General features: G+C 67.2%; 53 protein-coding genes and 2 pseudogenes (1 of these 55 only partly in view). 27 read left to right on the top strand and 28 right to left on the bottom strand.

Going from position 1 to position 54,366, the window contains the following annotated elements; all coding sequences use genetic code 11:
• The 9 genes from ACMZPQ_RS13435 to ACMZPQ_RS13395 all read right to left on the bottom strand — a co-directional run.
• Positions 1 to 589, bottom strand: partial view of a haloacid dehalogenase-like hydrolase gene (locus ACMZPQ_RS13435; protein ID WP_197584308.1) — the 5' portion only. Its footprint begins 128 nt before the window's first position; 589 of the gene's 717 nt are visible here — the first part of the coding sequence; its start codon is at positions 587 to 589; its stop codon lies beyond the left edge, outside the window.
• Complete coding sequence (gene trpC, locus ACMZPQ_RS13430; RefSeq protein WP_008264665.1) at positions 586 to 1,380, bottom strand: indole-3-glycerol phosphate synthase TrpC; 795 nt, start codon at positions 1,378 to 1,380, stop codon at positions 586 to 588. The genes ACMZPQ_RS13435 and trpC overlap by 4 nt, the downstream gene beginning before the upstream one ends.
• Before the next feature lie 74 nt (positions 1,381 to 1,454).
• Positions 1,455 to 2,486, bottom strand: a complete 1,032-nt coding sequence (gene trpD / locus ACMZPQ_RS13425) for an anthranilate phosphoribosyltransferase (RefSeq protein ID WP_197584310.1) — start codon at positions 2,484 to 2,486, stop codon at positions 1,455 to 1,457.
• A 16-nt stretch (positions 2,487 to 2,502) separates the two neighbouring features.
• Positions 2,503 to 3,090: a glutamine amidotransferase-related protein gene (locus ACMZPQ_RS13420; RefSeq protein WP_197584312.1), complete on the bottom strand. Its 588-nt coding sequence runs from the start codon at positions 3,088 to 3,090 to the stop codon at positions 2,503 to 2,505.
• Positions 3,091 to 3,198: 108 nt separating this feature from the next.
• Entirely contained in the window at positions 3,199 to 4,674 is a 1,476-nt protein-coding gene (gene trpE, locus ACMZPQ_RS13415) for an anthranilate synthase component I (RefSeq protein ID WP_495495842.1), read from the bottom strand.
• 305 nt (positions 4,675 to 4,979) lie between these two features.
• A complete protein-coding gene (gene yegS, locus ACMZPQ_RS13410; RefSeq protein WP_197580651.1) occupies positions 4,980 to 5,915 on the bottom strand; it encodes a lipid kinase YegS in 936 nt (311 codons plus the stop codon).
• 261 nt (positions 5,916 to 6,176) lie between these two features.
• The gene (locus ACMZPQ_RS13405) at positions 6,177 to 6,659 is read right to left on the bottom strand and encodes a GNAT family N-acetyltransferase (protein WP_010482662.1); all 483 of its coding nucleotides are present in this window, start codon (positions 6,657 to 6,659) and stop codon (positions 6,177 to 6,179) included.
• Positions 6,660 to 6,671: 12 nt separating this feature from the next.
• On the bottom strand, positions 6,672 to 7,349 hold the full coding sequence (gene rpe / locus ACMZPQ_RS13400) for a ribulose-phosphate 3-epimerase (RefSeq protein WP_010482664.1): 678 nt from the start codon (positions 7,347 to 7,349) through the stop codon (positions 6,672 to 6,674).
• A 30-nt stretch (positions 7,350 to 7,379) separates the two neighbouring features.
• The gene (locus tag ACMZPQ_RS13395; RefSeq protein WP_008265098.1) at positions 7,380 to 7,709 is read right to left on the bottom strand and encodes a J domain-containing protein; all 330 of its coding nucleotides are present in this window, start codon (positions 7,707 to 7,709) and stop codon (positions 7,380 to 7,382) included.
• Between the two features lie 141 nt (positions 7,710 to 7,850).
• On the opposite strand from ACMZPQ_RS13395, the gene ACMZPQ_RS13390 reads away from it, so the two are divergent.
• From ACMZPQ_RS13390 to ACMZPQ_RS13355, 8 genes are all read left to right on the top strand, one after another.
• On the top strand, positions 7,851 to 8,777 hold the full coding sequence (locus ACMZPQ_RS13390; protein WP_197580652.1) for a phosphoribosylaminoimidazolesuccinocarboxamide synthase: 927 nt from the start codon (positions 7,851 to 7,853) through the stop codon (positions 8,775 to 8,777).
• Positions 8,778 to 8,997: 220 nt separating this feature from the next.
• Positions 8,998 to 9,483: an Mpo1 family 2-hydroxy fatty acid dioxygenase gene (locus tag ACMZPQ_RS13385; protein ID WP_154264652.1), complete on the top strand. Its 486-nt coding sequence runs from the start codon at positions 8,998 to 9,000 to the stop codon at positions 9,481 to 9,483.
• A gap of 333 nt (positions 9,484 to 9,816) precedes the next feature.
• The gene (locus ACMZPQ_RS13380) at positions 9,817 to 12,645 is read left to right on the top strand and encodes a monovalent cation/H+ antiporter subunit A (protein WP_197581977.1); all 2,829 of its coding nucleotides are present in this window, start codon (positions 9,817 to 9,819) and stop codon (positions 12,643 to 12,645) included.
• Positions 12,645 to 13,037 (top strand): Na+/H+ antiporter subunit C, encoded by a 393-nt coding sequence (locus ACMZPQ_RS13375; RefSeq protein ID WP_197581975.1) that lies wholly within the window; start codon positions 12,645 to 12,647, stop codon positions 13,035 to 13,037. The genes ACMZPQ_RS13380 and ACMZPQ_RS13375 overlap by 1 nt, the downstream gene beginning before the upstream one ends.
• Positions 13,034 to 14,569 carry a monovalent cation/H+ antiporter subunit D gene (locus ACMZPQ_RS13370; RefSeq protein WP_197581973.1) on the top strand — a complete coding sequence of 512 codons (1,536 nt, stop codon included), beginning with the start codon at positions 13,034 to 13,036 and terminating at the stop codon, positions 14,567 to 14,569. The genes ACMZPQ_RS13375 and ACMZPQ_RS13370 overlap by 4 nt, the downstream gene beginning before the upstream one ends.
• Positions 14,566 to 15,072, top strand: coding sequence for a Na+/H+ antiporter subunit E (locus ACMZPQ_RS13365; RefSeq protein ID WP_006474206.1), 507 nt, complete (start codon positions 14,566 to 14,568; stop codon positions 15,070 to 15,072). Before ACMZPQ_RS13370 ends, ACMZPQ_RS13365 begins: the two co-directional genes overlap by 4 nt.
• The gene (locus ACMZPQ_RS13360; RefSeq protein WP_006399171.1) at positions 15,069 to 15,353 is read left to right on the top strand and encodes a K+/H+ antiporter subunit F; all 285 of its coding nucleotides are present in this window, start codon (positions 15,069 to 15,071) and stop codon (positions 15,351 to 15,353) included. Before ACMZPQ_RS13365 ends, ACMZPQ_RS13360 begins: the two co-directional genes overlap by 4 nt.
• Positions 15,350 to 15,739: a Na+/H+ antiporter subunit G gene (locus ACMZPQ_RS13355; RefSeq protein ID WP_197581971.1), complete on the top strand. Its 390-nt coding sequence runs from the start codon at positions 15,350 to 15,352 to the stop codon at positions 15,737 to 15,739. Before ACMZPQ_RS13360 ends, ACMZPQ_RS13355 begins: the two co-directional genes overlap by 4 nt.
• Positions 15,740 to 15,801: 62 nt before the next feature.
• Here ACMZPQ_RS13355 and ACMZPQ_RS13350 read toward each other — a convergent pair whose 3' ends face one another.
• Positions 15,802 to 16,767: a sodium:calcium antiporter gene (locus tag ACMZPQ_RS13350; protein WP_197581969.1), complete on the bottom strand. Its 966-nt coding sequence runs from the start codon at positions 16,765 to 16,767 to the stop codon at positions 15,802 to 15,804.
• Positions 16,768 to 16,840: 73 nt separating this feature from the next.
• Positions 16,841 to 17,497, bottom strand: coding sequence for a hypothetical protein (locus ACMZPQ_RS13345; protein ID WP_197581967.1), 657 nt, complete (start codon positions 17,495 to 17,497; stop codon positions 16,841 to 16,843).
• A 125-nt stretch (positions 17,498 to 17,622) separates the two neighbouring features.
• On the opposite strand from ACMZPQ_RS13345, the gene ACMZPQ_RS13340 reads away from it, so the two are divergent.
• Positions 17,623 to 18,186 carry a hypothetical protein gene (locus ACMZPQ_RS13340; protein ID WP_197581965.1) on the top strand — a complete coding sequence of 188 codons (564 nt, stop codon included), beginning with the start codon at positions 17,623 to 17,625 and terminating at the stop codon, positions 18,184 to 18,186.
• A 127-nt stretch (positions 18,187 to 18,313) separates the two neighbouring features.
• Here ACMZPQ_RS13340 and hmgA read toward each other — a convergent pair whose 3' ends face one another.
• Positions 18,314 to 19,621 carry a homogentisate 1,2-dioxygenase gene (hmgA, locus tag ACMZPQ_RS13335; protein ID WP_197581963.1) on the bottom strand — a complete coding sequence of 436 codons (1,308 nt, stop codon included), beginning with the start codon at positions 19,619 to 19,621 and terminating at the stop codon, positions 18,314 to 18,316.
• 85 nt (positions 19,622 to 19,706) lie between these two features.
• Positions 19,707 to 20,819, bottom strand: a complete 1,113-nt coding sequence (gene hppD, locus ACMZPQ_RS13330) for a 4-hydroxyphenylpyruvate dioxygenase (protein ID WP_008264994.1) — start codon at positions 20,817 to 20,819, stop codon at positions 19,707 to 19,709.
• A gap of 129 nt (positions 20,820 to 20,948) precedes the next feature.
• Between hppD and ACMZPQ_RS13325 the strand changes: the two genes are divergently transcribed.
• Positions 20,949 to 21,440, top strand: coding sequence for a MarR family transcriptional regulator (locus tag ACMZPQ_RS13325; protein WP_197581959.1), 492 nt, complete (start codon positions 20,949 to 20,951; stop codon positions 21,438 to 21,440).
• Between the two features lie 79 nt (positions 21,441 to 21,519).
• Here ACMZPQ_RS13325 and ACMZPQ_RS13320 read toward each other — a convergent pair whose 3' ends face one another.
• The 4 genes from ACMZPQ_RS13320 to ACMZPQ_RS13305 form a co-directional block, all read right to left on the bottom strand.
• Positions 21,520 to 22,659, bottom strand: a complete 1,140-nt coding sequence (locus ACMZPQ_RS13320) for a hypothetical protein (RefSeq protein WP_197581957.1) — start codon at positions 22,657 to 22,659, stop codon at positions 21,520 to 21,522.
• 265 nt (positions 22,660 to 22,924) lie between these two features.
• A complete protein-coding gene (locus ACMZPQ_RS13315; protein ID WP_197581955.1) occupies positions 22,925 to 23,530 on the bottom strand; it encodes a thioredoxin family protein in 606 nt (201 codons plus the stop codon).
• 20 nt (positions 23,531 to 23,550) lie between these two features.
• Positions 23,551 to 25,050 (bottom strand): peptide MFS transporter, encoded by a 1,500-nt coding sequence (locus ACMZPQ_RS13310; protein ID WP_197581953.1) that lies wholly within the window; start codon positions 25,048 to 25,050, stop codon positions 23,551 to 23,553.
• Between the two features lie 180 nt (positions 25,051 to 25,230).
• The gene (locus ACMZPQ_RS13305) at positions 25,231 to 26,106 is read right to left on the bottom strand and encodes a tryptophan 2,3-dioxygenase family protein (RefSeq protein ID WP_197581951.1); all 876 of its coding nucleotides are present in this window, start codon (positions 26,104 to 26,106) and stop codon (positions 25,231 to 25,233) included.
• Between the two features lie 335 nt (positions 26,107 to 26,441).
• On the opposite strand from ACMZPQ_RS13305, the gene pdhA reads away from it, so the two are divergent.
• Genes pdhA through ACMZPQ_RS13285 form a run of 4 tightly spaced genes read left to right on the top strand, consistent with a single transcriptional unit; the run spans position 26,442 to position 30,324 of the window.
• Positions 26,442 to 27,524 carry a pyruvate dehydrogenase (acetyl-transferring) E1 component subunit alpha gene (gene pdhA, locus ACMZPQ_RS13300; RefSeq protein WP_197581949.1) on the top strand — a complete coding sequence of 361 codons (1,083 nt, stop codon included), beginning with the start codon at positions 26,442 to 26,444 and terminating at the stop codon, positions 27,522 to 27,524.
• Positions 27,517 to 28,584, top strand: coding sequence for an alpha-ketoacid dehydrogenase subunit beta (locus ACMZPQ_RS13295; RefSeq protein ID WP_197581947.1), 1,068 nt, complete (start codon positions 27,517 to 27,519; stop codon positions 28,582 to 28,584). Before pdhA ends, ACMZPQ_RS13295 begins: the two co-directional genes overlap by 8 nt.
• 1 nt (position 28,585) lies before the next feature.
• Entirely contained in the window at positions 28,586 to 28,939 is a 354-nt protein-coding gene (locus ACMZPQ_RS13290) for an SH3 domain-containing protein (RefSeq protein ID WP_008265756.1), read from the top strand.
• Complete coding sequence (locus ACMZPQ_RS13285) at positions 28,936 to 30,324, top strand: dihydrolipoamide acetyltransferase family protein (RefSeq protein ID WP_197581945.1); 1,389 nt, start codon at positions 28,936 to 28,938, stop codon at positions 30,322 to 30,324. Before ACMZPQ_RS13290 ends, ACMZPQ_RS13285 begins: the two co-directional genes overlap by 4 nt.
• 122 nt (positions 30,325 to 30,446) lie before the next feature.
• Here the strand turns inward: ACMZPQ_RS13285 and ACMZPQ_RS13280 are convergent, their stop codons facing one another.
• The 3 genes from ACMZPQ_RS13280 to ACMZPQ_RS13270 all read right to left on the bottom strand — a co-directional run bounded on the left by ACMZPQ_RS13280 (position 30,447) and on the right by ACMZPQ_RS13270 (position 32,384).
• The gene (locus ACMZPQ_RS13280) at positions 30,447 to 30,833 is read right to left on the bottom strand and encodes a VOC family protein (protein WP_197581943.1); all 387 of its coding nucleotides are present in this window, start codon (positions 30,831 to 30,833) and stop codon (positions 30,447 to 30,449) included.
• Positions 30,834 to 31,041: 208 nt separating this feature from the next.
• Entirely contained in the window at positions 31,042 to 31,749 is a 708-nt protein-coding gene (locus ACMZPQ_RS13275) for a helix-turn-helix transcriptional regulator (RefSeq protein WP_197581941.1), read from the bottom strand.
• On the bottom strand, positions 31,749 to 32,384 hold the full coding sequence (locus tag ACMZPQ_RS13270; protein WP_414485987.1) for an NAD-dependent epimerase/dehydratase family protein: 636 nt from the start codon (positions 32,382 to 32,384) through the stop codon (positions 31,749 to 31,751). The genes ACMZPQ_RS13275 and ACMZPQ_RS13270 overlap by 1 nt, the downstream gene beginning before the upstream one ends.
• 105 nt (positions 32,385 to 32,489) lie before the next feature.
• On the opposite strand from ACMZPQ_RS13270, the gene ACMZPQ_RS13265 reads away from it, so the two are divergent.
• Complete coding sequence (locus ACMZPQ_RS13265) at positions 32,490 to 34,028, top strand: GGDEF domain-containing protein (protein WP_197581937.1); 1,539 nt, start codon at positions 32,490 to 32,492, stop codon at positions 34,026 to 34,028.
• Positions 34,029 to 34,092: 64 nt separating this feature from the next.
• Here the strand turns inward: ACMZPQ_RS13265 and ACMZPQ_RS13260 are convergent, their stop codons facing one another.
• A complete protein-coding gene (locus ACMZPQ_RS13260; protein WP_197581935.1) occupies positions 34,093 to 35,019 on the bottom strand; it encodes a DUF808 domain-containing protein in 927 nt (308 codons plus the stop codon).
• Between the two features lie 198 nt (positions 35,020 to 35,217).
• Here ACMZPQ_RS13260 and ACMZPQ_RS13255 point away from each other — a divergent pair.
• Both ACMZPQ_RS13255 and ACMZPQ_RS13250 read left to right on the top strand, forming a co-directional pair.
• Positions 35,218 to 36,873: pseudogene (locus tag ACMZPQ_RS13255) on the top strand (ABC1 kinase family protein); the annotation flags it as partial.
• A gap of 245 nt (positions 36,874 to 37,118) precedes the next feature.
• Complete coding sequence (locus ACMZPQ_RS13250; RefSeq protein WP_197581931.1) at positions 37,119 to 39,224, top strand: phosphoglycerol transferase I; 2,106 nt, start codon at positions 37,119 to 37,121, stop codon at positions 39,222 to 39,224.
• A 110-nt stretch (positions 39,225 to 39,334) separates the two neighbouring features.
• Here ACMZPQ_RS13250 and ACMZPQ_RS13245 read toward each other — a convergent pair whose 3' ends face one another.
• Both ACMZPQ_RS13245 and ACMZPQ_RS13240 read right to left on the bottom strand, forming a co-directional pair.
• Positions 39,335 to 41,761: a DUF3772 domain-containing protein gene (locus tag ACMZPQ_RS13245; RefSeq protein ID WP_197581929.1), complete on the bottom strand. Its 2,427-nt coding sequence runs from the start codon at positions 41,759 to 41,761 to the stop codon at positions 39,335 to 39,337.
• Between the two features lie 187 nt (positions 41,762 to 41,948).
• Entirely contained in the window at positions 41,949 to 42,197 is a 249-nt protein-coding gene (locus tag ACMZPQ_RS13240) for a hypothetical protein (protein WP_197581927.1), read from the bottom strand.
• 183 nt (positions 42,198 to 42,380) lie between these two features.
• Here ACMZPQ_RS13240 and ACMZPQ_RS13235 point away from each other — a divergent pair, with 183 nt between their 5' ends.
• The 4 genes from ACMZPQ_RS13235 (at position 42,381) to ACMZPQ_RS13220 (ending at position 45,246) form a co-directional block, all read left to right on the top strand.
• A complete protein-coding gene (locus ACMZPQ_RS13235; protein ID WP_197581979.1) occupies positions 42,381 to 42,875 on the top strand; it encodes a lipocalin family protein in 495 nt (164 codons plus the stop codon).
• 121 nt (positions 42,876 to 42,996) lie between these two features.
• Positions 42,997 to 43,425 carry an SMI1/KNR4 family protein gene (locus ACMZPQ_RS13230; RefSeq protein ID WP_197581925.1) on the top strand — a complete coding sequence of 143 codons (429 nt, stop codon included), beginning with the start codon at positions 42,997 to 42,999 and terminating at the stop codon, positions 43,423 to 43,425.
• 3 nt (positions 43,426 to 43,428) lie between these two features.
• Complete coding sequence (locus tag ACMZPQ_RS13225; RefSeq protein ID WP_197581923.1) at positions 43,429 to 44,637, top strand: FAD-dependent oxidoreductase; 1,209 nt, start codon at positions 43,429 to 43,431, stop codon at positions 44,635 to 44,637.
• Between the two features lie 126 nt (positions 44,638 to 44,763).
• Positions 44,764 to 45,246: a hypothetical protein gene (locus tag ACMZPQ_RS13220; RefSeq protein ID WP_197581921.1), complete on the top strand. Its 483-nt coding sequence runs from the start codon at positions 44,764 to 44,766 to the stop codon at positions 45,244 to 45,246.
• An 88-nt stretch (positions 45,247 to 45,334) separates the two neighbouring features.
• Here the strand turns inward: ACMZPQ_RS13220 and ACMZPQ_RS13215 are convergent, their stop codons facing one another.
• A complete protein-coding gene (locus ACMZPQ_RS13215; RefSeq protein ID WP_197584135.1) occupies positions 45,335 to 45,769 on the bottom strand; it encodes a PepSY domain-containing protein in 435 nt (144 codons plus the stop codon).
• 144 nt (positions 45,770 to 45,913) lie between these two features.
• On the opposite strand from ACMZPQ_RS13215, the gene ACMZPQ_RS13210 reads away from it, so the two are divergent.
• From ACMZPQ_RS13210 to ACMZPQ_RS13200, 3 genes are read left to right on the top strand one after another with little or no spacing between them, the layout of a single operon-like run.
• Positions 45,914 to 46,204, top strand: a complete 291-nt coding sequence (locus tag ACMZPQ_RS13210) for a PepSY domain-containing protein (RefSeq protein WP_197584137.1) — start codon at positions 45,914 to 45,916, stop codon at positions 46,202 to 46,204.
• Positions 46,204 to 46,863, top strand: coding sequence for a response regulator transcription factor (locus tag ACMZPQ_RS13205; protein WP_197584139.1), 660 nt, complete (start codon positions 46,204 to 46,206; stop codon positions 46,861 to 46,863). The genes ACMZPQ_RS13210 and ACMZPQ_RS13205 overlap by 1 nt, the downstream gene beginning before the upstream one ends.
• Positions 46,860 to 48,182 carry an ATP-binding protein gene (locus ACMZPQ_RS13200; RefSeq protein WP_197584141.1) on the top strand — a complete coding sequence of 441 codons (1,323 nt, stop codon included), beginning with the start codon at positions 46,860 to 46,862 and terminating at the stop codon, positions 48,180 to 48,182. Before ACMZPQ_RS13205 ends, ACMZPQ_RS13200 begins: the two co-directional genes overlap by 4 nt.
• 42 nt (positions 48,183 to 48,224) lie before the next feature.
• Here ACMZPQ_RS13200 and ACMZPQ_RS13195 read toward each other — a convergent pair whose 3' ends face one another.
• Together ACMZPQ_RS13195 and speA are read right to left on the bottom strand one after the other, a co-directional pair.
• Positions 48,225 to 48,545, bottom strand: a complete 321-nt coding sequence (locus tag ACMZPQ_RS13195) for a DUF6122 family protein (RefSeq protein ID WP_005411369.1) — start codon at positions 48,543 to 48,545, stop codon at positions 48,225 to 48,227.
• A gap of 43 nt (positions 48,546 to 48,588) precedes the next feature.
• Positions 48,589 to 50,478, bottom strand: a complete 1,890-nt coding sequence (speA, locus tag ACMZPQ_RS13190) for an arginine decarboxylase (RefSeq protein ID WP_197584143.1) — start codon at positions 50,476 to 50,478, stop codon at positions 48,589 to 48,591.
• A gap of 190 nt (positions 50,479 to 50,668) precedes the next feature.
• On the opposite strand from speA, the gene speE reads away from it, so the two are divergent.
• The gene (speE, locus tag ACMZPQ_RS13185) at positions 50,669 to 51,520 is read left to right on the top strand and encodes a polyamine aminopropyltransferase (protein WP_099554892.1); all 852 of its coding nucleotides are present in this window, start codon (positions 50,669 to 50,671) and stop codon (positions 51,518 to 51,520) included.
• Positions 51,521 to 51,643: 123 nt separating this feature from the next.
• On the opposite strand, the gene ACMZPQ_RS13180 is transcribed toward speE, so the two are convergent.
• Positions 51,644 to 52,549, bottom strand: a complete 906-nt coding sequence (locus ACMZPQ_RS13180; protein ID WP_024957655.1) for an aspartyl/asparaginyl beta-hydroxylase domain-containing protein — start codon at positions 52,547 to 52,549, stop codon at positions 51,644 to 51,646.
• Positions 52,550 to 52,984: 435 nt separating this feature from the next.
• Here ACMZPQ_RS13180 and ACMZPQ_RS13175 point away from each other — a divergent pair, with 435 nt between their 5' ends.
• A complete protein-coding gene (locus ACMZPQ_RS13175) occupies positions 52,985 to 53,644 on the top strand; it encodes an RIO1 family regulatory kinase/ATPase domain-containing protein (protein ID WP_197580107.1) in 660 nt (219 codons plus the stop codon).
• Between the two features lie 145 nt (positions 53,645 to 53,789).
• Here the strand turns inward: ACMZPQ_RS13175 and ACMZPQ_RS13170 are convergent, their stop codons facing one another.
• Positions 53,790 to 54,128 (bottom strand): P-II family nitrogen regulator, encoded by a 339-nt coding sequence (locus tag ACMZPQ_RS13170; RefSeq protein WP_005411374.1) that lies wholly within the window; start codon positions 54,126 to 54,128, stop codon positions 53,790 to 53,792.
• A 158-nt stretch (positions 54,129 to 54,286) separates the two neighbouring features.
• Here ACMZPQ_RS13170 and ACMZPQ_RS13165 point away from each other — a divergent pair.
• Positions 54,287 to 54,366, top strand: a pseudogene (locus ACMZPQ_RS13165) (accessory factor UbiK family protein); the annotation flags it as partial.

Below are 54,366 nucleotides of genomic sequence, written 5' to 3'. Positions count from 1 at the left end.
GCAGTAGCGGCAGATCGGCGGTGCTGTCGGAATAGGCCACGTCGATATCGCCATAGCCACGCTCGCGCAGCATGCGCATCTTCTCTTCGTTGTGGCAGTGGCGGGTCGGGCCGACCCCGCCCAGCCGCGGGCCGACCTCGGTGCCGATCACCGGCACGTCCTGGTGGGCGACAAAGGCGAGGATCGCGCGCGCCAGCTCCGGCGGCGCGCCGGTGGCGACCACCACGCGGTCGCCCTTGGCGCGGTGCGCTGCAAAGACCTCCAGCGCCTGCGGCAGCAGCTTGGCGCGCATCTGCGCCTCGTTGCGCAGCACGTAGGCGTCGATGACCTTGTTGAAATCACGCGCGCGGTGCAGGCCGAAACTGCCGATCCACACGTAGACCGAAATACCGGTACGCCGGGTCGGCAGCATTGCCACCAGCGGCCCGGCGATCGGCGTGACCAGCAGCGCGGCCAGCATGCGCAGCGGATTGCGCTTGATCAGCGAGGCGAACAGGTGGGTGCCCGAATCACCGTCGTAAAGGGTGTGGTCGAAGTCGAAGACCACCAGCGGCGCATCCCCGCGCGGCGTTGGATAGTGCGTTGTCATGCCGCGAAGAATAGCTGACGCAGGCCCTCGCCCGGCTCTTCCACGCGCATGAAGGCCTCGCCGACCAGGAACGCATGGATGCCGGCGTCGCGCATCAGCGCCACGTCCTGCGGGCCGAGGATGCCGCTCTCGGTCACCAGCAGGCGGTCGCGCGGCACGGCGTTCTGCATGTCCAGCGTGGTCTGCAGCGACACCTCGAAGGTGCGCAGGTTGCGGTTGTTGATGCCGATCATCGGCGCCGGCACCTGCAGCGCGCGCTCCAGCTCGTCGATGTCGTGCACCTCCACCAGCACGTCCATGCCCAGCGACAGCGCCAGTTCGGACAGCGTGGCCAGCTGGGTATCGTCCAGCGCGGCGACGATCAGCAGGATGCAGTCGGCGCCCAGCACGCGCGCCTCGTACACCTGGTAGGCGTCGATCACGAAGTCCTTGCGCAGCACCGGCAGCGTGCACGCCTCGCGGGCCTGCTGCAGGTAGGCGTCGGCGCCCTGGAAGAAATCGACGTCGGTCAGCACCGACAGGCAGCTGGCGCCGCCGAACTCGTAGCTGACGGCGATATCGGCCGGGCGGAAGTCCGGGCGGATCACGCCCTTGGACGGGCTGGCCTTCTTCACCTCGGCGATCACCGCCGGGTCGCCGTTGGCCACGGCGGCCTGCAGGGCGCGCACGAAGCCACGGACCGGCGGGGCGCTGGCCACGGCGGCCTGCAGCGCCTCGAGCGGGCGCTGGGCGCGGCGCTGGGCCACTTCTTCGGCCTTGCGGGCCAGGATCGTCTGCAGGATGTCGCTCATCGTCGTCGGTTCGGTGCGGGGGCGGTGAGGACGGCCATTATCGGCCATCGAGGGGATCAGGCTGAACCACGCGCTCAGGCAACCAGCGCGCGGGTGGTCTCAACATACTGCTGCAGGCGCTGGCGGGCGCTGCCGTTGGCAATGGCGGCGCGGGCGCGGGCCAGGCCGTCACCGATGTCGCTGGCCACGCCGGCCACGTACAGCGCGGCACCGGCGTTCAGGGCAACGATGTCCAGCGCCGGGCCGGGCGCGTTGTCCAGTACCGCGCGCAGCATCGCGATGGACTGCTCCGGGCTGTCCACGCGCAGGTTGCGGCTGGCCGACATGGCGATGCCGAAGTCTTCCGGGTGGATCTCGTACTCGCGCACCTTGCCGTCGCGCAGCTCGCCGACCAGGGTACCGGCGCCCAGCGAGATTTCGTCCATGTTGTCGCGGCCCCAGACCACCATGGCGCGCTCGGTGCCCAGCTCGCGCAGCACGCGTGCCTGGATACCCACCAAATCGGGATGGAACACGCCCATCAGCACCGACGGTGCACTGGCCGGGTTGGTCAGCGGGCCGAGGATGTTGAAGATGGTGCGCACGCCCATCTCGCGGCGCACCGGCGCCACGACCTTCATCGACGGATGATGGATCGGCGCGAACATGAAGCCGATGCCGGTCTGTTCGATCGCCGCGGCCACCTGCGCCGGCTGCAGCTCGATGGCCGCCCCCAGCGCTTCCACTGCATCGGCACTGCCGGACTTGGACGAGACGCTGCGGTTGCCGTGCTTGGCCACGCGCGCGCCAGCGGCGGCGGCGACGAACATCGCGCAGGTGGAGATGTTGAAGGTGTGCGAGCCATCACCACCGGTGCCGACGATGTCGACCAGATGGGTGGCATCGGCCACCGGCACGGCCAGCGCGAACTCGCGCATGACCGTGGCCGCGGCCGCGATCTCGTCGATGGTTTCCTTCTTCACCCGCAGGCCGGTGAGGATGGCGGCGGTCATCATCGGCGACACGTCGCCGCGCATGATCTGCCGCATCAGGTCGACCATTTCGTCGAAGAAGATTTCGCGGTGCTCGATGGTGCGCTGCAGGGCTTCCTGGGGGGAGAAGCTCATGGGAATGCTCCTTGGATCAGGCCGCCGGGCGCTGCAGGAAATTGCGCAGCAGGGCGTGGCCATGTTCGGTGAGGATGGATTCGGGGTGGAACTGCACGCCCTCCACCGGGAACTGGCGATGGCGCAGGCCCATGATCTCTTCGATCGAGCCGTCGTCGTTCTCGGTCCAGGCGGTCACTTCCAGCGCGTCGGGCAGGCTGTTCTTGTCCACCACCAGCGAGTGGTAGCGGGTGGCCTGGTAGCGGTCCGGCAGCCCAGCGAACACGCCCTTGCCTTCGTGGCGGATCGGCGAAGTCTTGCCGTGCATGATGTTGCCGGCGCGGATGACCGTGCCGCCGTAGACCTGGCCGATGCCCTGGTGGCCCAGGCAGACGCCGAGGATCGGCGTGGTCGGCCCGAGGCGCTCGATCAGTTCCAGCGACACGCCCGCTTCGTTGGGCGTGCACGGGCCGGGCGAGATGACGATGCGCTCAGGCTTCTGCGCGGCGATCTCGTCCACGCTCATCGCATCGTTGCGCACCACCTTCACCTCGGCGCCCAGCGTCTGCAGGTACTGCACGAGGTTGTAGGTGAAGCTGTCGTAGTTGTCGATCATCCACAACATGGTCAGGTTCCGTCGCTTGTCAGGAGGTGGCGTACACGTGGGTGCCGCGCAGAGAGGGGGCCGGGTACAGCGGAAGGTGCCGCGGCGCAGGCCACGGCACGGGGAAACTCACAGGCCCTTGGCGGCCTGGGCGACGGCGCGGAACAGCGCGCGGCCCTTGTTCATCGTCTCGTCCCATTCCTTGTCCGGGTCCGAGTCGTAGACGATGCCGGCACCGGCCTGCACATACAGGCGGCCATCCTTGATCACCGCGGTGCGGATCGCAATCGCGGTATCGGCATCGCCATGCCAGCCGATGTAGCCGATGCTGCCGGCGTACACGTTGCGCTTGATCGGTTCCAGCTCGCGGATCACTTCCAGCGCGCGGATCTTCGGCGCGCCACTGACCGTACCGGCCGGGAAGGTGGCACGCAGCACGTCGGCATAGCTCAGGCCCGGCTGCAGCTGCCCGGTCACTTCGCTGACGATGTGCATGACGTGGCTGTAGCGCTCGATCACGAACTGCTCGCCCACTTCCACGGTACCGGCCTTGGACACGCGGCCGGCATCGTTGCGGCCGAGGTCGATCAGCATCAGGTGCTCGGCGCGTTCCTTCGGGTCGGCCAGCAGCTCGGCTTCCAGCGCCTGGTCCAGCTCGGGCGTGGCACCGCGCGGGCGGGTGCCGGCAATCGGGCGCACGGTGACTTCGCCGTCCTGAAGGCGTACCAGGATTTCCGGCGAGGAACCGACCACCTGCAGGTCGCCGACATCGAGGAAATACATGTACGGCGAGGGATTCAATGCGCGCAGCGCGCGGTACACATCCACCGGGCGCGCCTTGAACGGCACGCTCAGGCGCTGGCTGAGCACCACCTGGAAAATGTCGCCGGCGCGGATGTATTCCTTGCTGCGCTGGACCGCGTCGACGAAGCCTTCGCGGGTGAAACCGGAAACGAAATCGGACTCGTCCAGCACGTCGCTGTTGAGCGGTGCGGGATAGCCCGCGCCCGGCGCGCGCAGCTTCGCGGTCAGCGCATCCAGGCGCGCCTGGGCCTGCTCGAACGCACCCTCGACACGCGGGTCGGCATGCACGATCAGGTACAGCCGGCCCTTGAGGTTGTCGAACACCGCCAGCTCGTTGGAGTCCAGCAGCAGGATGTCCGGGGTGCCCAGCTCATCGCGGCCGGCCGGCGGCGCCAAGCGCGGTTCGATGTAGCCGATGCACTCGAATCCGAACCAGCCGACCAGGCCACCGGTGAAGCCCGGCAGGCCGTCCAGCTTGGGTACCGAGTGGGGGCTGCGCCGCGCCTCGACTTCGGCGAACGGGTCGGCCACCTCGCGGGTTTCCACCACCTGGCCGTCCTCGCGCACGGTCAGGGTGTGGCCGTGGAAGGCGTACACGCGGCGCGCCGGCAGGCCGATGATCGAGTAACGACCAAAGCGCTCGCCGCCTTCGACGGATTCAAACAGGTAGGTATTGGGGCCGTCGGCGAGCTTCAGATAGACCGAAAGCGGCGTGTCCAGGTCGGACAGCACTTCGCGGACGACGGGAATATGGGTGTGGCCTTCAGCGGCCTGCAGCTGAAACTGAGCGTGCGAGTTCAAGACGACTTTCCTTCCGGGACACAGCGTTATGGGGGCGGACGACGGCAACGGGCCACCATCGCCACCAACGGCGTGCGGAAGAAAGGGTATGCGGGGTCGTCAGGCTGGACACCCCTTGACTGTATCGCAGCTTGGACGGGAGGGGAACCCTGTGAAACTGAACCACGGCGAGCCCGTGGCCGGCCCCGGGGACCAGCAACGGCGACCGGTAGAGTCGACTGTCAGTCGACTGCTCTTCGTTCCGAGGGCATAAAAACCCGCGCTGCGCGCGCAAGTCGACTAGCAATTGGCTCTACCCGCTGGCTCTAGCCCTGCCCGGCCAGCAACGGGCAGCCGGCCGGCAGATGCATGCGCACCCTGCCCGGCACGCACTCGATACGGAACTGGCGGGCCTCTACCGGTTCGCCATCCAGGTTGAGCGTCAGCGGACGCTCGGATTCAATCAGCAGCCACGGCAATCGCGCGCGCGTGGCCAGCTGTTCCAGCGCGGCCTGGGTGCCCGACTTCAGCATCTGGCCCAGCGTGGCGGTGACCTCGCCTTCCAGCTCCGGCAGCACCGTTACATCCAGCAACCCATCGTCGATCAACGCCTGCGGGCACAGCTGCTGGCCGCCACCGGCCTGGCGGCCGTTGCCGATGCCCAGCGCGATGAAGTCGCCTTCCCACGCGAAATCGGGGCCCGACAGGCGCGCGCTAATCGGCTCGATCCGCCCCAGCTTGGCAATGCCGGTGATCACGTAGGCGAGGCCACCCAACATTTTTTTCAGGCCGGCGTCGGTTTCCACGGTGACCTGCGTACCGAAGCCACCACTGGCCAGATTGGCGCACCACCAGGGCGTGCCATCGGCGTCCACGCGCAGCAGATCGATGGCGTGCGGCTCTGCCTGCCCGATCAACGCGAAGGCGTGCTGCGGTTCGGTCGGAATGCCGGCCGAGGTGGCGAAATCATTGGCGGTTCCCATCGGGATCAGCGCCAGCGAGGGCAGCGCATCGGCAGGCTCCTCGCGATGCGCCAGCGTTTCCGCCACCGCGCTCAGCGTGCCGTCGCCACCGGCGGCAACGATCACGTCCACGCCGTGGTCGATCGCTTCGGCCACGTAGCGTTCGGCGTCGCCCTCCTCCCAGGTCACCCGCACCTCCAGCTGCACGCCCTGCCCGCGCCAATGGCCGACCGCATCGCGCAGTTCGTCGTTGCCTGCGGATTTGCCATTGAGAATCAGGCGCCAGCGCGGTGTGGCCATGCGGTACTTCCAGGGTGGGGCGGCACAGGCTATCAACGCGGTGTTTGCCTGCGGTGAATGTCACGCAGATGTCATTCAGCCACTGGAGAATGGAAGGCCATAGCAGGGACGACGGATGGAGGCAGGATCAGCCTCCCACGCATGCAGCAGGGCCACGCCAGTGATTGGCGTGGTCTTTTTTTTGGGAGTTCACAGGAAGTGCGAACCAAGGTTCGCACTCACCTGGTTGGTAGATCCACGCCATGCGTGGATTTACTCGCCTCAACCGTTGGCGAAATCGTGCAGCGCCTGGCCCTGCAGCCGGTACACGGTCCACTCGTCCTGCGGCTTCGCACCGGCGGCGGTGTAGAACTCGATGGCCGGGGTATTCCAGTCCAGTACCGACCATTCGAAGCGACCGCAGCCTTCGGCCACGGCCTGGCGCGCGATGTACTTCAGCAGCGCCTTGCCGGCGCCGACACCGCGCTTTTCCTGGCTGACGTAGAGGTCTTCCAGGTAGATGCCCTTGCGGCCCAGCCAGGTCGAGTAGTTGTAGAAATACACCGCATAGCCGATCGCTTCGCCGTCGGCTTCGCAGATCAGCGCGCGCGCCGTGGCGTCAGCACCGAACAGGCTCTCGGCGATGCCGATCTCATCGGTCTGCACCGAATGCTCGGCCTTCTCGTAGATGGCCAGCTCGCGGATGAAATGCAGGATCAGGCCCGCATCGGCGACGGTGGCCGGGCGGATGTTCAACACGGCCACCGTGCTCACGGCTCAGCCCCGCGCCGCGGCGACGTTGGCACGCATCTGCGCGATCACGTCCTGGTAGCTGGTCTTGGCGTTGAAGATGGCCGAGCCGGCCACGAAGGTGTCGGCGCCGGCGGCGGCGATCTCGCCGATGTTGTCGGCCTTCACGCCGCCGTCGATCTCCAGGCGGATGTCCTTGCCGCTGGCATCGATCATCTTGCGCACCACGCGCAGCTTGTCCAGCGCCGAGGGGATGAAGGCCTGGCCGCCAAAGCCCGGGTTGACCGACATCAGCAGCACCAGGTCCAGGTCATCCAGCACCCAGTCGAGGATGTCCACCGGGGTGGCCGGATTGAGCACGATGCCCGGCTTGCAGCCCAGCGAGCGGATCAGCTGGATGGTGCGATGCACGTGGCGGCTGGCCTCCGGGTGGAAGCTGATGTAGGTGGCACCGGCCTCGGCGAAATCCGGAATGATGCGGTCCACCGGCTCGACCATCAGGTGCACGTCGATCGGCGCAGTCACGCCATGCTTGCGCAGGGCCTGGCAGACCATCGGGCCGATGGTCAGGTTCGGCACGTAGTGGTTGTCCATCACGTCGAAGTGGACCCAGTCAGCGCCCGCGGCGAGGACGTTGTCGACTTCCTCGCCGAGGCGGGCGAAGTTGGCGGACAGGATGGAGGGGGCGATGAGGCAGTTGGACATGGCCGGGCCTTGCAACGAGGGGAAAGAGGGTCAGCGCTTGCGCAGGGTCTTGATGCGGTCGTAGGCGGCATTGATCCGCCGCGACTTCTGCTCGGCCTGCTGCTGCAGCTCGGGGGCGGCGCCGCCAAGCTTGTCGGGGTGGTACTGGGAGATCAGCTTGCGGTAGGCACGCTCGATCTCGGCATCGGTGGCCTCGGAGGTCAGCCCCAGCTCCCGGTACGGGTTCTCCTTGTTCAGGCGGAACCAGTCCGAGTCGAAGGCATGGCCGATCAACAGGCCGACCACCGCGCCGAACAGCGGATTGGGCCGGAACAGCAGGGCGCCGGCGATGAATCCGAGCAGTTTTCCGTACCAGCGCATGGCGCTCCGGGGTCGACCGACGAAATGGACGCTCATTTTACGTCACAGCGGGCCCGGACGGCTTTACACTAGGCCGCCCGCTGGTCAGCGGGCCCGCCGGGTCCGTTGGGCAGCCGTATCGACAACGCCCCAGGAGTGCCCGTGCCAACCACGCTGTTGCAATCCGATCTCCCCGGCCTGCCCTTGCGCCATCGCGGCAAGGTGCGTGATGTGTTCGATATCCCGCGCGAGCGGCTGCCTGCAGGGAGCCCGCCGGGCGATTACCTGTTGATGGTCGCCACCGATCGCCTCTCGGCGTTCGACGTGGTGCTGCCCGATCCGATTCCGGGCAAGGGCGAGATGCTCTGCCAGGTCTCCAACTTCTGGTTCGCCAAGACCGCGCACCTGATGCCCAACCACCTGACCGGCATCGACGTGGCCAGCGTGCTGCCCGAGGGCGTGGACCCGGCCCTGTACGCCAAGCGCGCGGTGGTCACCCGCAAGCTGAAGCCGGTGCCGGTGGAAGCGATCGCCCGCGGCTACCTGATCGGCAGCGGCTGGAAGGACTACCAGCGCACCGGCAAGGTCAGCGGCATCGACCTGCCCGATGGCCTGCGCCAGGCCGAGCAGCTGCCCGAGCCGATCTTCACCCCCTCGACCAAGGCCGCCGTCGGCGACCATGACGAGAACATCGATTTCGATGCGATGGTCAAGCAGGTGGGTGCGGACCTGGCCGAGCGTGTGCGTGATGCCACCCTGCGCATCTACAAGTTCGCCGCCGATTACGCCCGCGAGCGCGGCATCATCCTGGCCGATACCAAGTTCGAGTTCGGTACCGACGCCGATGGCCGCCTGTACATCATGGACGAGATGCTGACGCCGGATTCCTCGCGTTACTGGCCGGCCGACGAGTACGAAGTGGGCACCAGCCCGCCGAGCTACGACAAGCAGTTCGTGCGCGATTACCTGGAGACGCTGGACTGGGGCAAGACCGCCCCGGGCCCGAGCATCCCGGCCGGGATCATCGAGCGCACCCGCGCCAAGTACGCCGAGGCGCTGCAGCGCCTGGCCGGGATCAGCGTCGACTGATCCCCCTGCGCCCCCGGCCGGTCTGGTCGGGGGCGTTCTGAAGGCGGTAGTGCCGGCCGCTGGGCGGCAACCTCGCGAGCCTGCAGCCAGGCATGGCCTGGCTCTACTGCCGGTTGCCTGGGGTAGTGCCGGCCGCTGGCCGGCAACCTCGCGAACTCGGCTATGCTCTGGATTGCCGGCCAGCGGCCGGCACTACCGTTGTCCGAGGAAGCAACGCAGTATGCAGACCACCACCCAGCTTGCGCGGCCGATCGACCGCTACTTCGCCAGCTACTCCGACGACCACCGCAATGTGATCAACCAGCGCATCCACGTAGTGGCGGTACCGGCCATCCTCTGGTCGGTGGTGGCCCTGTTGTGGTGCCTGCCGCCACTGATCACCTGGTTCCAGTACGGCATCTGGTCGGCGTTCGCGATGTTCAGCGCCTGGTGCTTCTACAACAAGCTGTCGCGCCCGCTGGGCATCGGCATGCTCATCCAGTTCTTCGTGTTCGGCTGCCTGTGCCGCCTGCTGGAGGCCGAGATCGGCCTGCACAACCTGTTCTGGCTGGCGGTGGGGGTGTTCGTGGTGGCCTGGATCGCGCAGTTCATCGGCCACAAGTTCGAGGGCCGCAAGCCCAGCTTCCTGACCGACCTGACCTACCTGCTGATCGGCCCGGCCTGGGTGATGGCCAAGTTCTACCGCAAGCTCGACTGGCGCTACTGAGATGCCGGTGGCCGGCGGCGGCCGTGGTTTCCTGAACGGGCAGATCCCGTCACCCGCACTCGACGGTGGCCCTGCCAGCCTGCGCCGGTGACCCGCTCCCCACGTCCCGCCCGTCGACGGCAGCCCCTGTGCGACAGGGCCTGCGGTCTCCCTGCGTGGGCGTAGGGTGTCCCCCGAGGGCAGCCGGGGAGGAGAGGCAGGAACGCAATGTTGCGCCGCAGAAAAAATGAATCAGCGAACGTTACATGCAATTGATCGCTGTTCGATGGGTTTCGGCGACATTTCGCAGCCTGTTATCCTCCCTGACCTGCTCGTGAATCATGGATTCCCTGCATGCTCCCCAGCCTGCCCCTGCTGCTGGCCCTGCCCTTCCTGATGGCAGCGGCCGTTGCGGCCTTCCCCCGTAGTTCGCGCTCGACTGCTGCCTGGCTGGCGGCATTGGCGCCGTTGGGCGGGCTGGCCATCCTCGGCTGGCTGACCCCCTCCATACTCGATGGCCAGGTGGTGCGCACGATCGTGCCCTGGCTGCCGCAGATCGGCCTGGACTTCACCCTGCGCCTGGACGGGCTGGCCTGGATGTTCGCCGGGCTGGTGCTCGGCATCGGCGCACTGGTGGTGCTGTATGCGCGCTACTACCTGAGCCAGCAGGACAACGCGCACCGCTTCTACTGCTACCTGCTGCTGTTCATGGGCGCCATGCTGGGCATGGTGATCTCCGGCAACCTGCTGTTGCTGATGATCTTCTGGGAAATGACCAGCATCAGCTCGTTCCTGCTGATTGGCTTCTGGTCGCACCGCCAGGATGCCCGCGAGGGCGCGCGCATGGCGTTGGTGATCACCGGCGGCGGCGGCCTGGCCCTGCTCGGTGGCGTGCTGTTGATCGGCCGCATCGTCGGCAGCTTCGACCTGGACGTGGTGCTGGCCGCTGGCGAGCAGATCCGCGCCAGCGCGCTGTACCCGTACGCGCTGTTCCTGGTGCTGGCCGGCATCTTCACCAAGAGTGCGCAGTTCCCGTTCCACTTCTGGCTGCCGCACGCGATGGCGGCGCCGACCCCGGTCTCGGCCTACCTGCACTCGGCCACCATGGTGAAGGCCGGCGTGTTCCTGCTGGCGCGCCTGCACCCGGCGCTGGCCGGCAGCGACCTGTTCTTCTACACGGTCAGCGGCATCGGCGCACTGACCCTGCTGATCGGCGCCTGGAACGCGATCTTCCAGCACGACCTGAAAGGCCTGCTGGCGTACTCGACCATTTCCCATCTGGGCCTGATCACACTGCTGTTCGGCCTGTCCACGCCGATGGCGGTGGTCGCCGGCGTGTTCCACATCCTCAACCACGCCACGTTCAAGGCCTCGCTGTTCATGGCCGCCGGCATCATCGACCACGAGACCGGCACCCGTGACATGCGCAAGCTGGGTGGGCTGCGGAAACTGATGCCCTTCACCAGTGCGCTGGCGATCATCGCCTCGCTGGCGATGGCCGGCATTCCGCTGCTCAACGGCTTCCTGTCCAAGGAAATGCTGTTCGCTGAAGCAATTACCGCGGGCGGCCCGGGCACCATGCGTACGGCGGTGTCGATCGCCGCGCTGCTGGCCGGCGTGTTCGGCGTGGCCTACAGCCTGCGCTTCGTGCACGACACCTTCTTCGGCCCCGGCCCGCACGACCTGGACCGCGTGCCGCACGAGCCGCCGCGCTGGATGAAGGTGCCGGTGGAGTTGCTGGTGGTGATCTGCATCGCGGTGGGCGTGGCTCCCGCGCTGACCGTGGCACCGGTGCTGCACGCCGCCGCTGCCTCGATTCTCGGCCCCGCCATGCCCGAGTACAGCCTGGCGGTGTGGCACGGCTTCAACCTGCCGCTGGCGATGAGCGCGATCGGCGTGGTCGGTGGCGTGGCGCTGTACTTCGGGCTGCGCAAGCTGATCAACCTGCACGGCGTGACCAACGTCAGCACCGGCCGCAATGTGTTCCATGCGCAGCTGGATGCGGTGTCCGCGCTGGCCATGCGCCTGACCAACGGCATCGCCAACGGCAGCCTGCAGCGCATGCTGCTGGGCCTGGTGCTGGTGGCGATCGTGGTCGCCGCCGCGCCGTTCGTGGCCAACCCGGCCTCGCCGAACTGGACCGCACCGCAGCCGATCCCGCTGCTGGGCTGGGCGCTGTGGCTGGTGATGATGGCCTGTGCAGTGGCCACCCTGCGCGTCTACAAGCAGCGCCTGCTGGCGGTGCTGCTGGTCGGTGGCGTCGGCCTGATGGTGGCGCTGACCTTCGTGTTCCTGTCCGCGCCCGACCTGGCCCTGACCCAGCTGCTGGTCGAGATGGTCACCCTGGTGCTGATGCTGCTGGGCATGAACTACCTGCCTGCGCAATCCGGGCCGGAGCGGCCGCGCTGGCGCAAGCGCCGCGATGCGGTGATCGCGATCGTCGCCGGTGCCGGCCTCGGCGCGCTGGCCTATTCGGCGATGACGCTGCCGCCGAACACCATGGCCGGCGAGCTGCTCGCCCGCGCCCTGCCCGAGGCGTACGGCCAGAACGTGGTCAACGTGATCCTGGTCGACTTCCGTGGCTTCGATACCTTCGGCGAGATCACCGTGTTCGGCATCGCCGCACTGGTGGTGCACGCGCTGCTGCGGCGCACGCGGATGGCACCGGAGCAGATCATGCCCGGGCCACCGATCAAGCTGCCGGTGCCGGCCGACCTGGCGCAGATCATGTTCCCGCTGACCCTGACCGTGTCGATCTTCCTGTTCCTGCGCGGCCACAACGCGCCGGGCGGTGGCTTCATCGCCGGCCTGGTGCTGGCGGTGCCGCTGCTGATCCAGTACGTGATCCAGGGCACCGCGTCGGTGGAATCACGCTTCGGCTTCGACTACATCCGCTGCATCGGCATGGGCCTGCTGATCGCCCTGCTCAGCGGCAGTGCCTCGATGCTGTTCGGCGTGCCATTCCTGACCAGCGGCCACCTCGACCTGCACCTGCCGCTGATCGGCGAGGTGCCGTTGGCCAGCGCGATCGGTTTTGACATCGGCGTCTATCTGGTGGTGTTCGGCGGCGCCATGCTGATGCTGTCGATGATGGGCACGATCAAGCCGTCGCGTACCCGTACCGCCCGCAAGGGTGAGATCGACCTGCAACGCCGTTCGGCACGCACCGGGGAGATGCACTGATGGAACTGGCCCTGGCTACCGCGATCGGCGTGCTGACCGCCATCGGCATCTACCTGCTGCTGCGTGCGCGCAGCTTCGATGTGATCCTCGGCATGACCTTCCTGTCCTACGCGACCAACCTGCTGATCTTCGCCGGTGGCCGCGTGGTGCTGGGCAAGGCGCCGGTGCTGCAGCAAGGCGTGGACAGCCACCTCGGCAACTACACCGATCCCCTGCCACAGGCGCTGGTGCTGACCGCGATCGTGATTGCCTTTGCAATGACTGCGGTGAGCATCGTGCTGGCCATGCGCAGCCGCAGCGACAACCACAGCGACCACGTGGACGCCCACGAGCCGGATGACGATCAGCAGGATGAGGGCATTTCGCCGCGCCAGGGCGAGGACCGCGCATGAATCATCTGGTGATCCTGCCGATCCTGATTCCGCTGTTGGGTGCGGCGTTGTCGTTGTTCGTCGAACACCGCCGCTACGGCCCCAGGGTGCAGCGCGCGGTGGCTTGGACCTCGCTGTCGGCGCTGGCGCTGGCGGTAGGCCTGCTGTTCGCCACCACCGCCAGCGGTGAGATCAACGTCTACCTGCTGGGCGACTGGCCGTCGCGCCTGGGCATCGCGCTGGTGGCCGACCGGCTGTCGGCGTGGATGCTGCTGACCACCCTGTTGCTGGCCATCCCCTGCCTGCTGCATGCCTGCTCGGGCTGGGACCGCCGCGCGCCGCACTTCCATGCGCTGTTCCAGTTCCAGCTGGTCGGCCTCAACGGCGCGTTCCTGACCGGCGACATCTTCAACCTGTTCGTGTTCTTCGAGGTGATGCTGATCGCCTCCTATGGCCTGCTGCTCAGCGGTGGGCGCGGCCTGCGCATGCGCATCGGCCTGCACTACGTGGTGTTCAACGTCACCGCCTCGACCCTGTTCCTGATCGCGCTGGGCCTGCTGTATGCCTCGCTGGGCTCGTTGAACATGGCCGAGCTGTCGCAGCGCATCGCCGAAGTGCCACCGGCACAGCTGACCCTGGTCAAGGCAACGATGGGCCTGTTGCTGCTGGTGTTCTGCGCCAAGGCCGCGCTGATGCCGCTCTACCTGTGGCTGCCGGAAGCCTATTCGCGCGCGCCGGCGGCGGTCGCTGCGCTGTTTGCGATCATGACCAAGGTCGGCCTGTACGCGGTGCTGCGCATCCAGATGCTGTGGTTCGGCGACGACGCCGGTGCGATGGCGGGTTATGGCCGCGACTGGCTGCTGTGGGCCGGCGTGGCGACGCTGGTGCTCGGTGGCCTCGGCGCATTGGCCGCGACCCGCCTGCGCGTGCTGATTTCGTACCTGGTGATCGTCTCGGCGGCCACGCTGTTCATCGCCTTCTCGGTGGGTACCCCGCAGGTACTCTCCGCTGGCCTGTACTACCTGCCGCACAGCAGCTTCGTCGCCGCTGCGCTGTTCCTGATTGCCGACCTGATCCGCCGTCGCCGCGGCGGCGCCAGCGACCGCAAGGAAGTGGTCGCGCCGATGCCGGGCAAGGAAACGCCGGCGGTGCTGTTCCTGATCGGCGCGGTGTCGGTAGCCGGCCTGCCGCCGCTGTCCGGCTTCCTGGCCAAGGCCGCCCTGCTGGCCGGCATGCCCGCGCAGTACACCGGCCCGGTGTGGACCGCAGTGCTGGTCAGCAGCCTGCTGGTGATCATGGGCCTGGCCCGCGGCGGCATCCGCCTGTTCTGGCGCGTGCCGCCGGTCGATCCGCAGGCGCCGCCGCCACGCAAGGCACGGTTGCGCCGGGTCGAGCTGTACGCCGCCTGCATCCTGCTGGCCTACGGCATCGGCATGACCCTGGCCGCCGCGCCACTGATGCGCTACACCGACGCCACTGCCGCACAGCTGTTGCACCCCAGCGAGTACGTGCAACAGCTGCGTGCGACCACGCCGGAGATCCGCCAGCCATGACCGCCCAGCGCTCCCTGTTCCGCCGCATCATTCCCTCGCCGGTGCTCAGCATCATGGTGGTGGCGTTCTGGCTGCTGATGTCCGACAGCTTCACCCTCGGCCAGATCGTGCTGGGGCTGGTGCTGGGCGTGGTGGTGCCCCTGTTCGCCGCACGCCTGGACCGCGAGTTCGCCCGCATCGGCACGTTGCGGCCGCTGCCGAAACTGCTGTGCGTGACCCTGTGGGACATCCTGATGTCCAACATCCGCGTGGCCATCCAGGTGCTGGGCCCGGAGAAGAACATCCACCCGGGTTTCATCTGGCTGCCGCTGGACATCGCCAACATCCACGGTATCGCCGCGCTGACCAGCATGATCACGCTGACCCCGGGCACGGTCTCGGCCGTGCTCAGCGACGACCGCAGGTTCCTGATGGTGCATGTGCTGCACCTGGAGGACCCGCAGGACCTGATCGACACGATCAAGCGACGTTACGAAGCCCCGTTGATGGAGATCTTCCCATGACTGGATTCCAGATCATCCAGACCACGCTGGTGGTATGCATGCACGTGGTCGGCCTGGCCATGCTGCTGGCCACCTGGCGCCTGCTGCGTGGCCCGACCGTGCCCGACCGCATCCTCGCGCTCGACACGCTGTCGGTGACCGCCATCGCCGAGCTGATGCTGTTCGGCATGTACCTGAACTCCGCGATCTACTTCGAAGCCGCGTTGGTCATCGCCATGCTCGGGTTCGGCAGCACCGTGGTGCTGAGCAAGTTCGTGCTGCGCCGGGACATCGTCGAATGATCACCGTGATCCAGATCGGCCTGTCGATCCTGCTGCTGTTCGGCTGCTTCTTCATCCTGGTCGGGGCACTGGGCCTGGTGAAGCTGTCCACGTTCTTCAAGCGCCTGCACGCCCCTACCAAGGCCAGCACGCTGGGCGTGGGCTGCGTGCTGGTGTGTTCGGTGTGCTACCACATCTTCCTCGGCCAGGACCCGCAGCCGCGCGAGCTGCTGATCACCGTGTTCCTGTTCATCACCGCGCCGATCAGTGCACACATGATGGCCAAGGCTGCGCTGTCGCTGCTGATGGAAAAGCGTCCCAGCCTGCCGGGCAACGAACCGGCCGCCGAGGAACAGCTGCCGCCGCCGGAACCGGTGCGGGAAGAAGAAGGTTCGCAGGTCCGCTGAACCGGTGGGTGCCGACCGTTGGTCGGCACAGACAATCAACCGCATCCACGCATGGCGTGGATCTACAAGGCCGGTGCGGCCACCAGCAGCACTTCCAGCACCAGCCAGCCGACGAAGGCGACCAGCAGGATCGCACCTTCGCCGCGGTTGATCTTCAGGTCACCACGCAGCATCGGGTACAGCACCAGCGCGAATGCCAGCAACGCCGGCAGTTCCAGGCGCACGAACGAAGCCGGCAGCGCCAGCGGCTGCAGCAGGGCCATCGCACCGATCACCAGCAGCAGGTTGACCGCGCTGGACCCCAGCACATGCCCCAGCACCATGTCGCCATGACCGCGACGCGCAGCCGCGATGGCGGTAGCCACCTCCGGAAGCGCGGTACCGATGGCCACCGGCAACAGGCCCACCAGCAACGGCGTCCAGCCCAGCGCGGTTCCGAAATCAGCCGCCGCCCCCACCACCAGGCGTGCGCCCCAGTACAGGGTCAATGCGGCAATCAGCACGCGCAGCACGTTCAACGGCAGGCTGGTGCGGCTCAGCGCGGATTCGGCGATGGCCGCCTGCACGTCTGCGCTCTCGCGGCGGCCACGGCGCAGCAGCACGACCTGCATGACGATGAAGCCGGCGACCAGCACACCGCCTTCCCAGCGCACCAGCCGGCCGTCGAGGCCGAACAGGATCAGCAGCGCAGCGGCCGCCAGCAGCGACCACCACAGCACCGTCTGCAGGCGCGCGCGCAGCAGCAACGGTGCGGCGATCGCCGCCACGGCCAGGGTCAGGCCCAGGTTGACGATGCTGCTGCCCACCGCGTTGCCCAATGCCAGCTCGGGCTGGCCAACCGCCAACGCCCGTGCGTTGACCGCCAGTTCCGGCAACGAGGTGGTCACCCCGAGCAGCAGCAGGCCGGCGGTGAACGGGCTGGCCCCGAAGCGCTGGGCCAGGCCGGACACGGCCTTGACGATGGAGTCCCCGCCCAGCGCCAGCAGCAGCAGGCCGAGCAGGAACCAGGCAATGGCAATGGCGATCATCGAGCACTCCCCCAGCGGTCGTGGCGCGATTCTACGCTGGCCCCGCGCGCGTGGCTGGGCCGTGGATCAAGGATCAGCCGCAGCCTTCCACGTAATCGACCTGCGGGGTCTTCCCAACGCGCCATGCGCCGACCTTGCCGTCGGCACCGAGCGCGAAGTCGATCACCGCATCGCCTTCCTTCGCCGGACGCACGCGCAGGTGCTGGGCTTTCTCGTCGTACTTGTCCGGGCCGACATCGGCACGCTCGGGGTACAACACCTGCAGCTCGCCCAGGGTCATGCCGACCTTGCCGCCACCCGGTGCGATGATCGCGGCGCTGCGCACGTCATAGCGCACCAGCTTGCGGCCTTCGATCATCAGGCGCGGATCCTCGGCGTCCTGGGGACGCAGGAAGTAGCAGCCATCGTTGCTGTCGTCGGCCGGCAGCGGCTTGCCGGCCGCATCGGTGCCGAGCCCCTGCAGCGGCCTTCCAAAGCCGCTGCGGACCTCGGCGATGCCGGCTCCCAGCGTCGCGCCGGCGAAGCCGTCCAGGCGCGCCGGGCTGTCAGCCCGGAGGTCATTGGCGGGACGGGCGGCCAGATCCGGATCCGTCGACTGTGCCGGCCCGGTTGCGGAAGCGGTCTCCGCCGGCGTGTCACTGCCGCTGCCCGCGGCGCCCTGTTTGTCGGAGCCACCGTTGCAGGCGGTGAGCGAAAGGAGCAACAGACCAGCAATCGGGAGGTGCTTCATCAGTGCGGTTCCGTGGCACGAAGGTGGCTGCACGCTAGCGCAAGCCGCGTGCAGGCGCTGCATTGTCATCGCGGTTTCATCGCCTTCGTTCAGGCTCGGCCTGCACCGACTCGCCAGTCCCTTCCATGCAACCGCGCAAGACCGATCTCGCCCGAACCGCGCTGCAGGCCCACCGCGCGCCGCTGGACATGCGCCAGCGACGGTTGCTGATCCTGTGTGACGGCCAGCGCACCGTTACCGACCTGACCGGCCTGCTCGGCCAGGAGGCGCCGGCCATGGTGATCCAGCTGATGCAGAGCGGGTACCTCGAAACCGGTCCGACGGCAGCACCAGCATCCGCGCCCTCCGCGACAGTCGCACCCCAGCCCGTTCCGCCACCCGCCCCGGCGCCGGTCACGGCCAGCGCTCCTGCGCCAGCGCCCGCCGCGCCGGTCGAACGCCGCCGCTCGCTGGTGGCCGCGCGCATCTACGTATTGGGCATCCTGGAAATGCAGCGCCACCCGCAGGCGGCGGCGCTGTTCCGCGACCTGCAGCAGGCGCGTGCGGAAGAAGAGGTACTGCAGCGTCTGCAGTCGGCACTGCAGATGCTGCCCGGACTGACCTCGGACGGCTATTGCCAGCGCGTGCGGCAGCGCCTGCTGGAGGCACTGCCGCTGGAGCATTGCGACGCCTTCGCCGAAGTGGCGTAAGCGCGGGTTCCGGCGGAAAGCATCCGTGCCGACCAAGGTCGGCACCCACCGAGGGCGGAGACCGTAGATCCACGCCATGCATGGATGCGATCAGGGTCCGTGCCGACCAAGGTCGGCCCCCACCCCGCTAGCGGGACGGCCGGAAGTTGTTGCGCAGGCCGTTCCAGCACTGCTGGTAATCCCCTTGGCGATGTCCGGCGGCCAGCGCCTGCGCAGTCGGGCGGATCACCGCGCGGGTCTCGAACATGAAAGCCATCGTGTCCTTGATCACGTCCGCCTTCGACAGGTCCGCATTGGACGCCTTGTCGAAGGTCGGTGCATCGGGGCCGTGGCCGCTCATGCAGTTGTGCAGCGACGCGCCGCCGGGCACGAAGCCCTCGGCCTTGGCGTCGTACGCGCCATGCACCAGGCCCATGAACTCGCTGGCGATGTTGCGGTGGAACCACGGCGGACGGAACGTGTTCTGCGCCACCAGCCAGCGCGGCGGGAAGATCGCGAAATCCATGTTGCTGGTGCCCGGTGTGTCACTGGGCGAATGCAGCACCAGGAAGATCGACGGGTCCGGATGGTCGTAGCTGATCGAGCCGATGGTGTTGAAGCGGCGCAGGTCGTAGCGGTACGGCGCGTAATTGCCGTGCCAGGCCACCACGTCCAGCGGCGAATGGTCGATCGGGGCGCGCCACAGGCGGCCTTCGAACTTGGCGATCAGCTCGAAGTCACCGTCCACGTCCTCGAACGCCGCGTGCGGGGCCTCGAAGTCGCGCGGGTTGGCCAGGCCATTGGAACCGATCGGGCCGAGGTCGGGAAGCTTCAGCAGCGCACCGTAGTTCTCGCAGATGTAGCCACGGCTGGGGCCGTCGGGCAGTTCCACGCGGAAGCGCACGCCACGCGGGATCACCGCGATCTGCTGCGGCTCGATCTCGATCACGCCCATTTCAGTCAGCAGGCGTAGCGCGCCCAGCTGCGGCACGATCAGCAGCTCGCCATCGGCGTCGTAGAAGTAGCGGCCGACCATGTCGCGGTTGGCTGCGTACAGATGGATGCCGACGCCGGCATGCGCATCGGGCGAACCGTTGCCGCCCATCGTGTACAGGCCTTCGACAAAGTCGGTCGGGTGTTCCGGCAACGGCAGCGGGCTCCAGCGCAGCTGGTTGGGCGAGGCCGGTTGTGCGCCGAAATCACACTGCAGCTGCGACTGCGCGAACGGGGTGAACTCGCCATGGGTGACCGCCGGGCGGATCCGGTACAGCCAGCTGCGGCGGTTGCTGCCGCGCGGCGCGGTGAAAGCGGTGCCGGTCAGCTGTTCGGCGTACAGGCCATGGGCCACCTTCTGCGGCGAGTTCTGCCCGACCGGCAGTGCGCCGGCGACGGCCTCGGTGGCGAATTCGTTGCCGAAACCAGACTGGTAGCCGCGGGCGGTGAGGGCGGTGGACATGGAAACTCCAGAGATTGCCGGCCAGCGGCCGGCACTACCATGTGGACAGGCAATGTCGGCGGGAGGCCGACATTGCCTGCAGACCTTACAGCACGCCGCGGCGGATCTGGTCGCGCTCGATGCTCTCGAACAGCGCGGTGAAGTTGCCTTCGCCGAAGCCTTCATTGCCCTTGCGCTGGATGATCTCGAAGAAGATCGGGCCGATGCAGTTCTGGGTGAAGATCTGCAGCAGCTTGCGCTGGTGGGTTTCCGGATCGGCGTCGATCAGGATCTTGTTCTTCGCCAGGCGCGCGACGTCTTCACCGTGGTTCGGCACGCGCTGGTCGATCACGTCGAAGTAGGTCTCCGGCGTGTCGAGGAAGTCCACGCCCTGCGCGCGCATCGCTTCGACGGTCTCGTAGATGTTCTCGGTGAAGCAGGCGATGTGCTGGATGCCCTCGCCCTTGTACGCGTCCAGGTACTCGTTGATCTGGCTCTTCGGGTCGGACGATTCGTTCAGCGGGATGCGCACGATGCCGTCCGGGGCGGTCATCGCCTTGGACACCAGGCCGGTCTTCAGGCCCTTGATGTCGAAGTAGCGGATCTCGCGGAAGTTGAACAGGCGCTCGTAGTAGTCCGACCACTGCTGCATGTTGCCGAAGTACAGGTTGTGGGTCAGGTGATCAATAAAGGTCAGGCCGAAGCCGACCGGGTGGAGGTCGGTGCCCGCGATCTGCTCGTAGTCGCCGTCGAAGATGCTGCCGGCGCTGCCATAGCGGTCGACCAGGTACAGCATGCAGTCGCCGATGCCCTTGATGACCGGCGCGTTGACCGCCTTGCTGTCCGGCTTGAAGGCGATCGCTTCGGCGCCGTTGCCCAGTGCGGTCTGGTAGACCTCCTGGCCCGGCTTCTTGAAGCGGATGGCGAAGCCGCAGGCACACGGACCATGCTTTTCGGCGAAGTCGGCGGCGAACGAATCGGGGTCTTCATTGACCAGGAAGTTGACGTCGCCCTGGCGATAGACGGTAATCGGACGCTGCTTGTGCTTGAGCACCGCGCTGAAGCCCATCTTCCGGAAGTACTCGTGCAGCTCCTGGCCACGGCCGGCCGGGGCGGCGAATTCGACGAACTCGAAGCCGTCGATGCCCATCGGGTTCTCGAAGGTGGTGACCTGCATGCCGGGGTTGGGGTGCGAGGCGGTCGGGACTGCGGTATTCATGGCGTGGCTCCGAATCGGTACCGCATCGGTACAAACCAGGTGCGGGCAGGTAGGGACCCGGCGAGAATGCAGGGTCTGGACCTACCCCTTATAGTTACACTTGAAACCACCAGCAAGGTGCACCGCAACATGAGCCCCGAACCCGCCTCGACCCGCCTGCGTGCCTCGCACGTCCTGCTCGACCTGGAACAGTTCCTGCCCTACCGGCTGAGCGTGCTGTCCAACCGGGTCAGCGGCAACATCGCCAAGCTATACGGCGATCGTTACGGCCTGGCGATTCCCGAGTGGCGGGTCATCACCATCCTGGCGCTGTACCCGGGTTCGTCGGCCAGCGAGGTCTCCGACCGCACGGCGATGGACAAGGTGGCGGTCAGCCGTGCCGTGGCCCGCCTGCTGGAACGCGGCTTCATCAAGCGCGAGACCCACGGCGACGACCGCCGGCGGTCGGTGCTGGCGCTGTCGGCAGCCGGCTTCGAGGTGTACGAGACCATCGCGCCGATGGTGATCGAGATCACCCGCAAGTTGATGTCGGTGCTGAGCGAGGAGGAGGAGCAGGTGCTGGAAAAGCTGATCCTGCGCCTGGCCGGAGACGGCCTGGAGCGGATGGGCGAGGGAGTGTGAGCAGAAAGGGGACGGAAGGGATTAAGTCGCTTCAGGCACACGTGTGCTGATTTCGGCTTAATCCCCTCCGTCCCCTTTTTCAGCTCAGGTGCTTGCGCCGCGCATGGATCCACGGCACTGCCAGCGCCGCGATGGCGCCGCCGGCGAAGCCGAGCGAGGCGGCGACGGTGGCCGCTTCGACCGCCCCCGGCAGTGCCAGCGCCGCGGCCACCAGCAGCAGCGACGGCAAGCCGACGAAGGTACCCAGGAAGAAGTGCCAGCGCGGCGACCAGGTGTTGAGCTGCAGCAGGCTGACCGGCTGCCAGGCTTCGGATGCGGCGTCTTCGGCGATCTTCGCCACCACCTTGCCCAGATCCACTTCCGGCAGCGCCCGGCCGAGGCGAGCGGTCGCCAGCAGTTCGGCCACGGCGTCCACCGGCGGGAAGCTGGATGGCCACGCGACCGGTGCCGGCACGCCGTAGGCGGTCAGCAGCGGTACGCTCAGCCACGGCGCCACCAGCGGGCGCATGCGGCGTCGGCCATGCACGCACCAGATCTGCGACTGGCCGTGCGCGGTGACGCTGTACAGCGCCAGTTCGTTGGCCGGCGGATAGCCGAGCATGGTCACCCGTGCCGCCAGGCTGTCCTGGCCCATCGCACGCAGGAAGCCTGGGCGGCTGCGCCCTTCCTGCATCCACGCCAGGCCGAGTGCGCCCACCAGGTACGCCTCGGCCACGTCCTTGCTGCCGGCGCTGGCGCGCTCGTCACTGGCCAGGTACCAGGCCAGTGACTTCGGTTCGGACACATCGCCCAGCCCCCAGCGGCTGTCGTCGCCGAGCACGTGGCGCACCGGAAGCCGCGCCGGCGCGGTCTCGCCCCGCTCGCCCGGCTGCAGGAACGGCAGCACGCCCTGGATGAAGGTGGACAGTTCGATCGCGCGCACGCCGTGGCCCTGCCATTCCGGCGGCAGCAACCCGGCCAGTTGGCCCTCGGCGGCCAGCGCGTCGAGCCGCGATTTCTGTTCGACCAGCTTCTGCACCGCGCCCTTCAGCACCACATTGTCGGGCAACGCGATCTGCGGCAAGCGGTGGCGTGGGGGTGCCAGATCAACGGTGTCTTGGCCGGTGCCGGCGTCATCCAGCAAGGCCTCCTGCGGCGGCAGGGTCACGCCATCGCCTGCCCCAGCGTCGGCCAGGTCGCTGGCAGCTTCGGGCAATCGTTCGGCGTGGTCGCTGTGCATGGGGCGTTCCGGTAGGTTGCGTCGACGGAGCGTCGACTGAGGTCCTTGCCGGTAACGGCGGCCACGCCGCGAAATTGAGTCAACGTTTCAGGGAATGTGACCACACCCACAGTAGGTCCGCGCCCTCAAGGCCGGCACCGCCGGTAGATCCACGCCATGCGTGGATGCGACCCTGCATCAGTGCCGACCAACGGTCGGCACCCACCGAGCACCACGACCAACGGTCGGCTCCCACCGAGCACGGCGGCCAGCGGTCGGCGCGGCCTCATTCCGGTTTGTCAGAGGCCCATTTCTTCAAGAAGGCGCTCACCCGCGCAGGCTGGAACGCCTCGCCCCGGCGCAGCTCGGCGGTGGCCTGCGACACCAGCAGGCTGCCGTCGGCGTCCAGCACCAGCAGATGCGGATAGTCGCGGTCCATCACCGGGAACTGGGCGAAGAAGGCGGTATTGGGCTGTTCGTCGCTGGCGTTGACCTTCACCCACACGTAGTGGGCATCGCGGAAGCGGCGCAGGTCGCCGTTGCCTTCCACCAACTCGTCCAACGCCTGGCAGCGATCGCAGGCGGCGTTGCCGACTTCCAGCAGGATGCGCTTCTTGCCGCGCTGGGCTTCCACCTTGGCGGTGGCCAGGTCATCGGCGGGATCACGGGCCGGGTCGAACTGCGCACCGAGCCCGGCGATGGCGGCGATGTCCGCCGCCACCGGGGTGTTGCCCGAGGCCACCGGTTCGCTGGGGTCAGCGACCGGTGGCTCGGTGGGCCGGGTATCCAGCGGCTGCGTCGGCTCGGCGGCGGCAGGCGGTTGCGGTTGGGAACAGGCGCCGATCAGCGCCGCACAGACCACTACCACTGCACTACCGAGCTTCATGCGCATGCCTTCTACCCTCTCATCATTTACTTGACGCCGTGCATCAGCTTGTTGATCAGCGGGGCGATCAGGAACAGCACCACGCCGGAGCCGATCAGGGCCCAGAACCCGAAGGTATACCCCTTCAGGGCCGACTCGACCGTCATGCCGCCTTCACCACTGACCACGCCGGCGAAGATGCCCGACAGGTTGTTGCCGATGCCGGTGGACAGGAACCAGCCGCCCATGCCGAAGCCGACCAGGCGCACCGGAGCCAGCTTGGTCACCATCGACAGGCCGATCGGCGACAGGCACAGCTCACCCACGGACTGGATGACGTAGACCATGAACAGGGTCCAGAACGGGATCTTGCCGTCCACCACCATCTGCGACAGCGCGTACATCAGCAGCGCGAAGGCCGCGCCGTTGAACAGCAGGCCGAGGCCGAACTTGCGCGGGATGGACGGATTGGAACGGCCCATGGCCACCCAGATCCAGGCGATGATCGGCGCCAGGGTGATGATCGCCACCGAGTTGACCGACTGGAACCACGCGGTCGGGAAGGTCCACTCACCGAACTGGCGGTTGACGATGTTCTCGGCCAGGAAGGTGAACGAGCTGCCGGCCTGTTCGAAGAACATCCAGAACATCACGTTGAAGGCGAAGATGATCAGCATGGCGATCACGCGGTCGCGCTGCACCTTGCCCTCGCGGATGCCCTCGATCAGCAGCAGCACGGCCAGCGCGGTGAACATCGCGCCCAGGATCCAGGCCAGCGCGGTGGCGCCGGTGGCCAGCAGGAAGTAGGCGATCGGGATCGCGACCACGGCACCGATCAGCACCATGACGATGCGGCCGAAACCTTCAGCGCCGGCCGGCGGTGCACCGATGCCCTTCAGGCCGGCGCGACCGATGTAGAACCACACCAGCGAGATCAGCATGCCCACGCCCGAGGCGATGAACACGACCTTATACGACGGCATTTCCGAGGTACCGAAGACCTTGCGGGCCAGGTACTCGGTCAGCACCGGGGCGATCATCGCGCCGATGTTGATGCCCATGTAGAAGATGGTGAAGCCCGAATCGCGGCGTTCGTCCTTCAGGCCGTACAGCTTGCCGACCATGGTCGAGATGTTCGGCTTGAACATGCCGTTGCCGACGATGATCGTGGCCAGGCCGAGCTTGAAGATGTGCTCCTGCGGCAACGAGATCATGAACAGGCCGGCGGCCATGATGACCGCACCGGTCAGGATCGAGCGCTGGTAGCCGAGCACGCGGTCGGCCACGTAGCCACCGAAGATCGCCGCGGCGTACACCAGGGCCAGGTAGGCACCGTAGATGCGGCTGGCATCGCCTTCACCGGCTGCACTGCCGTTGTAGAACTGGGCAACGATGTACAGCACCAAGGCCCAGCGGATGCCGTAGAACGCAAAGCGTTCCCAGAACTCGGTCATGAACAGCATCCACAGCGGGCGCGGGTGGCCCAGCGTGGTCTTGAAGTCCGGCAGGGCCGGCTCTGGGGTGTTCGCAGTGGCGTTTACGCTCATGCGGGTTTCCTGGTTCGGTGGATGACGAGCACGTCCGATGTGCAGTGGAGCAACGCGCGAGGATCACCGACTTCTGGCGTTCACGTCAAATACACGCCGTTTGAGGCAGGTCACTGCCTGCTCGCTGAACTTGCATCTGAAACGATCCAGCCGCCGGCCGGGATTCAAGCTGAATGGGGATCAGCCCAATGTGGCCGGGGGTGCCGCCTGCAGGCTGGTGCGCACCTGGAACAGCTCGGGGAAGAAGGTCAGGTCCAGCGCCTTGGCCAGGAAGCCCACCCCGGACGAACCGCCGGTGCCGCGCTTGAAGCCGATCACCCGCATCACGGTGCGCATGTGTCGGAATCGCCACAGCTGGAAGGCGGTCTCCAAGTCCACCAGGTCCTCGCACAGCGAATACTCGCGCCAGTAGCGGTCGGTGTCCTGGTAGATGCGCTCGAACACCGGCTGCAGGGCGTCGTCGGCCACGTGCGGCTGGGTCCAGTCGTGGGTCTCGTACACCGCCGGCACGGCGTGGCCGAAGCGGGCCAGGTACTTCAGGAATTCCTCGTACAGGCTCGGCGCCTCCAGCACGGTGCGCAGCTGCGCCTGCCCGGCCGGGTCGTGCTCGAACACCTGCAGCATCTGCGCGTTCTTGTTGCCCAGCAGGAACTCGATGTAGCGGTACTGCAGCGACTGGAAGCCCGAGGACGGGCCCAGCACGTCGCGGAAGCCCATGTATTCGGACGGGGTCAGCGTTTCCAGCACCGACCACTGCTCGGTGAGCTGGCGCAGCACCTGCTTGCTGCGCGCCAGCACCTTGCGGCACTGCCAGACTTCATCGCGCTGCAGGAAGCCGATCGCCGCCCGCAGTTCGTGGCCAAGCAGCTTCAGCCACAGCTCGGAGGTCTGGTGCTGGATGATGAAGAGCATCTCGTCGTGGTGCGGCGGGCTGGACAGCGGCTGCTGCGCGCTGAGCAGCTGGTCCAGCCGCAGGTAACCGCCGTAGGTCAGCCGCCCCTGCAGGTCGGTGTGGATGCCGGCTTCGAGATCGCGTTGGTTGTTGTCGACGGACATGGGCGGGACCAGATCGGGGGCGGCAAGGGTAGCGCGTTGCCGCCGCGCTGGCAGCCGCCGGGTCCATACCGGGGCGTGCGGTTGGCCGTGGAGCATCGGCCGTTGCCGGGGCTGCGCGTGGAACCGATCACGCCGTTGCACAGGCAGTCAGCCAGAGGCGTATTCTGATGCTTTGCAGCAACGACTGAATACGTTGTTGTTATTGGCCCCCCACCCGCCGGCAGGGGTAAAACAGGGCATCGCCGTGTTGCGCCGCAGGAAGGCTATTCCGTACGCGTTCCTTAACATGGCGATTCATATCATTTGTAACTTCTCTGTCGAAGGTGCAGTACGCAATGACGGTTGCCGCTGAATTCAAGATCGAATACCTGCAGTACCTGGACGCGGACGGCAAGCTCGTCCGCGATGACCTGCCCGCGTCGCTGCGCGACCCCAAGGTCCTGGTGCCGCTGTTCAAGCAGATGCTGTTCGTACGTACGTTCGACAGCAAATCCATCGCGCTGCAGCGCACCGGCAAGCTCGGCACCTATGCCGCCTGCCTGGGCCATGAAGCCGCGCACGTGGGCATCGGTGCCGCGATGCAGAAGGACGACGTGTTCGCGCCTTCGTACCGCGAGTATGGCGCGATGTTCATGCGTGGCGTGCGTCCGCATGACGTGCTGATGTACTGGGGCGGCGACGAGCGTGGCAACGACTACGGCGGCAACGCGGCCAAGGACTTCCCGTTCTGCGTGCCGATCTCCACCCAGTGCCTGCACGCTGCGGGTGCCGCGCTGAAGTTCAAGCTCAACAAGGAACCGCAGATCGCGGTGGCCGTGTGCGGCGACGGCGGCAGCTCCAAGACCGATTTCTACGCGGCATTGAATTCGGCCGGTGCCTACAAGCTGCCGCTGATCCTGTGCATCGTCAACAACGGCTGGGCCATCTCGGTCCCGCGTTCGGCCCAGACCGGTGCCGAGACGCTGGCGCAGAAGGGCCTGGCCGGCGGCCTGCATTGCCTGCAGGTGGATGGCAACGACCTCATTGCAGTGCTGGCGGCCATGGAGCAGGCGCGCGAACGTGCGCTGGCCGGCGACGGTGGCACCGTGCTGGAACTGATGACCTATCGCCTGTCCGACCACACCACCGCCGATGACGCGCGCCGCTACCGCGACGACGCCGAGGTCAAGGATGCCTGGCAGCGCGAGCCGATGCTGCGCCTGCGCAAGTACCTGATCAACGCCGGCGTCTGGAGCGAGGCCGAGGAAACCGCCTGGGTCGCCGAGTGCGGCACGCGCGTGGACGAGGAAGTGAACCTGTACCTCAACACGCCGGTGCAGCCGGTGGAGGCGATGTTCGATTTCCTGTACGCCGATCCGCCGCCGGATCTGCTGGCCCAGCGTGCCCAGGCGATCGCCCTGGAGAAGCGCCATGGATGAGATCAAGAACGGCGCGCCCGGCGCGCACACCAACGCCGCCGACAGCGCTGCCATCGCGCGCGGAGAACAGAGCATGACCACCACGCCGATCACCCTCATCGAAGCCATCACCCAGGCACTGGCCTGGGAGCTGGAGCACGACCCGTCGGTGCTGGTGCTGGGCGAGGACGTGGGCGTCAACGGCGGCGTGTTCCGTGCCACCGCCGGCCTGCAGCAGCGCTTCGGCTCCGAACGCATCCTCGACACCCCGCTGGATGAAACCACCATCGCCGGCCTGACCATCGGCCTGGCCGCGCAGGGCATGAAGCCGGTGGCCGAGGCCCAGTTCGACGGTTTCATGTACCCGATGGTCGACCATATCGTCTGCCACGCCGCGCGACTGCGTTACCGCACCCGTGGCCGCCTGCACTGCCCGATGGTGCTGCGCGTGCCGTGGGGCGGCGGCATCCGCGCGCCGGAACACCACAGCGAAGCCAACGAGGCGATCTTCACCAACGTGCCGGGCCTGCGCGTGGTGCTGCCGTCCAGCCCGCAGCGTGCCTACGGCCTGCTGCTGGCCGCGATCCGCGAGCCGGATCCGGTGATCTACATGGAGCCCAAGCGCATCTACCGCCAGTACAAGGAAGTGGTCGTCAACGACGGCGAAGCCTTGCCGCTGGACGTCTGCTTCGTGCTGCGCGACGGTACCGACGTGACCCTGGTGACCTGGGGCGCGCAGGTGAAGGAAGCGCTGGAAGCGGCCGATAAGCTGGCCGGCGAAGGCATCAGCGCCGAAGTGATCGACGTGGCCACGCTGCGTCCGCTGGACTTCGCCACCATCGCCGAGTCGGTGGCCAAGACCGGCCGCTGCGTGATCGTGCAGGAGGCCCCGAAGACCGCGGGCTTCGGCGCCGAGATCGCCGCGCGCCTGGCCGAGGAATCGATCTACGACCTGCTGGCTCCGGTCGAGCGCGTCACTGGCTACGACACCCACATTCCGCTGTTCCGCCTGGAAATGAAGTACCTGCCGAGCGTTGAGCGGATCGTGGCTGCGGCCAAGCGCGCGGTGGCGGCTGGCTGACATGCGGGCCCGCCTTCTGGGGGCTTACCGCAGCCAGTATCCCAACCCGCTCCGGTTCCACACCGGCCAGATCGTCGAAGTAGGTGTTCGTGACGAGGAATGGCCGGCGTTTGCCTGGGTACGCACCAACGATGGGCGCGCTGGATGGGCGCCCGTCGCGTGGCTGCAGCTGCTGGACGAGGGTCGCGCCGAAGCGCTGTGCGACTACGACGCCCGCGAGCTGGATGTGGAAAGCGGCGAGATGGTGAAGCTTCATCACGAACACGGTGGGTGGTGGTGGTCCGAGCGCGCCAATGGCGCGACGGGCTGGCTGCCGGCCCGCGAACTGGAACTGCTGGAAGAGAACTGCAAATGAGCCAGACCAAGAACTTCAACCTGCCCGACCTGGGCGAAGGCCTCCCGGACGCCACCATCGTCGAGTGGTTCGTCAAGGAAGGCGATGTGATCAAGCTGGACGAGCCGCTGGTCTCGATGGAGACCGCCAAGGCCGTCGTCGAAGTGCCCTCGCCGTTCTCCGGCAAGGTGCTGAAGCTGTCCGGCGCCCCCGGCGACATCATCCCGACCGGTTCGGTGCTGGCCAGCTTCGAGCTGGACCCGAACCTGCCGCAGCGTGCCGATGGCCAGGACACAGGCCACAGCCACGGCCATGCTGCACCGGCTGCCGCACCGACCCCGCCGCCGCTGCCGGCAGCCGCCGCACCGGTGGCTGCCGAAGCCGCCAAGCCCGCCGCTGCCGAGCGCGATGACGCCGGTACCGTGGTCGGCGCGATGCAGAGCTCCAATGCCGTGCACGCCGAACAGGCGCTGGCGGTGGGTGGCGTCAAGGCCGTCCCCGCCGTGCGTGCGATGGCGCGCAAGCTGGGCGTCGATCTGAGCCGCGTGCCTGCCACCGGCACCGATGGCGCGGTGACCATGGCCGACGTCAAGCAGGCCGCCGCCAACGGCAGTGCGAAGCTCGGCGCCGCGCCGGCACCGGTTGCCGCCGCTGCCTATGCCGCACCGGCCCCGGCGCAGGTGTCGGCCCCGGTGCAGAGCGAAGCGCGCACCCCGCTGTCTGCCGCCGGCAAGCCGATGCGCACCCAGCCGCCGGGCGTGGTGGCCAAGGGCCAGCCGGAACCGCTGAAGGGCGTGCGACGCAACATGGCCCGCGTGATGGCCGATGCGCACAGCAAGGTCGTGCCGACCACGCTGAACGACGACGCCGACATCCACGCCTGGCTGCCGGGCAACGACGTCACCGCGCGCCTGGTGCGCTCGATCGTGGTGGCCGCGCAGAAGGTACCGGCGATGAACGCCTGGTTCGACGGTGAAGCGCTGACCCGCACCCTGCACGCGCAGGTGGATATCGGCATTGCCGTGGACACCGATGACGGCCTGTTCGTGCCGGCGCTGCGCAATGCCGATATGCTCGATGCACGCGGCATCCGCGAGGGTGTCAACCGCCTGCGCGAGCAGGTGGAATCGCGTTCGATCGCCGCCTCGGAACTGAGCGGCTACACCATCTCGCTGTCCAACTTCGGCATGTTCGCCGGCCGCTACGCGACCCCGGTCGTGGTGCCGCCGTGCGTGGCCATCGTCGGTGCCGGCCGTGCCCGCCACCAGATGACCCCGGTGATGGGCGGCGTGGAAGCGCACAAGGTGATCCCGCTGTCGGTCACCTTCGACCACCGCGCAGCCACCGGCGGTGAAGCCGCCCGCTTCCTGCGCGCGATGATGGACGACTTGGCGCTGGCCAGCTGATTCAGCTGGTCGGTGGGTGCCAACCGTTGGTTGGCACTTGATTTGAAAAAACGCCGGGCACTGCCCGGCGTTTTTTTTATACCCGCATCCACGCATGGCGTGGATCTACACAATGCGGGCGCTCAATCGCGCGCGGCCAACCCCTCGGCGCGACTGTAGACACGCAGGCGGTGGCCATCAGGATCGGCGCCGACGAAGGTATGGCCGAATTCCAAGGTCACCGGCGCCTGCAGGATCTGCACGCCGAGCGCGCGCCATGCATCGTGCATCTGCTGCACAGCCTCGGGGTTGGCTGCCACCATCGCCAGTTCGGCGGCACCGGCCTGCGCGGACACGGGGGGCTGCACGTCATCGCGCTGCCACAGGCCCAGTGCGGCGCCATCGCCGAGCAGGAACAGGGCGAAGCCGGGCGACTGCTCGACCGGTGGCTTGCCGAGGATGCTGCTGTAGAAAGTGGCGCTGGCGGCGACGTCGCGCACGTACTGCAGCAGGGTGCTGGGTATGAACATGGGGAAGCTCCGTTGTTGGGAGGCTTCATGGTGGTACCGGCCTGCTGACAGATTCTGTCAGTAGCGTCGAGCTTGCTCGACGGCTGTTCGCGAAGATCAAAGGCGGTCGAGCAAGCTCGACCTCCACCAGAAGCAGAGAGCAAAGGCCGCCACCCCATCCCATCAGGAGCCGGAAACAAAGCGCAAAAGCCGTCGAGCAAGCTCGACGCTACGAGCGGTCCAGCCAGTCCGGGGCGATGCCCTGCGCCTTCTGCCAGCGCCGCAGCAGGGTGGCGCGTGGCACAAGGTAGTGATCCTCCAGCGCGCGCACCCGGCGGATGCGGTCCAAGCGGAAATGGCGGAAGTCCTCGCGGCTCTCGCACCATGCCGCCAGCATCGGCACTTCATCGAAGTAAGCCAGTGCGAACGGCCAGACGATGCGTTCGCTGCGCTGGCCGTGCGCATCCTCATAACCGAACGTGAGGCGCTGCTGCGTACTCACTGCTTCGCGCACGGCCTGCAGGCGCGCAGGCGGCACCTTGACCGCCGTTCGCGAAGGGCCCACCCGCAGGCCACTGTCACGCAATGCCTCGCGCCGCGCTGCGGGCAACACATGCGCGATACGCGCCAACGCATCGCGTGCGGCCTCGGCCAGAGCGGGTTCGGTACGGGCCGCAACCCAGCGCAAGCCCAACACCAGCGCGTCAATCTCGGCCGGTGGCAGGGTCATTGGCGGCAGGGTGTCGCTCGGCGCCAGCTGGTAGCCGATGCCGGCTTCTCCGCGCAGGTCTGCGCCCTGCTCGCGCAGGGTCTCGATATCGCGGTACAGCGTGCGCAGGCTGATACCCAGGGCTTCGGCCAGTACCTGGCCCGCCACCGGCCGCCGATGGCGGCGCAGCAGCTGCAGCAGCTGGGTCAGGCGCAGCGCACGCGACATCAGCCGACCAGTGCGCTGGATGCCACCACATGCTCGCCCGGCGGCGGCGCCAGCGCAGCATCCACCAGCGCCCTGGCAATCCGATCGGCCGGATTGATCCGCCACGCCCGCAGCAACACCGGCCCCAACACGCCCAGCACCTGCAGGGCGACGTGTTCGCCACGGCGCACCTGCTGCCGCTGCCCGCCAATCAGGCCGGGCCGCACCAGGGTGAGCGAAGCAAACTCGAGCGCGCGCAGGTCGCGCTCCAGCTCACCCTTCACCCGGTTGTAGAAAATCGCGGAGCCTGCATTGGCCCCCGCTGCCGAATTCAGTACGAAAGCGCGCGCGCCCTGGCTGCGGGCCAGCTGCGCAAACGCCAACGGGTAGTCATGGTCGATGCGATGGAAGGCCTCCCGGCTCCCCGCTTGGGCCATCGTGCTGCCCAGCGCGCAGATCACGGCATCCACCTGCGCCCAGTCGGGCGCCTCCGGCAGGGCGTCGAACTCCAGCACCGGGGCGTACAGCTTCGGGTGGGCCAGGGCCAGCGCCCGCCGGGTCGGGGCCACCACGGCACGGCAGCGCGGGTCGTCCAGCAGCATCGGCAGGGCCAGCCCGCCGACCAGCCCGGTCGCTCCCAGCAACATCACGCGCATCACCACCTCCACTGCGGCATCCTGTCGACCATCCTAGCCGTTCAAGCCGTCGGCGGCCGCGCCGATATGCTGGAACCAGTCCCTGCCAGCCCCAGGATTTGCTCCATGACGGACCAGCCCGACCACCGCCCCGCCCCCGGCACTGCCCTTGGGCCGCCGGCACGCGTGCGCGCGGTCGTGGATGACGGGCTGGGCGACCGCGTGGTGCTGCAGGGCGGCGGTGGCGTGGCCCTGCAGCAGCTGTTCGCTGGCGCCGATGCACCGGAGCCGCTGCTGGCTGCGTTCGCCAACGGCATGGCCACCCTGCCCGGCGAACTGGGCGACATGGGCGATCGCCTGCAGTCCGCGCAGGCCAGCGCGGACTGGCCGCGCTATGGGCGGGCGATGCGGCAGCTGATCGACAAATACATCCGCACCATCGAGCAGCATTCGCCGGACGGGCAGCCGGAAAGCCTGCGCCTGTCCGAGCAGCTGCGGCTGCTGCTGGGCGGCGCGGTAGTCGCGCTGCTGCAGCACGACCCGGACCTGCGCGAACAGGCGCAGGCGCTGGCCACGCGCCTGCGGCAGTGGCAGCCCGGCACGGCCCTGGAACCGATCGAACAAGGCGTGCGCGAACTCGGCCACCAGGTCGGCGTGCGCGCCGAGAGCTGGCAGGAGCAACAAGCGCTGCTTCTGGAGTTGTTCGCGCTGCTGCTGGAGAACGTGAGCGAGCTGCTGGACGACCGCAGCTGGCTGCAGGGCCAGATCGCCGCGGTACGCCAGCTGCTGGACGGGCCGCTGGAAGCCGAGGCCGTCGAGCGCACCCGTGCCGAGCTGCGCGAAGTGATCTACAAGCAGGGTCTGCTGCGCCAGGGCATCGACGATTCAAAGGCAGCGATGCGCGGGCTGATGGGTGAGTTCATCGAGCGCATGGATGGCATGGCTGCCAGCACCGGCGAGTACCACGATCGCATCGGCAGCTATGCGTTGCAGCTGCGCGAAGCGCGCAGCATCGCCGACCTCAACCAGCTGCTGCAGGATGTGATGCGCGATACCGGCAAGGTGCAGCAGCAGGCCGCGCAGGCACGCGACCACCTGGCCAACGCGCGCCAGGAAGTGGAACGTGCCGAACAGCGCATCGCCCAGCTGGAGCAGGAGCTGCGCGCCGCCGGTGACCTGGCACGCATCGACCCGCTCACCCAGGCACTGAACCGCCGTGGGCTGGAAGAGCTGCTGCAACGCGAACTGGCGCGCGCCGCACGCAACAACTCGCCGCTGGGCGTGGCGATGATCGACCTGGACGATTTCCACCAGACCAACGATGCGCACGGCCATGCCGGTGGCGATGCGCTGCTGCAGCACCTGGTATCCGTATGCAAGCTGCTGTTGCGCGCCACCGATGGCATCGCCCGGCTGGGCGGCGACGAGTTCGTGCTGGTGCTGCCCGAAACCCAGGGCGCCGACAGCATGGCCACGGTGCAGCGGCTGCAACGTTCGCTGGCGCACCGCGTGCTGACCGTGCAGGAGCAGCGCGTGCCGGTGCACTTCAGCGCCGGGCTGGCGCAGTGGCAGCCGGGCGATGACGCCGAAGCCCTGCTGCGGCGCGCCGATGACGCGTTGTACGCGGCCAAGCGACAGGGCAAGAACCGGGTGCAGGCGGGATGATCGTGGAATGGGGTCAGATCCCTTTTCCATTGGAAAAGGGATCTGACCCCGAGGGTCTACCGGCTTACTTCCCGCGCAGCTTCTGGAACCCGGTGACCGCCGCCAGCACGATGGCACCGGCGATGATGCCGACCACCATGTTGCCGGCCGCGCTGACCAGCCAGCCCCACTGGCCCTCACCGCCCAGTGCCTGCACCGCGTGATGCAGCGCCGGCACGTTGTGCACCAGGATGCCGCCGCCGACCAGGAACATGGCGATGGTGCCGGCCACCGACAGGAACTTCATCAGCCACGGGGCCGACGCAACCAGGCCACGACCGAAGGCCGCAACCGCGCCGCCCTTGCGCGACAGGTACAGGCCCACATCGTCGAGCTTGACGATGCCTGCCACCAGTCCGTAGACGAAGATCGTCATTGCCAGCGCGACCACCGCCAGCGTCAGCAGCTGGTTGGTGAACGTCGCGGTGGCCACCACGCCCAGGGTCAACACGATGATCTCGGCCGACAGGATGAAGTCGGTACGGATCGCCCCCTTCACCTTGTCCTTCTCCCACGCCACCATGTCCACCTGTGCATCGGCCAGCGCCTTGCGCCGCTCGGCCTGGCGCTCGGCGTCGTCATCGGAGGCGTGCAGGAAGCGGTGTGCCAGTTTCTCCACGCCTTCAAAGCACAGGAAGGCACCGCCGATCATCATCAACGGCACGATCAGCGGCACATTCCAGCCTCGGCTATGCAGCCACGCCTCCAGCGCACTGATCGCCAGCGCAGCCGGCACCAGGATCACCTTGTTGACCAGCGACCCCTTGGCCACCGCCCACACCACCGGCAGCTCGCGGTTGGCGTTGACCCCGGTCACCTGCTGCGCGTTCAGCGCCAGGTCGTCACCCAGCACACCCGCGGTCTTCTTCGCCGCGACCTTGGTCAGCACCGAAACATCGTCGAGCAAGGAGGCAATATCGTCGAGCAGGGCAAACAGGCTGGCACCGGCCATGGCACATCCAGAGAGGGAATGAGCGGATTCTGACCGATACCGGGGCAGCTGCGGAAGCGGCCGGATTCACCGCGTGCCTACCGCCCCCCGGCGACACTGCGGAATCCGGACATTGCCGGCCAGCGGCCGGCACTACCTGTATTCGTCGCATGGGAGTGTCGCTTGAGCAATCCGCCCACCGTCAATGGCAATCCTCCGCTGGTCAAGGGCATGAACCGGCGCAGCCAGATCCTGCGCCTGCTGATGCGCTATCGCCATTCAGGCGTTTTCTCGGGCATGAACCTGGAGGCCGCCGGCAGCCAGGTCGAAGCCCCGGCCGACGGCAACCCGGAACAGTTCGTCAGCGACCTGGAAGCGCTGGGACCGACCTTCGTCAAGCTGGGCCAGATGTTGTCCACGCGTCCGGACATGGTGCCGGTGGAGTTCGCCACCGCGCTGGAGCGCATGCAGGAAAAGGTGGCCGAGGTGCCGGTCGAACGCATCCACGCCATCGTCGAACAGGAACTGGGCGCGCCGGTGAACAAGCTGTTCGCCTCGTTCGATCCGGAACCGTTGGGCTGCGCATCGTTGGCGCAGGTGCATCGCGCGGTCATGCACGATGGCCGCCAGGTGGCAGTGAAAGTGCAGAAACCCGAGGTCGCCGCACAGGTGCGTTCGGACCTGGAAGCGCTGCGCAGCTTTGCCCTGGCCGCCGACCACCTGACCCAGGTCGGCCGCCGCGTGCGCCTGCGCGACTGGCTCAACGAGTTCGCCAAGACCCTGATGCAGGAGCTGGACTACCACGCAGAGGCCGAGAACCTGTCCCGCTTCGGGCGCCACCTCAAGCCGTTCCGCCGGCTTTGGGTACCGCAGCCGATCTGGGACTACAGCAGCCAGCGCGTGCTGACCATGGAACTGGCCACCGGCGTGCGCGTGGATGCGATTCCCGGCGTGCGCCGCACCGAGCAGTCGATGGACCCGCTGGCGGCAGCGCTGATTCGTGGCTACCTGGACCAGATCTTCGTGCACGGCGAGATCCACGCCGATCCGCATCCGGGCAACCTGCGGGTGATGCCCGATGGGCGTCTGGCCATTTTCGATCTGGGCATGGTCGCGCACATGCCGCCGCGCCTGCGCGAACGGCTGCTGAAGATCCTGTTCGCCGCCGTCGATGGCCGTGGCGAGGAAGTGGCCGATGACCTGATCAGCATCAGCACGCGGCTGGAAGCCTTCGACGAGGAACGCTACCTGCGTGAGACCGGCCAGCTGATTGCGCGTTACGCCGCCAGCGGCAGCTTCTCCGAAGGCCGTGTGGTGCTGGATATGGTGCGCACCGCCACCGCCTGTGGCCTGCGCACGCCTCCGGAACTGAGCCTGGTCGGCAAGGCGCTGCTCAACCTGGAGACCGTGTGCCGACTGCTGGCACCCGACCTGGACACACGCCGCATCGTCGAGCGCCAGCTGCAGCACGTGATGCGCGCACGCCTGAAGAAATCGCTGTCGGCGGCCAACATCGCCAGCGAGGCGATGGAGCTGCAGCAACTGCTGCGCGATGGGCCACGCAAGCTGTCGGACATCATGGCGCTGCTGGCCGAGAACCGCCTGCAGATGAAGGTGACCGGGCTGGAAGAATCGCGGTTGATGGAGAACCTGCAGAAGATCGCCAACCGCGTGGCGGCCGGCATCATCAGTGCGGCCTTGATCATGGCCTCGTCGCTGATGATGAAGCTCGAGACCGGCTGGCATGTATTCGGCTATCCGGCAATCGCGCTGGTACTGATGCTGATCGGCGTCGTGCTCGGGCTTGGCATCGTGACCAGTGCGTTGCTGTTCGATCGCCGCGCGCGGGCACGCGAAGAGCGTGGCCATCGCTGAATGACAACGAGGAAATCGCCGTATTCATGCGGTTTTTAATGCAATCCAGCGAAACCTTTCACGCGCGTTTTACCTGCGCAGCACGGTAGCGCGCGCATCCGTCCAACAAACATTTCAGTCAGGTTCGTGCATGCACTATCGGGTCATCGGCCTGTCATATGCATGTGCTTGTGGCAGCGCCGGTCGGATGGACACGCGTCGGTACGACGTCCATCACCACCACCCCGTCGCTGCCGAAGCTGCCTATGCTCTGGATACTGCTGCTGTCGTTGTTGCTGCTGTGCTGGCTGTTCCTCGCGTCCGCAAGATGGGTGTGGTGGAAGGCCGCCGCATTCTCGCTGCTGCTGCTCACGCTCAGCGCGTGGTGGTTGATCGACAAGCTGTCCGGTGACGGGCTCAATGCCGCCACCCTGTATCACCTGGGCGCCGACATGGAAGGCGCCGGCGTCTCCGACTTCAAGGGCTACATCGCGGGTTTCATCGTGCTGGTGGTGGTATCGCTGCTGCCGCTGTTCGCGACACGGGTAAAGCGCTGGCGTCGGCCCGGCCACGGCGGCGCCTGGTTTGCCGGCTTCGCCGTGGTGTGGGTGACCGCCATCATGGCCAGCCCGCTTGCGCGTGACGGCCAGCGTCTCTACCAACAGCTGCGCCCGGTCGATTTCGCCCGCATCGCACCCGAGTACCAGGTACCGACGCAGCCGCTGCAGCGCCCGCGCAACATCGTCTGGATCTACGGCGAAAGCCTGGAGCGTACCTATCTGGACGAGGCCGTGTTTCCCGGCCTGATGCCCAACCTCAACCGCCTGGCCGGGAAATCGCTGGACGTGCGCGGGCTGGCCTCGGCCGAAGGCAGTGGCTGGACCATCGCCGGCCTGGTGTCGTCGATGTGTGGCGTGCCGCTGACCACCTCGCAGGGCGATGAGAACAGCATGGACCGCATGGGCAGCTTCCTGCCCAAGGCGGTGTGCCTGGGCGATTACCTGAAGCAGCAGGGTTACACCAATCACTATCTGGGTGGCGCCAACGGCCAGTTCGCCGGCAAGGGCCAGTTCCTGGCGAGCCACGGCTTCGATGAAGTGCACGACCTGGCCTGGTTCAAGCAGCAGAAGAAGATCGGCCGCATCCACTACTCGGCGTGGGGCGTGCACGACGACGTGCTGCTGGACACCGCCTACCAGCGCTTCGAACAGCTCTCGCGTGCGGGCTCACCGTTCATGCTCACCACGTTGACCATGGACACCCACCACCCGGCGGGTCACCTGCCGGTGTCGTGCAAGGGCGAGCGCTACCAGAGCCAGTACGGCAACATCAACATGCTCAACGCGCTCAAGTGCAGCGATCGGCTGATCTCGCAGCTGGTGCAGCGCATCCAGGCGAGTCCGTATGGCAAGGACACACTGATCGTGATCGCCTCCGATCATCTGGCGATGCCCAACGATCTGACCCACATCCTGACCCAGCAGAAACGCGAGAACCTGCTGCTGTTCCTCGGCGATGGCGTGGCACCGCGGCAGCTGGCGGTGGAAGACGGTTCGACGCTGGATTCCGGTGCAACCCTGCTCAGCCTGCTCGATCCGAGCCTGCAGACCATGGGCTTTGGCCGCTCGCTGCTGGACGAGAAGCGCGCACCGAGTGCCAGCGTGGCCGCCCACCGCGACGGCGGCCGCGACTATCCGCAGTACCTGGCCTTCGCGCGCTCGTTGTGGCTGGGCGAACCGACCCGCGAACTGAAGATCGACGGCGACGACCAGGTGGTGGTCGGCATGCAGCACGTGCAGCCGCCGGTGCTGCTGGAGTACGACAAGGACTGGGGCTTGAAGTCGGTGTACCTGGAAAACACCTCGCGCCAGTTCGATGATGCCGACCCGGACAACACGCTGGCCTACGTCGATCGCTGCACCGCGTTCGAGGATGGCTCGGCCGACGGTGACTGGTGCGCGCTGCTGGTCAACCGCGATAACGGCATCAAGCTTTACCGCGACGACGATCTGCGCAGCGGCATTGCCGTGGATGCGCCGCTGGACGCGTTCCAGGGCCCGCGCCCGAGCGTGCGCCAGGCGCACATGATCACCCAGAAGGGCCGCCGCACCCGCGCCGGCCAGTACATGCTGCAGCTGGTGGCGAGCACGCGCCCGGATCGCGGCTTCTGGATCGAGGCGGTGTCCTCGCAGCGCAAGGTGGTGCTGGCCCAGCAGTGGGTGCAGCCCGATGCCAACGGCAAGATCAACGTGTCCTTCGGGCTGGATCACGAAGTGGATGACCTGGAGATCCGCGCGTGGTTGAACCATGCCGAGAAGCTGGCGGTGGATACGTTCGCACTGGTGCCCTCGCGCAGCCGCCCACGGGGGTAGATCCACGCCATGCGTGGATACGCTCGGCGCACGGGGTCAGATCCGTTCTCCTACGGAAAACGGATCTGACCCCGGATTGATGACAGGCCGCATCCACGCATGGCGTGGATCTATTGCGGATCGCGGGTGATGTGGATGTCGGTCGGGGTCGACAGCGGAATATTCCGCTCCGCCAGGATCTGCAGCAGGCTGAAGTACAGATCGCTGCGTGTGCCATACACCTGCCGTGGGCTGGCCACGTAGGCGAAGCTGTTGATGGTGATCTGGCCGCCGGCAATGCTGTCGATGTAGACCGTCGGCGCCGGCTGCTTCAGCACATTGGTATGCGCGGTGTACGCATCCAGCAGCGCCTGGCGCAGATTGCCGACATCGGTGCTGGGCGGCACCGCGAACTGGATCTGGATGCGCCCCTGGTTGTTGCCCATCGTCATGTTGCGCACGGTCTTGGTGACCAGCTCGGAGTTGGGCACGATCAGCGTCGACTTGTCGCCCACCTGGATCTCGGTCGAGCGCAGGCTGATACGGCGGATGTCACCTTCCTGGTCGCCCAGCTTCACCCAATCGCCGATCTTCACTGGGCGCTCGGCCAACAGGATCAGGCCGGAAACGAAGTTCTGGGTGATCACCTGCAGGCCGAAGCCGATACCCACCGACAGCGCGCTGACCAGCAATGCCAGCTTGCTCAGCTGCAGGCCCATGGCCGACAGCGCCCAGATCACCGCGATGATGATGCCCACGTAGCGGGCCACCGTACTCACCGAATTGCGCGCGCCCAGGTCCAGCTCGGTCTTGGGCAGGTAGGTGTCGGTCAACCAGCGCTGCACCAGCTGGGTGATCGCCAGGCCGGCCAGCAGCACCAGTACCGCCAGCACGATCCGCACCGGCTCCAGCTTGGTTCCACCAACATCGAATCCAGAGGTGAACAGCGAAGAGAAGCGCTCCACCACCGCGCCGATGTTGCCAAACGGTGCCACCAGCGCCAGCAATGCAATCAGCACGACGATGGTGCGCAGCGCCGCCGACAGCAGCACGCCCGCCTGCTCCAGCCTCGACACGCTCAGGCCGGTGCTGAGCAGGATGGTCTGGCCGACCTTGCTGTCGGCATTGAGCATCCAGGTACTCAGGTCATCAACGAACTTGAACAACAGGGTGGCCGCCAGCACCACGATGCTGCCGCCGATCAGCTGCTGGTTCACGAACTTGGCGAAATTCAGGTAACCCAGCAGGGTTGCGATGATGGCCGCCGCCACCGCGATGTTGCCTGCCACGCGGGCCAGCACCAGCCAGCTGCTGCGCCGCACCGGCGTGCTCGCGCCCAGCCCATCGGCCTGTGCCTCCAGCTTGGCTTCGGCCTCGGCGGTCTGTCGGCGGTGCAGGCGCGCCAGGGTCACCAGCATCGCCATGATCAGGCCCAGGTAGGTCAGTGCGATCAGGCCGTCCAGCGCCACGGTGGTGACGTCGCTGGTGCGCGTGGCCTGGTCGATGGCCACCAGCACGGTGCTCAACCAGGCCAGCGCCGCCGCGCCCCAGGCGTACTTGCGCAGCTTGAGCGCGGCGGTGTCGTCCAGGTTCAACAGCCGCCACGACGGGCGCTTGGGTACCAACAGGCAGGCGCTGAGTGCGGCAATGAACGCAGCGCGGAACGTGGCCGTCTCCAGGCCATCGGCCACCACCTGCAGGCGCGGTGCGATCGCATCGATGGCATCCAGGGCTGCCATCAGCACCACCACCGCATAGCCCGGCAGCAGCGTACCGACCAGCAGCAGCCACATGGCCAGGCCGGAGCGGCGCAGGCGGCCGTCGGGCGCGCGCTCGGACGCAGCAAAGCGCCGCCCCAGCGCGCGCAGCCACAGCCGCAGCGGGAACATCATCACCAGCGCGGCGGCCAGGCCCAGCAGCAGGGTGCCCCAACCATGGGTCTGCAGGCCGGTGACCAGTGCGTCACGCCCCTGTTGGGCCAACGGCGCAACGCGGGCGATATCGATCGGCAGGCGCTCGGCGACCTTGCTCCACAACGCCGGTGACAACGGCGAGGCCACCTTCTGTCCCAGCTCTTCGGTACGTTGCGCAGCGCGCTGCTGGTCGATGTCGCTCGCCAGCTGCTGGGCGCGCACGGCACTGGCCTTGGCCTGCGCCACCGACGCGGCCAGGCCGTCGCGCTGCTTGGTGATGATGCGCCGTTGCGCCGCCAGTTCAGGCGGCTCGGTGGCGCCTTCCGCCGGCGTGCCCAACTGCGCCAGCTGCTCGCTGATCCGGTCCAGCTGCGGCTGCAGCGCCTTCTCCAGCGCCTCAGCGTCACGCCGCGCCTGCGATGCGTTCTCGGACAGCATCGCCAGGGTTTCGATGGCTTCGGCGTCGCCCCGCTTGCGCTCGACATCCTTCAGGCTGGCATCGATCTGCGCCAGCTGCTGCTTCGGCGTGGGGTCCTCGTCCTGCGCCAGCACCGGCGCGGACAGCAGGAGGGCGCTGCACAGCAGCAGGGCCAGCCAGGGCCCCCGTGTACGGATCAATCGCAGGAAAGAAGACAAGCCAGCCACACCGGTTCACGCGGACCACCGCGCCTGCGCGCGACTATACGGCAGAGCCGGTAAAGGTCGGATCAGCCGGGTAGAGTCGACCGCTGGTCGACTGTCGCGCGCAGCGCGAGGTCTTGCCATTTGCGCGAAAAGCCGTCGAGCAAGCTCGACTCTACCGCCTGGCCAGTCCCACGTCTCAGCGGCAGCATCAGTACTTCAGCCGCAGCTCTTCCACGGCCGGCTGCTGCTGCGCATACCAGTCCTGGAACTCTTCCTCGCTGATCTCATCCGGCGCATACACCGCCACGGGGTGCCACGCATGGTCGGTCGGCAATGGCTGGCGCGGGCCGGCGCGCAGGCTGTAACTCACCCCCTCGTAGTCAACCAGGTCGTCGACCTGCGGCCACTGCTCGCGCGCGAACGCGGTTTCACTCTTCAACAGGATCACCTGGAACATCGGCACCTCCACCTCGGTTGGATCAGGAAAACACGGCGCTGGCGGCAGGATACCGCCGCGCCGGTGAAAACGCGCATTGCGCAGCGGCGACGCAATGTTCTGGACATCGCCCTCGCCCCGGCTTCACCCGCCCGTGGCAAGTCCATCGGCATCGTGGGGGCCCACCCCCTGCCCCCACCGCCGATGACCGACCACCCGCCGCTGAAGACCGTCGCCGACCTCAAGCTGCCCCGCTACCTGGGCACCTGGTACGAGATCGCTCGCCTGCCGATGCGCCATGAGCCGGAAGGCTGCACCGACGTCTCGGCGCACTACGCCCTGCTCGACAACGGCAATGTCGGCGTCACCAACCGCTGCCGCATGGACGGCGAGGTCGAGGAAGCCAACGGCGAGGCCTGCGCGGTGGACAACGACAGCGCGCGCCTCGAAGTGAGCTTCCTGCCCAAGGGCCTGCGCTGGTTGCCGTTCGCCAAGGGCGATTACTGGGTGATCCAGGTCGCCCCGGACTACAGCGTGTCGCTGGTCGGCAGCCCGGATCGCAAGTACCTGTGGCTGCTGGCGCGCGAGCCCCGGCTGGACGCAACGGTGCAGGACCATTATCTGGCCAGCGCGCGGCTGCAGGGCTTCGATCTGTCCGAACTGATCCAGACCCCGCACACCGGCCGCCCCACCGCCTGAACTACGGGCAATGGTGGACGCCAACCGAGTCCGCCAATGACGTTATCCCCCATCGCAACATTCATCAGCCGCAAGCAAACTCCTGGTTGAGCCACTCCCCGAAAGACACAGAAGAGCAGCCATGGAATATCACCTGACAGAGGGACAGCTCAATGGCCCCGCTGAAATGTTGGCCATTGCTGATCTGTCAGCCCGAGTGGGAGTGGCACTTCCCGAGAGCTACCTTGAATTCCTTAGGGCGCACAACGGTGGCGAAGGATTCATTGGCGACAACTACATTGTCTTCTGGGAAGCAGAAGAGGTGGTCGACTTCAATCGTGAGTATGAGGTTGAATCATACGCGCCGGGCATATTCCTGTTCGCCTCGGACGGCGGCGGGGAGGGATTTGGATTTGACACATTGGATGCAGCACTGCCGGTAGTCCGGATTCCATTTGTTGGCATGGATCGTCAATACGCCATCCCGGTAGCGAGTGACCTTCCCGACCTGTTCGTTCGATTGCTTGTAGATCAGCCTGCGGACGGGCATGAAATCAATCCGGCAGGCTGACCCATGGACCTGAAAAGTGGCTACCCGTGGTGGGCGGTACGCAACGGCCTGATCCACGCCTATCCGCCGCTGCAGCAGGACCTTCGCTGCGACGTGCTGGTGGTGGGCGGCGGTGTCACCGGCGCACTGATCGCCGATGAGCTGTCCCAGCATGGGCATGAGGTCGCCGTGATCGAACAGCGCGACATCGGCTGGGGCAGCACCGCCGCCAGCACCGCGCTGCTGCAGTACGAGATCGACACGCATCTGCTGGAGCTGGCCCAGCGCTACGGCCATGATGCCGCCGCACGGGCCTACCTCGCGTGTGCCGAGGCGATACCGGCGCTGGGCGAGGTGGCTCGCGGCCTGAAGGACGTGGATTTCCAGCGCATGGACAGCCTGTACCTGGCCAGCCGCGCGCGCGACGTGCCGCGGCTGATGGCCGAAGGCGAGGCCCGCCGTGGCATTGGCCTGGACGCCCGCTGGCTGGATGCCGACGCGCTGCAGGAGCGCTTCGACGTGGACGCTGGCGGCGCGCTGCTGACCCGGGAGGCCGCGCGGGTCGATCCCTATCGACTGACGTACGCCTTGCTGCAACGCCTGCGGCGACGGGGCGGTCACGTGCATGACCGCACGCTGCTGCACACGCTCACGCCTGGTCCGCGTGGTGTGGTGGCGCGCACCGAGGCCGGCGCCACGATCCGCGCCCGCCACGTGGTGCTGGCCATGGGCTATGCCAACCAGCGCTGGCTCGATCAGCGCGTCGCCCGCAACCGCAGCAGCTATGCCTTCATTACCGACCCGATCGATGCCGAGGTGCTGGGCCAACTGCGCAACACCATGGTGTGGGAAAGCGCGCGCCCCTACCTGTACCTGCGCGCCACCGGCGACCAGCGCCTGCTGGTCGGCGGGCTGGACGATGCCATCGACATCCCCGCCCGCCGCGACCGGCGCGTGGACCGGAAGGCCGCCAAGCTGATGAAGCAGCTGCGGCACTGGTTCCCGCGGCTGGACCCGGTTGCCGCCTTCTCCTGGGCCGGCACCTTCGCCGAAACCGCTGACGGCCTGCCGTTCTTCGGCCCGCATGAACAGTGGGGCCCGCGCGTGCACTTCGCCATGGCCTATGGCGGTAACGGCATCACCTACTCGATGATCGGTGCGCAGTTGCTGCGGGCCACGATCGAGCGGCGCAAGCACCCGCTGGCGGGGCTGTTCGGGTTCGGGCGGTTGTGACCTGCAGCCAGGCATGGCCTGGCTCTACCCCAATCCGGTGCCGACAGGCATCATTCAAGCAGCCCCTGCTAGCGTCGGCCTGTACCGCCGCGTGTTGCGTGGTCACCTGTCCGCTGGAGCGCCGTCATGATCCGCCCCCTGACCCTGCTGCTGTGCCTGGCCCTGCCGGGAACCGTGCTGGCCCAGTCCGCTGCCGGCGCCACCGCGCCGCAGGCCGCTGGCCTGGATCTGTCGCTGCCGCAGGCACCGATGCGCTACCTGAACGATGCGAGCCTGAAGCAGGACCCGCCGGGCACCTATTACGGCGACAAGAGCGGCCCGCGCGTGCACGACGACGCGAAGATCGCCGACGTGACCGACGACAAGGTCAAGGTCTCCGGCAGCTTCACCACCGGCATCGGTTACTCGAAGAATGGCGGCAACAGCCACTACAACGCCGCCACGCTGAACCTCAGCAAGAACTACACCACCGATGAAGGCAAGACCCACGGGGTCAACGTCAACATCCATGTGAGCGAAGGCAAGGGCCCCGGCTTCTTCGGCCCCTATGGCGGCTACTACGGCCGCGGCCCGGGCTACTGGGACTACCCGCCGCCGTTCGGCTGGTAGTCGCACGGTAGCGCCGGCCGCTGGCCGGCGACTCGCGGGGTTGGAAACGATCATGGGTTGCCGGCCAGCGGCCGGCACTACCAGCAGGTCAATCCAGCCAGCCATCGCGCTCGCTGTGCAGGATGCGGCCGTCATAACCGCTCAGGCGCACGTCCACCTTCTGGTTGCGGGCGTTGCGCGCTTCCAGCGACCAGGTCGCGCCATCGCGTTCCAGCGAGTGGATCTCGCGCAGGCCATGCGCCTGTGCCCGCGCCAGCACCTGTTCGGCACTCAACAGCGCACGGCCATTGTGTTCGTCGAAGATCTCGCCGGTCTTCGGGTCCACGAAGACCTCGCTGAAGCGGCCATCGGCGCGGCTGACGTCCGCTTCCCACAGGCCGTCATCGCGCTCGATCTCATGGATCTGGGTGTAGCCGGCCTTGCGCAGGGCCTGTTCGACCTGGGCCATGCCCAGCGGTGCGGCCTGCGCGGCCGGGGCGAGAGCCAGCAGGGCAACGGTGGCGAGGGTGAGCGACTTCAACATGGGGGTTCTCCTGTTCGTGGCCGGACCATCCCGGCACCGCCACGATGCCCGTTGTGGTTAACAGCCCCTTAGCTGCCACTGTTAGCCGGCTGTTAGTCGCCAATGGCACGCTCCCGCCTGTTCCCCTGCCCTGGCGCGCCCGCGATGCTCTCGACCCTGCCCCTGCTGCTGGCCCTGGCCAGCGCCCCGACCGCCGCCGCGCCCATGCAGGACCCGGCGCAGCAGGTCGCACGCCGCGCCGTGCAGCAGGGCCGCTATGTGCCGCTGGAAAGCGTGGTGCGCGACGCGCTCAGGCGCTACCCGGGGCAGCTGCTGGAAGTGGAGCTGGACGACGGCGTCTACGAGGTGGAGATCCTGCGCAGCGACGGCGTGGTGGTCGAGCTGGACTATGATGCGCGCAATGGAAAGCTGCTGAAAACGGAGCTGGACGACTGATGCGCATCCTGTTGGCCGAAGATGACGCCGCGCTGGCGCAGCGCCTGGTGCCGCTGCTGGAGCAGGCCGGTTACGTGGTGGCGGCGGTTGCCGACGGTCGCCAGGCCGAGCAGATCGGCCAGATCGAGGACCTGCAGGCGGCCATCGTCGACCTCGGCCTGCCCGGGCTGGACGGACTCTCCGTCATCGAGCGCTGGCGCGGCAACGGCCGCCGCTTTCCGGTGCTGGTGCTGACCGCGCGCGGGCGCTGGCATGACAAGCTGGCCGGCTTCGATGCCGGTGCCGACGACTACCTCACCAAACCCTTCCAGGCCGACGAGCTGGTGCTGCGCCTGCGCGCCCTGATCCGCCGCAGCCATGGCCATGCCAGCCCGCGCCTGCACTGCGGCCCGCTGCAGCTGGACGTCAACGCCGGGCGCTTTGAACTGGATGGGCAGGCACTGCCGTTGAGTCCGCAGGAGTTCCGTGTGCTGAGCTACTTCATCCATCACGCCGGCAGTGTGATCAGCCGCGACCGCCTCGGCGAACAGGTCTTCGAAAGCGGCTACGATCCCGACTCGAACGCGCTGGACGTGCTGCTCGGGCGCGTGCGCCGCAAGCTGGGCGTTGACCTCATCCATACCGTGCGCGGCCAGGGTTGGCGGCTGGCTGACGCATGAGCCGGCGGCAACCTTCGCTGCGCCGGCGGCTGCTGCTGGTGGGCGGCATCGGCCTGGTGCTGGTATCGGTGCTGGCCAGCGTGCTGCTGGGCGAGCTGTTCAAGCGCAGCGCGCGCGACCGCCTGGACGGCGAGCTGCAGCAGGACATGCTGACCCTGCTAGCGCAGGCCGAGATCGATGCGGACGGGCAGCTGCGCCTGCGCCAGGAACCCAACGACGCGCGCTTCCAGCGGGTGTTCTCCGGGGCGTATTGGCAGATCGCCGATCGCCACGGCAAGGTGCTGCTGCAGTCGCGCTCGCTGTGGGACCAGGCCCTGGCCGCCCCCGCCGAAGGCCCGTCGGAGCGCAACCTGCCCGGGCCGATGCAGCAGTCGTTGCGTGCCCGCGTGCAGCAGGTCCGCCTGCCCCGCGCCAGCGCGCCGTTCATCGCGGTGGTCGCCCACGACCGCAGCGCGCTGGATGCCGATGTCGCTGCATTCCGCCACCGCAGCGCCTTGGCGCTCGGCATCCTGGTGGCCGCCTGGTTGGCGGTACTGGCCAGCCAGGTGCACTTCGGCCTACGCCCGCTACGTGGGCTCGGGCAGCAGCTGGAACGCATCCGCCGTGGTGAGGCCGAGCGCATTGACCGCAGCCAGCTGGACCGGGAAATCGCGCCACTGGCCGATGAGCTTGATGCGTTGCTGGACCACCACCAGCGCATGGTGGCGCGTGCACGCAGCAGTGCCGAAGATCTGGCCCACGCCCTGAAGACGCCGCTGAGCGTACTGGCCGCCGAAGCGCAGGGCGAAGGCCGTGACTGGCGCCGTAGCCTGCACGAGCAGGGCGCACGCATGCGCGCCAGCATCGACCGCTACCTGGCCGCCGGCCTGGCCGTGGACCATCGTCAGCGTGCCGAGGTGGCCCCGGCCGCCGAAGCCCTGTGCCGGCTGATGACCCGCGTGCATGCCAGCCGCCGTATCCAGTTCCAGATGGACGTCGCGCCGGGCCTGGCCTTCGCCGGCGCCAGCACCGACCTGGAAGAGATGCTCGGCAACCTGCTGGACAACGCCGGCAAGTGGGCGCGCAGCGAGGTGCGCTTGCGCGCTTTGGCCCAGAACGAACGGCTGCACATCGAAGTCCGCGATGATGGCCCGGGGTTGGACAAGGCCAAGCTGGAAAGCGTCCTGCAGCGCGGCGTGCGCCTGGACGAACGGGTGGAAGGCAGCGGCCTGGGCCTGGCGATTGCGGCGGAGATCGCGGCCAGCCACGGCGGCTCGCTGCGCCTGTCGAACGAGAACCCGGGATTGCGCGCACGGCTGGAGCTGCCGCTGGCGGGGTGATCGCCGGGCGCGGCCCGCACCGCAGCCGAGCCCAGGCTCGGCTCAGCGGTGGTGCATCCACCAGCAGTCGATCGCGTCCAGCACGATGTGGATGATCAACCCGATGCCAAACAGCCGCGTCTTCTTCGGCACGCACAGGCCGGCATACACCGCGATGGCCGGTGCGGTGTGCAGCGGATGGAAGCCGATGCTGCAGCGGTTCGGCGCGTAGATCGGATCGGCCAGCAGGTGGTCCAGGTCGATGATCCAGCCCAGCAACATCAGCAACCACGCCGAGGCGAAACGCTTGCGCCAGAACAGCCATGCCAGCAGGGCTGGCACGGCGGCATGCAGGAACAGGTGGAAGATCGCGCGTGCGCTCATCAGGGCCGGTAGCGCCGGGCCATGCCCGGCGCTTCCTTCAACGTCAAACCAGCGGTTCGTCGGACAGGTAGGTGTAGCCGGTCAGGCCGGCTTCCAGCGCGTCCGACAGTTCCTGCGCACGTTCCGGCGACAGCTCTGCCGCCGCCACGCGCTGGGCATACGCCGCACGCAGCTCGTCCAGCTTGTAACCCACGTAGTCCAGCATCACGTCGGTGGTGTCACCGCGGCGCTGCTGGGTGATCGCGTAGCCATCGGCATCGGCCAGCACTTCCACCGCGTCGGTGTCACCGAACAGGTTGTGGATGTCGCCGAGGATTTCCTGGTAGGCGCCGACCATGAAGAAACCGATGCGGTAGCTCTCGCCGTGCTTGATCGCGTGCAGCGGCAGCGAGCTGTCCAGGCTCTCGTTCTCGACGTAGGTCTTGACCATGCCATCCGAATCGCAGGTCATGTCGGCGATGATGCCGCGACGGTCCGGCGTTTCGTCCAGGCGCTCGATCGGCACGATCGGGAACACCTGGTCGATCGCCCACGCATCGGGAATCGACTCGAACACGCTGAAGTTGACGAAGTACTTGTCGACCAGGCGCTCGTTCAGCTCATCCAGCGCCGGGCGATGGCTCTTTTCGTCATAGCTCAGGCGCGCACGCACGCCGTGGGCGATGGCGTAGAACAGATCGTCGATGCGCGCACGCTGCGGCAGGTCGATCTGGCCCAGCGCGTAGCTGGCCAGGCCTTCGGCGTGGAAGTGCTGCGCTTCCTGGAACAGCTCCACCGCCGGACGCGTGTCCAGCTCCTCGTGGATCTCGCGCAGGTGGCGGATTGCCGCCGGTTCGTCGTCATGCTGGTCCGGCACGCGGCCTTCCTGCGCCTGTTCCACTTCAGACACGTTGGCAATCAGCACCGCGTGGTGCGCGGTCATCGCGCGGCCGCACTCGGTCACGATGCGCGGCGGGGTCAGGCCGTGCTCTTCGCAGGCGTTGGCCAGCGGCTGCACGATGTTGCTGGCATACGAATTCAGGCCGTAGTTGATCGAGCAGAAGCTGCGCGAACGGGTGCCTTCGTAGTCCACGCCCAGGCCGCCGCCCACGTCGACGTGGGTGATCTTCGCGCCCAGCTGTGACAGTTCGACGAAGTAGCGGGTGGCTTCGCGCATGCCGTTGGCGATGTCGCGCACGTTGGAGATCTGCGAGCCCATGTGGAAATGCAGCAGGCTCAGGCAGTCGGCATATTCGGTATCGCGCAGCGACTTCCACAGGTCCAGCAGCTGGCGCGGGGACAGGCCGAACTTGGCCTTGTCGCCACCACTGTTCTGCCACTTGCCCGCGCCCAGCGAGGCCAGGCGCATGCGCACGCCCAGGCCCGGCTTCACGTCCAGCGCCTTGCACTCTTCCAGCACCAGCTTCAGCTCGGACGGCTTCTCGATGACGATGAAGGTCTGCAGGCCCAGCTTGCGGCCGATCAGCGCCAGGCGGATGTACTCGCGGTCCTTGTAACCGTTGCAGACGATCAGACCACCCGGGCGCGACAGCGCCAGCACGGCCATCAGTTCGGGCTTGCTGCCCGCTTCCAGGCCGAAGCCTTCACCGTGGTGGCTGGCCAGGGTGCCGGCCACGCCGCGGTGCTGGTTGACCTTGATCGGGTACACGGCCGTATAGCCGCCGGCGTAGTCCCAGTCCTGCTGGGCCTGGGCGAAGGCCGCCTGCAGCTTGCCCAGGCGCTGGCCGAGGATGTCCGGGAAGCGCACCAGCAGCGGCAGCTTCGCGCCGGCGGCACGGGCCGCATCCACCACCTTGGGCAGCGACACCACCGGGCCGTCCGCCCCGGTCGGTCTCACCACCATGTGCCCGGCCTGATCCACGTCGAAGTAACCATCCGCCCAATGCGGGATCGAGTAGGTCTTGCGGGCTTGGTCGAGGGACCAATCGGTCATTTCAGTCGGCCTTGTTGGCAATAAAAGGGGGGGCATGATAACGCCTATATGCCCACAGGTTCGTTATCATGCGCGCCCGCGCCCGTGACGGGTTTAAACCTGAACGGGCCGATCCGTCCGGATGTGGCATCTGTGCCACGCGGCCCCGCCCGCCAGCCCGGCTTCACCCCTCCGAACAGGACTGTTTTCAATGACTGACAGCAACAACTGGTACATCGAACACTTCGAGCGCACCGGCTCGGCCATCGGCTACCGCATCACCGGCAAGCTGGACGAGGTGCAGTCGCCGTTCCAGAAGATCGAGATCTTCCAGACCACCGACTGGGGCAACCTGATGACCATCGACGGGGCCATCATGCTGACCAGCAAGGACAACTTCTTCTACCACGAGATGATCAGCCACCCGGTGCTGTTCACCCACGCCGCGCCCAAGCGCGTGGTGATCATCGGTGGCGGCGACTGCGGCACCCTGCGCGAAGTGCTCAAGCACAGCGGCGTGGAGAGCGTGACCCAGTGCGATATCGACGAGCAGGTCACGGTGATGGCGCGCAAGCACTTCCCGGAACTGTGCGACTCCAACGACGACGCCCGCGCCGAGCTGCTGTTCGACGACGGCGTGGCCTACATGGCCAACTGCCCGGCCGGCAGCGTGGACGTGGTGATCGTCGATTCGACCGACCCGGTCGGCCCGGGCGAAGGCCTGTTCAACAAGGCCTTCTACGAAAGCTGCTTCAAGGCGCTGAAGGACGACGGCATCCTGGTGCAGCAGTCCGAGTCGCCGCTGATGCAGCTGGACCTGATCAACGAAATGCGCGCCGAGATGGGCAAGGCCGGCTTCGGCTCGTTCAAGACCCTGCCGTTCCCGCAGCCGTGCTACCCCACCGGCTGGTGGAGCGTGACCATGGCGCGCAAGGGCGATAGCAGCTTCGACTTCCGCCAGGCCGACTCGGCCGCCAAGACCTTCAACACCCTGTACTACACCGCCGCGCTGCACACCGGCGTGCTGGTGACCCCGCCGTTCGTGCAGGCGGCATTGAAGTAAGGCGTGCCGACCAACGGTCGGCACCCACCCATGCAAAAGAAAAACCCGCGCTGGCGACAGCGCGGGTTTTTTCATGTTCCGGTAGTGCCGGCCGCTGGCCGGCAACCCCATGAACAACCGTAATCAGAGCGCCCAGATACCGGCGATCACCGCCACCACCAGGCCCCACTTGATCAGCTGGTAGGCCACCACGCTGCGCTCGCGCAGCGCCTTGGCCTTCAGCCGCACCTTGTACACGCTGCCGAAGGCCTTGTTGACGCCACCGGTCGGGTCACCCGGCAGGTTCGGCGAGGCACCACCGGCCAGCAGCGTAGCTGCCACCGCGCGGTTGAACAGGCCCGGCAGGCCGAAGCGCAGCGGACGGGCGATATCGCAGAACAGGATCACGCGGTCATCCGGCGTCTCGTTGTGCGCATGGTGGATGTAGGTCTCGTCGAACATCATCCACTCGCCATCGCGCCAGCTCTTCTTGATGCCGTCCACCTCGATGTAGCAGCCATCGTTGTTGGGCGTGGCCAGGCCCAGGTGCAGGCGCAGCGAACCGGCGAACGGGTCGCGGTGCGGGCGCAGTTCACTGCCCGACGGCAGCTGCGCGAACATCGCCGCGCGCACGTCCGGCAGCGACTCCAGCAGCGCGGTGGTCTTGGGGCACATCGCCTTCGCCGACGGGTGCGACGGGCCGTACCACTTCAGGTAGAAGCGCTTCCAGCCACGGCGGAAGAACGAATTGAAACCGGCATCGTTGAACGTGCTGGACGCAGCAATCTTCTGCGCATCGCGCAGCGCCAGCGCCTCATCGCGGATCATCTGCCAGTTCTGGCGCAGCGGTTCCAGCTGCGGAAATTCCTTGGCCGGGTCCAGGAACGGCGTGGTCGGCACCTTCGAGAACATGTACATGACCACGTTGATCGGGGCCATGAAACTGGAGTGGTCCAGCAACTGGCGCGACCAGCGCGCGCGGACCTTGCCACGGAAGTGGATGTACAGCACGCAGGCCACGAACAGCGCTGCAATGACGATTTTGATGATCAAAGCACTTTCCTCCAGCCGCGGCCGGAACGGGAAACGGGGCGATGCACGGCCAGGTGGCCAGCACCGGTGGGGAGCGCGGCAGGGGACGGGGACGTGCCGGTGGGGGCGGCCGCCGATGTCGCGGGTTAACAGCTTATGGTCGGCAGGCCGTGCGCCGGGGTCAAGCCGGGCGTGCGCCGCGTTCAGCAGAACGCGGCGGAAGGCGCCGAAAGATCGCCCAACCTGTTGATGCAGAAAGAACACCACCAAAAGTGAGACGGAAATGTCCGATTTCATGTGACGAACTGTTCCAGCCACGACCCCGACATTTCTCGGACAAATCGTCGATTAGCGAACTGGCGAGTACTAAAATTAACGAAAACTTAGTAACTCCCTGTAACACCGGTTCGCTTGACGCTTTGCGCCACCCACCGGGTCGACCGAGACCCCGACATGTACCTCCCTGCAACGCCCCCCTCTGCCTGCGGCGACGATGCCGCGGCACCGCTGCTGCTCAAGCGCGGGGAACGCTTCCTGGCCCCCGATGTCTACCGCACCTGCCTGGACGGGCGCGAGGCGGTCATCAAGGACTATTCCCGCTACCGCGGCACCCCGGTTTCACTGATCGCCCGGCTGATGGTGCGCCGTGAAGCACGCATGCTGCAGCGCCTTGGCGGCTGGAAACACGCCCCGGCCCTGCTTGGCACCCTCGGTGGCCTGGCACTGGGCATGGAGTTCATTCCCGGGCAGACCCTCAGCACCGCCCAGGCCGTCGGCAATGAAGTGTTCGAGCAGCTGCAGCACGCGCTCAGCCGCCTGCACGCGGCCGGCATCACCCACAACGATCTGCATGGCACCAACGTGGTGGTCAGCGGCGGCGTGCCCGTGCTGCTGGACTTCACCTCGGCCTGGCGCGTACCCCGCTGGCTGCGCCGCGGCCCGCTGAGCCGGCAGATGCGCCGCAGCGACATGAAGAACCTGCTGAAGATCCGCCAGCGCGTGACCGGACAGGCGCCGAGTGCCGCGCAGGCCGCGCTGGTGGCCGACCCGGGCTGGGTGGCCGCCGTGCGCCAGGGTTGGAAGCGGTTCTACAAATGGGCGAAGCGCCGGTAAGCGCTTTGCTTTGGTAGGGGTCGAGCTTGCTCGACCGCTTTGCCGCTCTTTGTAGAGTCGAGCTTGCTGGACTGCTCTGCGCTTCAGTCGAGCAAGCTCGACTCTACAAAAGCCGCGCTACAGCCCGAATACGCACAAAACCGGGTTACAACGCGTCCGCGTCCAACTCACCGGTACGAATACGCACCACGCTGCCCAGGTCGTACACGAACACCTTGCCGTCACCAATCTTGCCGGTGCCGGCGGCCTTCACGATGGCCTCAACCACCGCCTCCACCTGGTCATCGGTCACCGCCACTTCCAGCTTCACCTTCGGCAGGAAATCGACCACATACTCCGCGCCACGGTACAGCTCGGTATGGCCCTTCTGGCGACCAAAACCCTTCACTTCCGTCACCGTGATCCCGGTAACCCCACGCTCGGCCAGCGCTTCGCGCACGTCATCGAGCTTGAACGGCTTGATCACCGCCATGACCATCTTCATCGTCGATCTCCTGTATTCCGGCGTGGAGGATAGCGCCTGAACGGGGCCGGTGCGAAACCCGCAGCGCCTGTCCGGCGAGTGGGGGCCAGCAGTATCCTTATCGCTGAACAGCCGTGGCCGCGCCGGACGCGCAGGCCCACCACCCCACGGAGCACCCCATGATCGACCTGAACCACATCGATGACCTCGCCCGTCGCCTCAGCGACCTGGTGCCGCCGGGCCTGCGCGAATCGCGCGA

It is taken from the genome of Stenotrophomonas maltophilia, assembly GCF_047497515.2.
GTDB lineage: Bacteria > Pseudomonadota > Gammaproteobacteria > Xanthomonadales > Xanthomonadaceae > Stenotrophomonas.
Note: the sequence above shows the minus strand (reverse complement) of the source record. Positions and strands in the feature narration are given on the sequence as shown.

What these genes read in the sequence shown, in the direction of transcription:
- ACMZPQ_RS13315 (WP_197581955.1), bottom strand. Translation starts at nt 23,530, where the DNA reads ATGCGCATGAAGCTCGGTAGTGCAGTGGTAGTGGTCTGTGCGGCGCTG.
- ACMZPQ_RS13265 (WP_197581937.1), top strand. Translation starts at nt 32,490, where the DNA reads ATGACGGACCAGCCCGACCACCGCCCCGCCCCCGGCACTGCCCTTGGG.
- ACMZPQ_RS13380 (WP_197581977.1), top strand. Translation starts at nt 9,817, where the DNA reads ATGCTCCCCAGCCTGCCCCTGCTGCTGGCCCTGCCCTTCCTGATGGCA.
- ACMZPQ_RS13175 (WP_197580107.1), top strand. Translation starts at nt 52,985, where the DNA reads ATGTACCTCCCTGCAACGCCCCCCTCTGCCTGCGGCGACGATGCCGCG.
- hppD (WP_008264994.1), bottom strand. Translation starts at nt 20,819, where the DNA reads ATGAATACCGCAGTCCCGACCGCCTCGCACCCCAACCCCGGCATGCAG.
- ACMZPQ_RS13290 (WP_008265756.1), top strand. Translation starts at nt 28,586, where the DNA reads ATGCGGGCCCGCCTTCTGGGGGCTTACCGCAGCCAGTATCCCAACCCG.
- ACMZPQ_RS13240 (WP_197581927.1), bottom strand. Translation starts at nt 42,197, where the DNA reads ATGTTCCAGGTGATCCTGTTGAAGAGTGAAACCGCGTTCGCGCGCGAG.
- ACMZPQ_RS13305 (WP_197581951.1), bottom strand. Translation starts at nt 26,106, where the DNA reads ATGTCCGTCGACAACAACCAACGCGATCTCGAAGCCGGCATCCACACC.
- trpC (WP_008264665.1), bottom strand. Translation starts at nt 1,380, where the DNA reads ATGAGCGACATCCTGCAGACGATCCTGGCCCGCAAGGCCGAAGAAGTG.
- ACMZPQ_RS13280 (WP_197581943.1), bottom strand. Translation starts at nt 30,833, where the DNA reads ATGTTCATACCCAGCACCCTGCTGCAGTACGTGCGCGACGTCGCCGCC.
- ACMZPQ_RS13285 (WP_197581945.1), top strand. Translation starts at nt 28,936, where the DNA reads ATGAGCCAGACCAAGAACTTCAACCTGCCCGACCTGGGCGAAGGCCTC.
- ACMZPQ_RS13235 (WP_197581979.1), top strand. Translation starts at nt 42,381, where the DNA reads ATGACCGACCACCCGCCGCTGAAGACCGTCGCCGACCTCAAGCTGCCC.
- ACMZPQ_RS13420 (WP_197584312.1), bottom strand. Translation starts at nt 3,090, where the DNA reads ATGTTGTGGATGATCGACAACTACGACAGCTTCACCTACAACCTCGTG.
- ACMZPQ_RS13355 (WP_197581971.1), top strand. Translation starts at nt 15,350, where the DNA reads ATGATCACCGTGATCCAGATCGGCCTGTCGATCCTGCTGCTGTTCGGC.
- trpD (WP_197584310.1), bottom strand. Translation starts at nt 2,486, where the DNA reads ATGAGCTTCTCCCCCCAGGAAGCCCTGCAGCGCACCATCGAGCACCGC.
- ACMZPQ_RS13210 (WP_197584137.1), top strand. Translation starts at nt 45,914, where the DNA reads ATGCTCTCGACCCTGCCCCTGCTGCTGGCCCTGGCCAGCGCCCCGACC.
- speE (WP_099554892.1), top strand. Translation starts at nt 50,669, where the DNA reads ATGACTGACAGCAACAACTGGTACATCGAACACTTCGAGCGCACCGGC.
- ACMZPQ_RS13270 (WP_414485987.1), bottom strand. Translation starts at nt 32,384, where the DNA reads ATGCGCGTGATGTTGCTGGGAGCGACCGGGCTGGTCGGCGGGCTGGCC.
- ACMZPQ_RS13250 (WP_197581931.1), top strand. Translation starts at nt 37,119, where the DNA reads ATGCTCTGGATACTGCTGCTGTCGTTGTTGCTGCTGTGCTGGCTGTTC.
- ACMZPQ_RS13310 (WP_197581953.1), bottom strand. Translation starts at nt 25,050, where the DNA reads ATGAGCGTAAACGCCACTGCGAACACCCCAGAGCCGGCCCTGCCGGAC.
- ACMZPQ_RS13195 (WP_005411369.1), bottom strand. Translation starts at nt 48,545, where the DNA reads ATGAGCGCACGCGCGATCTTCCACCTGTTCCTGCATGCCGCCGTGCCA.
- ACMZPQ_RS13375 (WP_197581975.1), top strand. Translation starts at nt 12,645, where the DNA reads ATGGAACTGGCCCTGGCTACCGCGATCGGCGTGCTGACCGCCATCGGC.
- ACMZPQ_RS13345 (WP_197581967.1), bottom strand. Translation starts at nt 17,497, where the DNA reads ATGAAGCACCTCCCGATTGCTGGTCTGTTGCTCCTTTCGCTCACCGCC.
- ACMZPQ_RS13395 (WP_008265098.1), bottom strand. Translation starts at nt 7,709, where the DNA reads ATGCGCTGGTACGGAAAACTGCTCGGATTCATCGCCGGCGCCCTGCTG.
- ACMZPQ_RS13350 (WP_197581969.1), bottom strand. Translation starts at nt 16,767, where the DNA reads ATGATCGCCATTGCCATTGCCTGGTTCCTGCTCGGCCTGCTGCTGCTG.
- ACMZPQ_RS13225 (WP_197581923.1), top strand. Translation starts at nt 43,429, where the DNA reads ATGGACCTGAAAAGTGGCTACCCGTGGTGGGCGGTACGCAACGGCCTG.
- yegS (WP_197580651.1), bottom strand. Translation starts at nt 5,915, where the DNA reads ATGGCCACACCGCGCTGGCGCCTGATTCTCAATGGCAAATCCGCAGGC.
- ACMZPQ_RS13205 (WP_197584139.1), top strand. Translation starts at nt 46,204, where the DNA reads ATGCGCATCCTGTTGGCCGAAGATGACGCCGCGCTGGCGCAGCGCCTG.
- ACMZPQ_RS13365 (WP_006474206.1), top strand. Translation starts at nt 14,566, where the DNA reads ATGACCGCCCAGCGCTCCCTGTTCCGCCGCATCATTCCCTCGCCGGTG.
- hmgA (WP_197581963.1), bottom strand. Translation starts at nt 19,621, where the DNA reads ATGTCCACCGCCCTCACCGCCCGCGGCTACCAGTCTGGTTTCGGCAAC.
- ACMZPQ_RS13170 (WP_005411374.1), bottom strand. Translation starts at nt 54,128, where the DNA reads ATGAAGATGGTCATGGCGGTGATCAAGCCGTTCAAGCTCGATGACGTG.
- ACMZPQ_RS13295 (WP_197581947.1), top strand. Translation starts at nt 27,517, where the DNA reads ATGGATGAGATCAAGAACGGCGCGCCCGGCGCGCACACCAACGCCGCC.
- rpe (WP_010482664.1), bottom strand. Translation starts at nt 7,349, where the DNA reads ATGTCCAACTGCCTCATCGCCCCCTCCATCCTGTCCGCCAACTTCGCC.
- ACMZPQ_RS13370 (WP_197581973.1), top strand. Translation starts at nt 13,034, where the DNA reads ATGAATCATCTGGTGATCCTGCCGATCCTGATTCCGCTGTTGGGTGCG.
- speA (WP_197584143.1), bottom strand. Translation starts at nt 50,478, where the DNA reads ATGACCGATTGGTCCCTCGACCAAGCCCGCAAGACCTACTCGATCCCG.
- ACMZPQ_RS13275 (WP_197581941.1), bottom strand. Translation starts at nt 31,749, where the DNA reads ATGTCGCGTGCGCTGCGCCTGACCCAGCTGCTGCAGCTGCTGCGCCGC.
- ACMZPQ_RS13200 (WP_197584141.1), top strand. Translation starts at nt 46,860, where the DNA reads ATGAGCCGGCGGCAACCTTCGCTGCGCCGGCGGCTGCTGCTGGTGGGC.
- ACMZPQ_RS13230 (WP_197581925.1), top strand. Translation starts at nt 42,997, where the DNA reads ATGGAATATCACCTGACAGAGGGACAGCTCAATGGCCCCGCTGAAATG.
- ACMZPQ_RS13320 (WP_197581957.1), bottom strand. Translation starts at nt 22,659, where the DNA reads ATGCACAGCGACCACGCCGAACGATTGCCCGAAGCTGCCAGCGACCTG.
- ACMZPQ_RS13340 (WP_197581965.1), top strand. Translation starts at nt 17,623, where the DNA reads ATGCAACCGCGCAAGACCGATCTCGCCCGAACCGCGCTGCAGGCCCAC.
- ACMZPQ_RS13325 (WP_197581959.1), top strand. Translation starts at nt 20,949, where the DNA reads ATGAGCCCCGAACCCGCCTCGACCCGCCTGCGTGCCTCGCACGTCCTG.
- ACMZPQ_RS13215 (WP_197584135.1), bottom strand. Translation starts at nt 45,769, where the DNA reads ATGTTGAAGTCGCTCACCCTCGCCACCGTTGCCCTGCTGGCTCTCGCC.
- ACMZPQ_RS13360 (WP_006399171.1), top strand. Translation starts at nt 15,069, where the DNA reads ATGACTGGATTCCAGATCATCCAGACCACGCTGGTGGTATGCATGCAC.
- ACMZPQ_RS13220 (WP_197581921.1), top strand. Translation starts at nt 44,764, where the DNA reads ATGATCCGCCCCCTGACCCTGCTGCTGTGCCTGGCCCTGCCGGGAACC.
- pdhA (WP_197581949.1), top strand. Translation starts at nt 26,442, where the DNA reads ATGACGGTTGCCGCTGAATTCAAGATCGAATACCTGCAGTACCTGGAC.
- ACMZPQ_RS13385 (WP_154264652.1), top strand. Translation starts at nt 8,998, where the DNA reads ATGCAGACCACCACCCAGCTTGCGCGGCCGATCGACCGCTACTTCGCC.
- ACMZPQ_RS13260 (WP_197581935.1), bottom strand. Translation starts at nt 35,019, where the DNA reads ATGGCCGGTGCCAGCCTGTTTGCCCTGCTCGACGATATTGCCTCCTTG.